Source organism: Campylobacter sp. FOBRC14 (assembly GCF_000287855.1).
GTDB classification, from domain to species: Bacteria; Campylobacterota; Campylobacteria; order Campylobacterales; family Campylobacteraceae; genus Campylobacter_A; species Campylobacter_A curvus.
The window spans coordinates 1-57,398 of the sequence record NZ_ALJJ01000004.1; the positions used below are offsets into that span (position 1 = coordinate 1).

General features: G+C 45.3%; 57 protein-coding genes and 1 pseudogene (1 of these 58 running past the window's edge). 15 read left to right on the top strand and 43 right to left on the bottom strand.

The window, feature by feature from the left end; all coding sequences use genetic code 11:
• Positions 1–302 precede the first annotated feature (302 nt).
• From HMPREF1139_RS00055 to lepA, 10 genes are all read right to left on the bottom strand, one after another.
• On the bottom strand, positions 303–1,328 hold the full coding sequence (locus HMPREF1139_RS00055) for an aspartate-semialdehyde dehydrogenase (RefSeq protein ID WP_009649307.1): 1,026 nt from the start codon (positions 1,326–1,328) through the stop codon (positions 303–305).
• On the bottom strand, positions 1,325–2,626 hold the full coding sequence (locus HMPREF1139_RS00060; protein ID WP_009649299.1) for a sigma-54-dependent transcriptional regulator: 1,302 nt from the start codon (positions 2,624–2,626) through the stop codon (positions 1,325–1,327). Before HMPREF1139_RS00060 ends, HMPREF1139_RS00055 begins: the two co-directional genes overlap by 4 nt.
• Positions 2,623–3,030 (bottom strand): hypothetical protein, encoded by a 408-nt coding sequence (locus tag HMPREF1139_RS00065; RefSeq protein WP_169754103.1) that lies wholly within the window; start codon positions 3,028–3,030, stop codon positions 2,623–2,625. The genes HMPREF1139_RS00060 and HMPREF1139_RS00065 overlap by 4 nt, the downstream gene beginning before the upstream one ends.
• The gene (locus HMPREF1139_RS00070; RefSeq protein ID WP_009649273.1) at positions 3,006–3,506 is read right to left on the bottom strand and encodes an LPP20 family lipoprotein; all 501 of its coding nucleotides are present in this window, start codon (positions 3,504–3,506) and stop codon (positions 3,006–3,008) included. The genes HMPREF1139_RS00065 and HMPREF1139_RS00070 overlap by 25 nt, the downstream gene beginning before the upstream one ends.
• Positions 3,507–3,544: 38 nt before the next feature.
• On the bottom strand, positions 3,545–6,181 hold the full coding sequence (gene gyrA / locus HMPREF1139_RS00075) for a DNA gyrase subunit A (protein WP_009649338.1): 2,637 nt from the start codon (positions 6,179–6,181) through the stop codon (positions 3,545–3,547).
• A 65-nt stretch (positions 6,182–6,246) separates the two neighbouring features.
• Positions 6,247–6,816, bottom strand: a complete 570-nt coding sequence (locus HMPREF1139_RS00080; protein ID WP_009649306.1) for a ComF family protein — start codon at positions 6,814–6,816, stop codon at positions 6,247–6,249.
• Entirely contained in the window at positions 6,816–7,376 is a 561-nt protein-coding gene (locus HMPREF1139_RS00085; protein ID WP_009649312.1) for a YajG family lipoprotein, read from the bottom strand. Before HMPREF1139_RS00085 ends, HMPREF1139_RS00080 begins: the two co-directional genes overlap by 1 nt.
• A gap of 9 nt (positions 7,377–7,385) precedes the next feature.
• The gene (locus tag HMPREF1139_RS00090) at positions 7,386–8,096 is read right to left on the bottom strand and encodes a hypothetical protein (RefSeq protein ID WP_009649311.1); all 711 of its coding nucleotides are present in this window, start codon (positions 8,094–8,096) and stop codon (positions 7,386–7,388) included.
• On the bottom strand, positions 8,090–8,320 hold the full coding sequence (locus tag HMPREF1139_RS00095; RefSeq protein ID WP_009649347.1) for a 2-hydroxymuconate tautomerase family protein: 231 nt from the start codon (positions 8,318–8,320) through the stop codon (positions 8,090–8,092). Before HMPREF1139_RS00095 ends, HMPREF1139_RS00090 begins: the two co-directional genes overlap by 7 nt.
• A gap of 30 nt (positions 8,321–8,350) precedes the next feature.
• Positions 8,351–10,141, bottom strand: coding sequence for a translation elongation factor 4 (gene lepA, locus HMPREF1139_RS00100; RefSeq protein ID WP_009649354.1), 1,791 nt, complete (start codon positions 10,139–10,141; stop codon positions 8,351–8,353).
• Positions 10,142–10,271: 130 nt separating this feature from the next.
• On the opposite strand from lepA, the pseudogene HMPREF1139_RS11795 reads away from it, so the two are divergent.
• Positions 10,272–12,287: pseudogene (locus tag HMPREF1139_RS11795) on the top strand (HsdM family class I SAM-dependent methyltransferase); the annotation flags it as partial.
• A gap of 84 nt (positions 12,288–12,371) precedes the next feature.
• Complete coding sequence (locus HMPREF1139_RS11800; protein ID WP_232209580.1) at positions 12,372–13,436, top strand: restriction endonuclease subunit S; 1,065 nt, start codon at positions 12,372–12,374, stop codon at positions 13,434–13,436.
• 368 nt (positions 13,437–13,804) lie between these two features.
• Here HMPREF1139_RS11800 and HMPREF1139_RS00110 read toward each other — a convergent pair whose 3' ends face one another.
• The 3 genes from HMPREF1139_RS00110 to HMPREF1139_RS00120 all read right to left on the bottom strand — a co-directional run bounded on the left by HMPREF1139_RS00110 (position 13,805) and on the right by HMPREF1139_RS00120 (position 17,993).
• Positions 13,805–14,626 carry a DUF364 domain-containing protein gene (locus tag HMPREF1139_RS00110; protein ID WP_009649308.1) on the bottom strand — a complete coding sequence of 274 codons (822 nt, stop codon included), beginning with the start codon at positions 14,624–14,626 and terminating at the stop codon, positions 13,805–13,807.
• 797 nt (positions 14,627–15,423) lie between these two features.
• Positions 15,424–16,512 (bottom strand): cation diffusion facilitator family transporter, encoded by a 1,089-nt coding sequence (locus HMPREF1139_RS00115; RefSeq protein ID WP_009649362.1) that lies wholly within the window; start codon positions 16,510–16,512, stop codon positions 15,424–15,426.
• Positions 16,513–17,246: 734 nt separating this feature from the next.
• A complete protein-coding gene (locus HMPREF1139_RS00120) occupies positions 17,247–17,993 on the bottom strand; it encodes an ABC transporter six-transmembrane domain-containing protein (RefSeq protein WP_009649326.1) in 747 nt (248 codons plus the stop codon).
• 582 nt (positions 17,994–18,575) lie between these two features.
• Here HMPREF1139_RS00120 and HMPREF1139_RS00125 point away from each other — a divergent pair.
• Positions 18,576–19,214, top strand: a complete 639-nt coding sequence (locus HMPREF1139_RS00125) for an NAD(P)-dependent oxidoreductase (protein ID WP_009649318.1) — start codon at positions 18,576–18,578, stop codon at positions 19,212–19,214.
• 93 nt (positions 19,215–19,307) lie between these two features.
• Entirely contained in the window at positions 19,308–19,724 is a 417-nt protein-coding gene (locus tag HMPREF1139_RS00130) for an Rrf2 family transcriptional regulator (protein WP_009649294.1), read from the top strand.
• 472 nt (positions 19,725–20,196) lie between these two features.
• Here HMPREF1139_RS00130 and HMPREF1139_RS00135 read toward each other — a convergent pair whose 3' ends face one another.
• Together HMPREF1139_RS00135 and HMPREF1139_RS00140 are read right to left on the bottom strand one after the other, a co-directional pair.
• Positions 20,197–21,126 carry a ribose-phosphate pyrophosphokinase gene (locus tag HMPREF1139_RS00135; protein ID WP_009649289.1) on the bottom strand — a complete coding sequence of 310 codons (930 nt, stop codon included), beginning with the start codon at positions 21,124–21,126 and terminating at the stop codon, positions 20,197–20,199.
• Between the two features lie 60 nt (positions 21,127–21,186).
• Positions 21,187–21,519, bottom strand: coding sequence for a hypothetical protein (locus HMPREF1139_RS00140; protein ID WP_009649278.1), 333 nt, complete (start codon positions 21,517–21,519; stop codon positions 21,187–21,189).
• Positions 21,520–21,572: 53 nt separating this feature from the next.
• On the opposite strand from HMPREF1139_RS00140, the gene HMPREF1139_RS00145 reads away from it, so the two are divergent.
• Positions 21,573–21,935 carry a DUF488 domain-containing protein gene (locus HMPREF1139_RS00145; protein WP_009649345.1) on the top strand — a complete coding sequence of 121 codons (363 nt, stop codon included), beginning with the start codon at positions 21,573–21,575 and terminating at the stop codon, positions 21,933–21,935.
• Between the two features lie 302 nt (positions 21,936–22,237).
• On the opposite strand, the gene HMPREF1139_RS00150 is transcribed toward HMPREF1139_RS00145, so the two are convergent.
• From HMPREF1139_RS00150 to aroQ, 12 genes are all read right to left on the bottom strand, one after another.
• Positions 22,238–22,825, bottom strand: a complete 588-nt coding sequence (locus tag HMPREF1139_RS00150; RefSeq protein ID WP_009649344.1) for an outer membrane beta-barrel protein — start codon at positions 22,823–22,825, stop codon at positions 22,238–22,240.
• 99 nt (positions 22,826–22,924) lie between these two features.
• A complete protein-coding gene (gene mnmA / locus HMPREF1139_RS00155; protein WP_009649330.1) occupies positions 22,925–23,944 on the bottom strand; it encodes a tRNA 2-thiouridine(34) synthase MnmA in 1,020 nt (339 codons plus the stop codon).
• A gap of 50 nt (positions 23,945–23,994) precedes the next feature.
• Positions 23,995–24,588 (bottom strand): TIGR00730 family Rossman fold protein, encoded by a 594-nt coding sequence (locus HMPREF1139_RS00160; protein ID WP_009649281.1) that lies wholly within the window; start codon positions 24,586–24,588, stop codon positions 23,995–23,997.
• Between the two features lie 7 nt (positions 24,589–24,595).
• Entirely contained in the window at positions 24,596–25,456 is an 861-nt protein-coding gene (gene fliY, locus HMPREF1139_RS00165; protein ID WP_009649316.1) for a flagellar motor switch protein FliY, read from the bottom strand.
• Positions 25,446–26,546, bottom strand: coding sequence for a flagellar motor switch protein FliM (gene fliM / locus HMPREF1139_RS00170; protein ID WP_009649303.1), 1,101 nt, complete (start codon positions 26,544–26,546; stop codon positions 25,446–25,448). Before fliM ends, fliY begins: the two co-directional genes overlap by 11 nt.
• Positions 26,546–27,250 carry an RNA polymerase sigma factor FliA gene (locus HMPREF1139_RS00175; protein ID WP_009649285.1) on the bottom strand — a complete coding sequence of 235 codons (705 nt, stop codon included), beginning with the start codon at positions 27,248–27,250 and terminating at the stop codon, positions 26,546–26,548. Before HMPREF1139_RS00175 ends, fliM begins: the two co-directional genes overlap by 1 nt.
• Positions 27,222–27,578, bottom strand: coding sequence for a hypothetical protein (locus HMPREF1139_RS00180; RefSeq protein ID WP_009649280.1), 357 nt, complete (start codon positions 27,576–27,578; stop codon positions 27,222–27,224). The genes HMPREF1139_RS00175 and HMPREF1139_RS00180 overlap by 29 nt, the downstream gene beginning before the upstream one ends.
• Before the next feature lie 12 nt (positions 27,579–27,590).
• On the bottom strand, positions 27,591–28,460 hold the full coding sequence (locus HMPREF1139_RS00185; RefSeq protein ID WP_009649272.1) for a P-loop NTPase: 870 nt from the start codon (positions 28,458–28,460) through the stop codon (positions 27,591–27,593).
• Positions 28,453–29,829 carry a flagellar biosynthesis protein FlhF gene (gene flhF / locus HMPREF1139_RS00190; RefSeq protein WP_009649291.1) on the bottom strand — a complete coding sequence of 459 codons (1,377 nt, stop codon included), beginning with the start codon at positions 29,827–29,829 and terminating at the stop codon, positions 28,453–28,455. Before flhF ends, HMPREF1139_RS00185 begins: the two co-directional genes overlap by 8 nt.
• A 9-nt stretch (positions 29,830–29,838) precedes the next feature.
• Positions 29,839–30,315, bottom strand: a complete 477-nt coding sequence (gene folK / locus HMPREF1139_RS00195; protein ID WP_009649361.1) for a 2-amino-4-hydroxy-6-hydroxymethyldihydropteridine diphosphokinase — start codon at positions 30,313–30,315, stop codon at positions 29,839–29,841.
• Positions 30,312–31,337: a M24 family metallopeptidase gene (locus HMPREF1139_RS00200; protein WP_009649298.1), complete on the bottom strand. Its 1,026-nt coding sequence runs from the start codon at positions 31,335–31,337 to the stop codon at positions 30,312–30,314. The genes folK and HMPREF1139_RS00200 overlap by 4 nt, the downstream gene beginning before the upstream one ends.
• Positions 31,334–31,813, bottom strand: a complete 480-nt coding sequence (gene aroQ / locus HMPREF1139_RS00205; protein ID WP_009649297.1) for a type II 3-dehydroquinate dehydratase — start codon at positions 31,811–31,813, stop codon at positions 31,334–31,336. Before aroQ ends, HMPREF1139_RS00200 begins: the two co-directional genes overlap by 4 nt.
• Before the next feature lie 87 nt (positions 31,814–31,900).
• Here aroQ and mqnF point away from each other — a divergent pair, with 87 nt between their 5' ends.
• The 3 genes from mqnF (at position 31,901) to HMPREF1139_RS00220 (ending at position 34,901) form a co-directional block, all read left to right on the top strand.
• The gene (gene mqnF / locus HMPREF1139_RS00210; RefSeq protein WP_009649301.1) at positions 31,901–33,115 is read left to right on the top strand and encodes an aminofutalosine deaminase family hydrolase; all 1,215 of its coding nucleotides are present in this window, start codon (positions 31,901–31,903) and stop codon (positions 33,113–33,115) included.
• Positions 33,103–33,966 (top strand): signal peptide peptidase SppA, encoded by an 864-nt coding sequence (gene sppA / locus HMPREF1139_RS00215; protein ID WP_009649322.1) that lies wholly within the window; start codon positions 33,103–33,105, stop codon positions 33,964–33,966. The genes mqnF and sppA overlap by 13 nt, the downstream gene beginning before the upstream one ends.
• A gap of 116 nt (positions 33,967–34,082) precedes the next feature.
• Positions 34,083–34,901 (top strand): DUF2314 domain-containing protein, encoded by an 819-nt coding sequence (locus HMPREF1139_RS00220; RefSeq protein ID WP_009649277.1) that lies wholly within the window; start codon positions 34,083–34,085, stop codon positions 34,899–34,901.
• Positions 34,902–34,917: 16 nt separating this feature from the next.
• Here the strand turns inward: HMPREF1139_RS00220 and ribD are convergent, their stop codons facing one another.
• The 10 genes from ribD to HMPREF1139_RS00275 all read right to left on the bottom strand — a co-directional run bounded on the left by ribD (position 34,918) and on the right by HMPREF1139_RS00275 (position 46,007).
• Positions 34,918–36,048, bottom strand: a complete 1,131-nt coding sequence (gene ribD / locus HMPREF1139_RS00225; protein WP_009649274.1) for a bifunctional diaminohydroxyphosphoribosylaminopyrimidine deaminase/5-amino-6-(5-phosphoribosylamino)uracil reductase RibD — start codon at positions 36,046–36,048, stop codon at positions 34,918–34,920.
• Between the two features lie 24 nt (positions 36,049–36,072).
• On the bottom strand, positions 36,073–37,725 hold the full coding sequence (locus tag HMPREF1139_RS00230) for a formate--tetrahydrofolate ligase (protein WP_009649296.1): 1,653 nt from the start codon (positions 37,723–37,725) through the stop codon (positions 36,073–36,075).
• A complete protein-coding gene (gene rimP / locus HMPREF1139_RS00235) occupies positions 37,725–38,141 on the bottom strand; it encodes a ribosome maturation factor RimP (RefSeq protein WP_009649290.1) in 417 nt (138 codons plus the stop codon). The genes HMPREF1139_RS00230 and rimP overlap by 1 nt, the downstream gene beginning before the upstream one ends.
• The gene (gene rbfA / locus HMPREF1139_RS00240) at positions 38,134–38,499 is read right to left on the bottom strand and encodes a 30S ribosome-binding factor RbfA (RefSeq protein WP_009649349.1); all 366 of its coding nucleotides are present in this window, start codon (positions 38,497–38,499) and stop codon (positions 38,134–38,136) included. Before rbfA ends, rimP begins: the two co-directional genes overlap by 8 nt.
• Positions 38,496–41,207, bottom strand: coding sequence for a translation initiation factor IF-2 (gene infB, locus HMPREF1139_RS00245; protein WP_009649350.1), 2,712 nt, complete (start codon positions 41,205–41,207; stop codon positions 38,496–38,498). The genes rbfA and infB overlap by 4 nt, the downstream gene beginning before the upstream one ends.
• 260 nt (positions 41,208–41,467) lie before the next feature.
• Positions 41,468–42,352, bottom strand: coding sequence for a homoserine kinase (gene thrB / locus HMPREF1139_RS00255; protein WP_009649357.1), 885 nt, complete (start codon positions 42,350–42,352; stop codon positions 41,468–41,470).
• Between the two features lie 8 nt (positions 42,353–42,360).
• Positions 42,361–42,738 (bottom strand): glycoprotease, encoded by a 378-nt coding sequence (locus HMPREF1139_RS00260; RefSeq protein WP_009649317.1) that lies wholly within the window; start codon positions 42,736–42,738, stop codon positions 42,361–42,363.
• A 65-nt stretch (positions 42,739–42,803) separates the two neighbouring features.
• Positions 42,804–43,688, bottom strand: a complete 885-nt coding sequence (lpxC, locus tag HMPREF1139_RS00265) for a UDP-3-O-acyl-N-acetylglucosamine deacetylase (RefSeq protein WP_009649305.1) — start codon at positions 43,686–43,688, stop codon at positions 42,804–42,806.
• A gap of 59 nt (positions 43,689–43,747) precedes the next feature.
• Entirely contained in the window at positions 43,748–45,118 is a 1,371-nt protein-coding gene (locus HMPREF1139_RS00270; RefSeq protein ID WP_009649351.1) for a M23 family metallopeptidase, read from the bottom strand.
• Between the two features lie 58 nt (positions 45,119–45,176).
• Complete coding sequence (locus HMPREF1139_RS00275) at positions 45,177–46,007, bottom strand: prephenate dehydrogenase (protein ID WP_009649358.1); 831 nt, start codon at positions 46,005–46,007, stop codon at positions 45,177–45,179.
• 91 nt (positions 46,008–46,098) lie between these two features.
• On the opposite strand from HMPREF1139_RS00275, the gene bamA reads away from it, so the two are divergent.
• The 7 genes from bamA (at position 46,099) to recO (ending at position 52,825) form a co-directional block, all read left to right on the top strand.
• On the top strand, positions 46,099–48,378 hold the full coding sequence (bamA, locus tag HMPREF1139_RS00280; RefSeq protein WP_009649315.1) for an outer membrane protein assembly factor BamA: 2,280 nt from the start codon (positions 46,099–46,101) through the stop codon (positions 48,376–48,378).
• Between the two features lie 135 nt (positions 48,379–48,513).
• Entirely contained in the window at positions 48,514–49,452 is a 939-nt protein-coding gene (accD, locus tag HMPREF1139_RS00285) for an acetyl-CoA carboxylase, carboxyltransferase subunit beta (protein WP_009649293.1), read from the top strand.
• Between the two features lie 4 nt (positions 49,453–49,456).
• Entirely contained in the window at positions 49,457–49,912 is a 456-nt protein-coding gene (locus tag HMPREF1139_RS00290) for a 23S rRNA (pseudouridine(1915)-N(3))-methyltransferase RlmH (RefSeq protein WP_009649352.1), read from the top strand.
• A gap of 9 nt (positions 49,913–49,921) precedes the next feature.
• The gene (dksA, locus tag HMPREF1139_RS00295) at positions 49,922–50,278 is read left to right on the top strand and encodes an RNA polymerase-binding protein DksA (RefSeq protein ID WP_009649333.1); all 357 of its coding nucleotides are present in this window, start codon (positions 49,922–49,924) and stop codon (positions 50,276–50,278) included.
• A gap of 10 nt (positions 50,279–50,288) precedes the next feature.
• Positions 50,289–51,290 (top strand): hypothetical protein, encoded by a 1,002-nt coding sequence (locus tag HMPREF1139_RS00300; RefSeq protein ID WP_009649319.1) that lies wholly within the window; start codon positions 50,289–50,291, stop codon positions 51,288–51,290.
• Positions 51,287–52,210: a tRNA dihydrouridine synthase gene (locus HMPREF1139_RS00305; protein ID WP_009649275.1), complete on the top strand. Its 924-nt coding sequence runs from the start codon at positions 51,287–51,289 to the stop codon at positions 52,208–52,210. Before HMPREF1139_RS00300 ends, HMPREF1139_RS00305 begins: the two co-directional genes overlap by 4 nt.
• Positions 52,211–52,825 carry a recombination protein RecO gene (gene recO, locus HMPREF1139_RS00310; protein WP_009649304.1) on the top strand — a complete coding sequence of 205 codons (615 nt, stop codon included), beginning with the start codon at positions 52,211–52,213 and terminating at the stop codon, positions 52,823–52,825.
• A gap of 237 nt (positions 52,826–53,062) precedes the next feature.
• On the opposite strand, the gene HMPREF1139_RS00315 is transcribed toward recO, so the two are convergent.
• The 6 genes in view from HMPREF1139_RS00315 to HMPREF1139_RS00340 are tightly spaced (at most 60 nt apart) and all read right to left on the bottom strand, a layout consistent with a single transcriptional unit that may run on beyond the window.
• Positions 53,063–53,758: a vWA domain-containing protein gene (locus tag HMPREF1139_RS00315; protein ID WP_009649288.1), complete on the bottom strand. Its 696-nt coding sequence runs from the start codon at positions 53,756–53,758 to the stop codon at positions 53,063–53,065.
• A gap of 23 nt (positions 53,759–53,781) precedes the next feature.
• Positions 53,782–54,552: a tRNA 2-thiocytidine biosynthesis TtcA family protein gene (locus HMPREF1139_RS00320; RefSeq protein ID WP_009649314.1), complete on the bottom strand. Its 771-nt coding sequence runs from the start codon at positions 54,550–54,552 to the stop codon at positions 53,782–53,784.
• Positions 54,549–55,232, bottom strand: coding sequence for a 5'-methylthioadenosine/adenosylhomocysteine nucleosidase (locus HMPREF1139_RS00325; RefSeq protein WP_009649337.1), 684 nt, complete (start codon positions 55,230–55,232; stop codon positions 54,549–54,551). The genes HMPREF1139_RS00320 and HMPREF1139_RS00325 overlap by 4 nt, the downstream gene beginning before the upstream one ends.
• Complete coding sequence (gene fabD / locus HMPREF1139_RS00330) at positions 55,229–56,155, bottom strand: ACP S-malonyltransferase (protein WP_011992634.1); 927 nt, start codon at positions 56,153–56,155, stop codon at positions 55,229–55,231. The genes HMPREF1139_RS00325 and fabD overlap by 4 nt, the downstream gene beginning before the upstream one ends.
• A gap of 9 nt (positions 56,156–56,164) precedes the next feature.
• Complete coding sequence (locus HMPREF1139_RS00335; protein ID WP_009649323.1) at positions 56,165–56,764, bottom strand: FKBP-type peptidyl-prolyl cis-trans isomerase; 600 nt, start codon at positions 56,762–56,764, stop codon at positions 56,165–56,167.
• 60 nt (positions 56,765–56,824) lie between these two features.
• A protein-coding gene (locus HMPREF1139_RS00340) for a tetratricopeptide repeat protein (RefSeq protein WP_009649300.1) crosses the window boundary here: on the bottom strand, positions 56,825–57,398 show its 3' portion. The gene runs 287 nt beyond the window's last position; only the last 574 of its 861 coding nucleotides appear in the window; its start codon lies beyond the right edge, outside the window; its stop codon occupies positions 56,825–56,827.

The following is a 57,398-nucleotide window of genomic DNA, read 5'->3' on the forward strand; positions in this document are numbered from 1 at the left end:
CTCTGAAAATCGGCGGTGATAGCGTCGCTTCACAAGATTTGACTTCGCTTTGAAATATGAAAGTCAATAAAATATTTTAACAGAGCCAAAGAAAAATACGAGCGGTGTATCAATCTATTTGCAAAAGCAATAAGCATAGCAAAACAAAATAACGCCCCTTCGCAAGGCTGTAAATTTTTACAAATTTAGTAAAGCAATGCCCTTTAAAATGAAGTCAATTTAATTTAAATTCGCTCCAAAATCTAAAGCCTAAATTTAACCAAATCAAGGCTAAATTTAGGTATTTTTACGTCAAATTTATCTCACTCTTGCCCTTCGATCCATTTTTGCGCGATCCTTACGGCATTTGTCGCCGCACCCACACGGATCTGGTCTGCGCTGCACCATAGATGAAGCACATTGTGGCGGTAGTTGTCGCGGCGGATGCGTCCGACGTAGGTCTCGTTCGTATCGCTTGAGATGATAGGCATCGGATATTTTTTATTTGCAGGCTCATCGACTACGACTATGCTCGGGGCTTTGCGTAAAATTTCACGCGCCGCAGCGGCATCGACATCGCGGTCAAAGTGTATCGTGATGGCCTCCGAGTGGCTGCGAAGCACGGGCACACGCACGCAAGTCGCACTCACTTCCATATTTTTATGAAGGATCTTTTGCGTCTCATTGACCATTTTCATCTCTTCTTTGGTGTAGTCGTTATCCAAAAATACATCGATATGAGGGATCACATTTAGCGCTAGGCGGTGCGCAAATACCTTTGGCTCGCACTCGTCTAGCTTAAACTCGAAAAACTTTTGCAGCTGCACGACAAGCTCCTCCATGCCCTCTTTGCCAGCTCCGCTTGCAGCTTGATAGGTGCTCACATCGACGCGGTTGATACCATACGCGTCATCAAGCGGCTTAAGTATTTGCACCATTTGGATGGTCGAGCAGTTTGGATTTGCGATGATACCGCGGTTTTTCCAGAGCTTGATGTCCTCCGGGTTGCACTCGGGCACGACCAGCGGGATGTCCGCGTCCATACGAAAGTGACTGGTGTTATCGATCACGACTGCACCGCTGGCGGCCGCTAAAGGGGCAAATTTAGCCGACACCGACCCGCCCGCGCTAAAAAACGCGATGTCGACCTCATGCTCGTCAAATACGCTCTCGGTAAGCTCCACGACCTTGTAGTTTTTGCCTTTAAATTCTATCTTGCTTCCCGCACTTTTGGCACTGGCAAGCGGCAAAACCTCGCCCACCGGGAAATCTACCTCGGCCAGGACATTAAATATCTCCTCGCCCACAGCTCCTGTCGCACCGACGACCGCAACGTTAAATTTTCTCATTCGTGATCCTTTAATCCGTATTGTTTGATCTTTTCTTTCAAGCTTTTCTCGTTTAAATTCAGTATCTCGCACGCCTCTTTGAGCTCGCCGTTCACGCTTTTTAAAACATCGCGGATCAGCTCCTTTTTGATCTCATCGGTCCGCTTCACCTTTCTTCCCTCTAAAAACAGATCTCCCGGTAAGATCTCGCTACTCTCGCTTAATATCGCCGCTCTTTGAACGACTGATATGAGCTCCCTTATGTTGCCGGGAAAATCATAGCCGATAAGCTCTCTCATCGCCTCTTTTGAGAAAAATTTTGCTTCAAAGCCGTATTCTTCGCAGCTTTTGGCTAAAATTTCCTCTGCTATCGGCACGATCTCGTCCTTGCGTTCACGAAGTGGTGGGATCAGCACAGGGATCGTGTTTAAGCGGTAAAATAGATCCTCTCTAAATTTACCCTCTTTTATCAGGACTGCTAAATTTGCATTTGTTGCGCAGATTATGCGAACGTCTATTTTTGTGCTTTTGGTTGCCCCTAGCCGTGTGATCTCGCGCTCTTGTAGGGCTCGCAGCAGCTTTGGCTGTAAATTTAGCGGCATCTCACCGATCTCGTCTAAAAATAGCGTCCCGCCGTCTGCTAGCTCAAACTGCCCCTTCTTGGCTGCTTGCGCGTCTGTAAAAGCTCCTTTTTCAAAGCCAAAGAGCTCGCTTTCGATGAGATTTTCAGGTATCGCAGCCATATTTAGCGCGACAAAAGGCATATTTGCGCGTTTTGAGTTTTTGTGTATGAAATTTGCAAACAGCTCCTTGCCTACGCCGCTTTCTCCCATCAACATCACGCTAGCATCGGTCTTTGCAGCCTTACTGGCTATGTCAAGCGCTCTTTGTAAGGCCGCAGACGTCGCTATGAAATCGCCGCTTTCACACTGCTTTTTGACCGGCTTGGCTAAATTTACAGCCGTTTTTTTCTTTAAAATTCCAACTCTTTTTATCGCCTCGTAAAGAGTTTCGTTGTCAAAAGGCTTTGTCAGGAAGTCCTTCACACCAAGGCGCACGCTCTCGATGGCTTTGTTTAGCGTGGCGTTGCCGGTCATTATGATGACGTCGAATTTCCCGTCAAGTCGCTTGATGAACTCGAGTCCGTCCATTTGAGGCATGTTTATATCAGTGATTATGACGTCGGTATCCCCACTCATTTTTTTTAGAGCCTCTACCGCGCTCTTATAGCTTTTGATTTTTAGCTCGTCATATTCACCAAGCGCGATCTCAAGGGACTTTCGCATATTTATATCGTCTTCGACGATAACTATGTTCATCTGCCCTCCTCGCTCTTAAATACGCCAATAATAGCCGATTTTGGCTTAAATTTTATTGTAAAACGTATCGGGAAAATTTTAAAATTCGAGGTTTGTGTAATATGATCGTTACGCCTTTTAAATTCGCCTTTTGCGCTTACTTTTTGCAGCGCGAAGCAGTCGAAAATTTTATCTTTGTTGAGGTTTAAAAAGGCTATCTCGCTCGTGTTTTCGTCCTTGATCGCGTCTATCTCGCACAAGAAATTTACCTTTGGGCTTTTAGTGATGACCATCGCCTTTGAAAATGCGATCTGCTCGGAGGAAATGATATTGTTTTTTGTATTGACATCGGCCCAAAATATAAATTCCTGCGAGCCAAATGCCAAATTTATAAAAATCGTTAGTATGAAAAGACTTCGCGCCACTTTTCTTGGTCGATCCTAAGCTCCATATTGACCCTATAAAGCCCGTCTTTAAAGCTCTCGCTCACGATAGTCGCATTTTTGACGAGCCCTTGCACTTTAGATGTGATGGACGAGTCGTTTAGCATCGCGTCGCGTACGGTGTCCTCGGCGTTGATCTTGACGCCATAAAGCTTGCCGGCAAGCTGCGAATACGCATCAGCCATCGCCGCGCGCTTGGCTAGAGTGACCGACTGCGCGTAAGAGACCGAATTCATCGGCGCTATACCCTCGCCAACAGCTCTAAACGTAGTCTCTTCGGGTGCGCTGTTATATATCATCTTTTCTTTTTTCATGACCTCTCTAAGGTCGTCTTTGTCGACCTTTTGTATGACTACATCGCGGTTGGCAGTAGTGGTCGCGTCACCCATAAAGCCATTCCACGAGCATCCGCTAAAAGCGCCTAACAAAATACTGACAAGTAAAATTTTAACTCTCATGATCCAACCTTTAAATTTAGAAAATTTTAAAGCAAAATTTATTCCAAAAGCCCGTTATCTTCGCTCTCTTCTACCTCGTCCCCATCGTTTTCAGCCTTAGGACATCTTGCGATACTCACGACATCGTCGCCGTCTACATTTACGACGATGACGCCGCTAGTGTTGCGTCCGGCCTTACGGATACTTTGCATATCCACGCGTATCATCTTGCCGCTTGAAGTCAGAGCCATCAGATCCATCTCGTCATCGACCATGACGACACCGATGAGCTCTCCCGTGCGGGTAGTTAGCTTCATGCAGATGACACCCTTGCCGCCGCGATTTGTGAGACGATACTCTTCAGCCGTCGTTCGCTTGCCGATACCTTTTTGAGAGATACTCAAAATTTCTTGAGCGTTACTCTCGATGACGGCGGCTCCCACGACCTCATCGCCCTTTTCTTTAAATTTGATACCTGTCACGCCGCGAGCTGTGCGTCCCATTTGGCGGACTTTACTGAGCTTGAATTTAAGGCACATTCCCTTTTTTGTAACAATGAATAGCATCTTCTCATCCGTATCGTCACTGCCAGTCTCGTCTGTGCTATCGCCGTTTTCGTCGCTTTGCTCGTCTATCTCGCTCTCGATAGTCTCGATTTCGTTGATCTCCGTCTCCACGCCAAGTTCGTCTATTAAATTTTCAGGCTGCATGCCATCATCGCCGTGTTCTACTATGAGGGCGGTCACCAGCTCGTCGTTTTCATCTAGACTGATAGCGCGCACGCCGATCGAGCGGATATTTTTGAATTCGCTTAGATTCGTTCGTTTCACGATGCCGTTTTTGGTGAAAAATGCAAGCGATTTGTTCTGCGCAAAATCAGTCGTCGGGATGATCGCTTTTATCTTCTCTTCAGGCTGCAACTGGACTAAATTTACCACCGCTTTGCCCTTTGCCGTGCGGCTGCCTTCCGGGATCTTGTAAACTTTGAGCCAGTATAGCTGCCCGCGGTCGGTCACGAACATCAGCGTATCGTGCGTATTTGACGTGAAAAAGCTCTCGATAAAATCATCATCATATGTCGTCACAGCGACCTTGCCCTTACCACCGCGTTTTTGCTTTTCGTATTGTTTGCTTGGCACGCGTTTGATGTAGCCGCGGTGCGTGATCGTAACGACCATATTTTCGTTTGGTATCAGATCCTCAATGTCGATATCATCGTAGTCATCGACTATCTCAGTAAGACGCGGCACTTTAAATTTACTCTTTATCTCGAGCAGCTCATCTTTTATTAGATTTTCAAGTAGCGTTTCGCTCTTTAAAATTTCATCAAGCCTTGAAATTTCAGCCAAGAGCTCTTTTAGTTCGTTGTCAAGTTTCTCGCGCTCAAGCCCCGTCAGCTTGCTTAGTCTCATATCCAAAATAGCGTTTGACTGCAGCTCGGAAAGCCCGAATTTCTCCATCAATCCATCACGAGCGCTAGGCGTATCGGCACTTTTTCTAATAAGCTCGATGACCTCGTCGATGTTATCTAACGCGATCTTTAAACCTTCCAAGATATGCGCCCTGGCACGCGCCTTTTCAAGGTCAAATATCGTTTTTCTGATGATGACGGTTTTTCTGTGATTTAAAAACAGCTTAAGCAGCTCAATGAGAGTGAAAATTTTAGGCTCTTTATTGTCGATAGCCAGCATTATGACGCCAAATGTGCTTTCCATCGTAGTCGATTTAAAGAGATTATTTAGCACGATGTCGCTCATCGCGTCGCGTTTTAGCTCGATGACTACGCGGATGCCTTCACGGTCGGACTCGTCGCGCACTTCGCTGATACCCTCGATCTGTTTTTCTTTTACGAGCTCGGCGATCTGCTCTATGAGGCGGGCTTTGTTCGTCTGATACGGCAGCTCGTCGATCACGATTATGTCTTTGTTCGGCTTTTTTTCTATGTGAGTTTTAGCTCGCACCTTGACGCGACCGCGACCGGTGCGGTAAGCCTCGATGATGCCCTTTTTGCCAAAGATGATGCCGCCGGTCGGAAAGTCAGGCCCTTTTATATACTGCATGATCTCTTCTAGACTGGCGTTTTTGTTATCAAGAAGTAGCAAAAGCCCGTCTATCAGCTCGTCCAGGCTATGAGGCGGGACGTTTGTCGCCATACCGACAGCGATACCGCTAGAGCCGTTTAAAAGTAAATTCGGCACACGGCTTGGCAGGACGTCCGGCTCAAGCGTGCTGTCGTCATAGTTTGGTACGAAATCGACCGTGTCTTTATCGATATCTCGTAAAAGCTCCTCGGCAAGTATCGTCATCCTAGCCTCAGTATAACGCATTGCCGCAGCGCTATCACCGTCGATCGAGCCGAAGTTTCCTTGACCGTCTACCGTCGGATAACGCATGGAAAAGCTTTGCGCCATACGCACAAGAGCGTCATAGACTGCCGTATCGCCGTGCGGGTGATACTTACCGATGACATCACCTACGATACGAGCGGACTTTTTATAAGGACTGCGTGAACCCACGCCAAGATCGTTCATCGCGTATAAAATTCGCCTATGAACCGGCTTTAAGCCATCTCTGGCATCCGGCAACGCACGTCCGATTATGACGCTCATCGAGTAGTCAAGATAGCTACTTTTTATCGAGTCCTCGATATCCACGACCTTGATATCTTGGTTTAAATTTAAAATATTCTCTTCCATTTGTATCCTTAAAAATAACTAAAGGCGATTTTAGCCAAAATTTGATAAAAACTTGCTAAATAGCTTTAATATCTGGCATCCGCCAAAACTATCGCGCAAAGCACATCTATACCTGAATTTTCTAGCGTGGCTTTGGCTTCAAGTATCGTCGTGCCCGTAGTTACGATATCATCGACCAAAATAACGGGGAATTTTGGACGCTTTAAAATTTTAAAATCCCTAGGGTGACTTTGACGAAATTTCAGATCTTTGCCGCTGTAACTGACGTTTGAGCCAGCTTGCAAGACTCGGTAGATCGGGTGCAGGGTTTTGCTCTTTGCCGCACGCGCCAAGATCGCCGTGTGAGAGTAGCCATGCGTTATCTTATCGTCGATAGGCACGATGTTTATAGGTGAGCTAAATTTAAAATTTCGGCTAAATTTAGCAATGCTGAAATTTGCGAGGTTTTTATAGACGAAAAGCCCGTGCATTTGATGCTTGGAGTGGATCAAATTTTTGATCTCCGAGTAGTCATAGAAGCTGTAAATTTTAAACTCGCCGACCTCACGACAGCGGATAACGGGGTCGGCTAAAATTTGAGAGCAAATTTTACAAAACGTAGCGATAGCAAATGCGCCGCAAAATGCGCAACGCATCAGCTATTTATTATCGCGGCTGCCGTGCGTTTGACGGCGTCGTCTATCATGTCCTTAAGAAACGGCTTAAAGGCGCTGCCCGTGCGAATGAGCTCAAATTTCGTTTGGTTATTCGAGATATTTTTCACGATATTTTGATCGCCCTTGGTGATCTTTAGCGTTATCTTGATATTGCCGCGGGTATTGTCGCTTTTATATCCGCTCATATTCGCATCAAATTCGTTTATGAAAACCTCGACCACTAGCCCGCCCATAGAGCCGACATTTACGCCGTTTGAGACTAGCTGCGTCGTGAGCGCTTCTTTAAACCAGCCCGCAAGGTCGTTTTGCAGCATGACATACTCTTTTACACTACCCTTTCCGTCGGTTATCGTAGCTACCGTGCTTTTGTTTTTGCGGTTGTCATGAACGTTTGAGATATAGACCTCAAGGCCGCTTTTGTTTGCCCCGGCCGAAGTCGCCTTATAAGGATCCAGCGCTACCACGCTTTGAGAAGGCGCGCAGCCTGCCAAGATAAATGCAAAAAGCCCAAAAACCGCTAAAAATTTTAAATTTTTCATATCGTTTCCTTATAGTTTTGAAATTTCATCGGCTATTTTTATCGCCGCTTGCTTTACCAAAAGTGCGATAAAAAAGTCAAACTGATCCGACCTGTCGGCCTCTAACTTCTCGACATGATGCCTTGTGGCGATGTTGATTTGCTTGTTGAAATTTATATTTGAGAGGCGTAGTCTGCCATTTAGTCTGCCATTTAGCGTTTCGCCGTTTTGGTTGTAGTTTCCGCGAAGATAGTCAAAGCTAAAATCAAGTCTATACGTATAAGGCGAGGTTTGCGTATCAACCACGACCATGCCCCTGGAGCTGAGCTCTTTTTCCAAAAATAGATAAAGCAGCACTTCAAGGCGCGGATTTGAGCTAAATACCATCCCCGAGCCGTCCTTTTTCGTGTAATAAATCGATCTCGCGTTCTCTCTGGCATCGACTATGCGGTGTAGATAGACCTTTTTTAGCCCGATGTTTATGTCTATCATATTTTTTTCCAAGCAGCAGTTTATGGCTACATCGCTTTTATATTTCACGCCGTTTATGAAAACGCCGTCTCCCGAGCCCTCGCATGCACTGCAATCAGCCGGTACGCGCATGACCTCTTCAAAATACATCTTGCTTTGACCGTCTATATCAGCACCCGCTGCGCCGCACGAGCCACAATACCTAGACGCGCATCCGGCAAGCATGAACGCCGCAATCAGCGCGATAAAAATAGCTTTAAAATTTAACATTTAAGCTCCTTTTGCTCTTTGGCTAGCTTTCTCACATTTGTTATCGTCTTGCCGCCAAGCCCGTAGTTATCGGTGTCTATCTCATCGATGATGACGACCGTGCTGGCCTTGTTTTTACCAAGCACATCGGCAAGCAGCTGCGTCACGCCATCTATCAAGCGCTCCTTTTGCTCGCGCGTAGGCTCGCCGTTTTCTTTAGTGATCCTTATATTTACAAATGGCATATCCATCCTTTAAAATTTAGCACCCAAAGCTTAATCGATCTTTAATACGCTCAAAAACGCCTCTTGCGGTAAATTTACCTTGCCGATGGCTTTCATACGCTTTTTGCCCTCTTTTTGCTTTTCTAGTAGCTTGCGTTTGCGCGTGATGTCGCCGCCGTAGCACTTTGCCGTGACGTTTTTACCCATCGATTTGACAGTCTCACGGGCGATGATTTTATTACCGATGCTCGCTTGTATCGCCACTTCAAAGAGCTGGCGCGGCACGATCTCTTTCATCGCCTTGACGAAATCTCGCCCCTTGGTTTGCGCCTTTGACTCGGGCACGATGATCGAGAGTGCATCGACGGTCTCGCCGGCGACCTTGATGTCAAGCTTTACTAGATCCCCCTCGCGGTAGTCGCTTGGCTCATAGTCAAAACTCGCGTAGCCCTTGGTCGAGCTTTTTAGCTTGTCATAAAAGTCCATGACGATCTCGTTCATCGGGATGTCGTATTCGAGCAAGACGCGCTCAGGCGTGATGTAGTCCATCTTCGTCTGCACGCCGCGGCGGTTGTTTAAAAGCGTGATGATGTTGCCTAAAAACTCGGTCGGCGTGATGATGGTCGAGCGCACGTAGGGCTCTTTTATCATTTCGATTTTATTGACCGCGGGCAGCTGGCTTGGGTTTTGGATACGTAAAATTTGCCCGTCCGTTTGCACGACCTCGTAGGTCACGGTCGGAGCTGTGGCGATGAGGTCAAGGTCAAATTCACGCTCCAAACGCTCCTTGATGACCTCCATGTGAAGTAGACCCAAAAAGCCCACGCGAAAGCCAAATCCCAGCGCGATCGAGGTCTCTGGCTCGTAGCTAATCGAGCTGTCGTTTAGTTTTAGTTTATCCAGTGCGTCGCGCAGGTCTTCAAATTTATCCGTTTCGATCGGATAAATGCCCGCAAATACAAACGGCTTTGCCCGCTCAAACCCGCCCACGGGCTCTTTTGTCGGGTTTTTAGCCAGCGTGATCGTGTCGCCTACTTGCACGTCACTCACGTTTTTTAGCCCCAGCACGATGATACCAACCTCGCCAGCACCGATACGAGCGGTCTTTATCGGCGCGATGGGGTGAGGATACATGAGGTCTAGCACGATGTGCTTTTTGTTCGTGCCCATGACGAGCACTTCGTCGTTTTTCTTTATCTCGCCGTCGTAAATCCGCACGAGAGCGAGCGCGCCAAGGTAGTTGTCAAACCAGCTATCATAAATGAGTGCCTTTGTAGGCAGGGCGTCGTTCGCGTCGGGGGCTGGCACGCGCCTAACGATGGCTTCGAGCAGCTCGTTTATGCCCGCGCCCGTTTTCGCGCTGACCTCGATCGCGCCGCTACAATCAAGCCCGATGACGTGCTCGATCTCGTCTTTGACGCGCTGGGGGTCTGCGGCTGGAAGGTCGATTTTATTGATGACGGGGATGATTTCGAGGTTGTTTTCAAGCGCGATATAGACGTTTGCGATCGTTTGTGCCTCCACACCTTGGCTGGCATCCACGACAAGCAGCGCGCCCTCGCAGCTAGCCAGGCTACGGCTGACCTCGTAGCTAAAATCCACATGCCCCGGAGTGTCGATCAAATTTAGGACGAAATTTTCGCCGCCGAGTGCGTAGTTTAGGCGTACGGACTGGGCTTTGATCGTGATGCCGCGCTCTTTTTCGATATCCATCGTGTCCATTATCTGACTACTCATCTCGCGGCTGCTGACTGCGCCGCACTCTTGGATGAGACGATCCGCCAGAGTGGATTTGCCATGGTCGATGTGAGCGATGATGCTAAAATTTCTGATATTTTTCATAGAGTTCCTAAGCTAAATTTTGCTTTTTATTTTGCCTAAATTTGATTTAAAATCTGCATAAACACGCTTTAAATATTAAGTGAAATTTGGCTAAAATAGCAAACTTTTTTATCAAATTTAAAGGCATAGTATGGCAAATGCAAAGAGTGTAGAACCAATCGTAGCAGACCTAATAAATCAAGAACTAAAATCATACAAATTAGACTACAAACTAGAACAAGAACCTCTAAATTCCGAGATTGACAACGCCTTAAATGAATATTACAGCAAAAATGGCGGTAGTGGCGGCAATCGCCCTGACGCAAAGCTACTTTTGCAAGACAGCGGTTTAGACTATTATCCTGTTTTGATAGAATACAAAGGCTATAAAGATAAGCTTGAAGAGCTTGATAATGACGGCAATGTCGCAAATCAAACCTCTAAAAACGAGCCAAATTTTAAAAATATCAATGCTTACGCCGTAAATGGTGCGGTGCATTACGCAAATGCCTTGCTTCATCACACCAGCTACACTGACATCATCGCTATTGGCATCACAGGACACAAGGATAGCAAGGGCAAAATTCAAACCCAAATCGGCGTTTATTACGTTTCAAAGTCAAATTTAGGCACAGAGCGAAAGGTGGGCGAATTTAACGACCTTTCATTTTTGAAAAAATCAAATTTTGATAACTTTACAAAGCAACTTAAAAATTTAAATTTAACCCCCGACGAGCTAGAAAAGATAAAACAAAAAAGAGAACGCGAGATAGATGCAAGCCTAGTAAAGCTAAATAATGACATCTACAACAACGAAAAAGGCTTAGGCGAAAATGACCGCGTATATCTAGTAGCAGCCTCTATCATCGCCACTCTTGGCATACCAGGTAAGGTTTCGCCACTTGAAAAATCACAGCTTAAATCATCTCCCGAGCAAGGCAATACTGATGGTGAAATTTTAATGCGAAAGATAAGAGCGTTTTTAAATGAGAAAAATATTCCGACCGAGAAAAAAGAACTCATCATTCGCACGCTTTCAAACACAATACTGACCGAAAATATAAATAAAATCACCGATTGACAAACACAGCTAAAAAGGGTGTTTAGCAAGATAGTCGATGACCTTGGGATTTATTATAAGATAGGACTTACGACCGATTTTACAGGTAAGCTTTTTAACGAGATGTATTCGTGGCTTGGCTTTACACAAGATAAGCTAAATGACGTTGTGCTTACGCCTTCATACGTCGCTACGCTTTTGGTTCGTTTGGCTCGTGTTAATAAGGATAGCTACGTTTGGGACTTTGCGACTGGTTCGGCTGGGCTTTTAGTCGCTGCTATGAATGAGATGCTGAATGATGCTAAAAATAGTATAAATTCACCCGATGAGCTAGCCAAAAAGGAAGCTCACATCAAGGCTCATCAGCTTTTAGGACTTGAAATTCTCTCGTCTGTTTATATGTTAGCTGTTTTAAATATGATAATGATGGGCGATGGTAGCTCAAATATCCTAAACAAAAACTCGCTTAATGACTTTGACGGCGAATATGGCTTTGGCTCATTGAATAGAAAATTTCCTGCAAATGCCTTTGTGCTAAATCCGCCATATTCAGCAGAGGGTAATGGTATGGTCTTTGTCAAAGCTGCACTTGAAATGATGAGTAGTGGCTATGCAGTTATCATCATACAAGGATCAAGCGGTAGCGGTAAGGCAAAAGAGATCAACAAAGAAATTTTAACCAAAAACACGCTAATAGCTAGCATAAAAATGCCAATTGACCTTTTTATGGGCAAATCAAGCGTTCAAACTTATATCTATGTTTTTAAAGTCGGCGAAAAAGACGAAAAAGACGAGATCCTCAAATTTATCGACTTCTCAAATGACGGCTACACTCGCTCAAATCGTAAAAAAGCAAGCAATAACCTAAAAGATACGAATAACGCCAAAGCAAGGTATGACGAGCTTGTAAATTTAGTCCGTTTTGGAAGCTCAAAGCTTAAATTTTTTAGCAAAAAAGAGTATTATGAAACCACCATTGACCCCGCTAATGGTGCAGACTGGAACAAAACCGCTCCGATTGATACTATGCCTACGTTGGCGGATTTTAAAAAGAGCGTGAGTGATTACCTAAGCTGGGAAGTATCCCAAATCCTTAAAAAGGAAAATCCCCGTAACAACGGAGTAAATTTAAGGATAGAAAAGCTTGAAAGGGAATTTAAAGAAAGTGGTGGGGAGTTTAGGAAATTTAGAGTGGGGGATATTTTTGATATTCAAACGCCAAAAAAGAAATTTGATGCAAATAAAATTCAATTTGGTGGCAAATATCCTTATGTAGCACGTGGCGATAAAAATAATGGAGTTCGTGGTTATATAACAGAAAATACACAATATCTAAGTGATGAAAATACGATAAGCTTTGGGCAAGATACTGCGACTATGTTTTTCCAAAAAGAAAAATATTTTACAGGTGATAAAATCAAAATTTTTAAACCGTTAAATTTTGACCTAAATAGCCACTTGGCTCTTTATATTATTAGTGTAATGAAGCGTGGATTTGCAAATTTTGCTTGGGGCAGTAGCTCTTTTGAAGTTAAAATTTTAAACGAAGTAAAAATCCTTTTGCCAACATTAGGAGGCAAAATAAGCTTTGCATTTATGCAAAGCTTCGTCGAGGAACTCGAAGCGTATCTTAGGGTAACGGGGCTAAAAGACTATAAATTAACCAAAAATGAAAAAGACGCCCTAGCTAAATTTAATGAATTTGACAAATGGGGGGGGGTAGCACGTGAATTTAAAATAGTAGATTTATTTGATATTAAAAATTCTTCAAATATATTGTCAAAAGATATAATACCAAACAGTGGAGATACCCCTTATTTATCGGCTAGTCGTGCAAATAATGCAGTTAGTTCTCATATTAGCTACGATACAAAATATCTTGATGTTGGAAATTGTGTATTTATCGGTGGTAAAACATTTGTTGTTACATATCAAGAAAAAGATTTTTACTCCAATGATAGCCACAATCTAATTTTATATTTCAAAGATAAATCAAAAAGAACTAGACTTAATCAGTTGTTCTTTGTTGCTTGTGTCGAAAAATCATTAAAACATAAATACTCTTGGGGAGACAGTATAAGTAATGCAAAGATTCAAAGTGATACTTTAAAACTCCCTACAAAAGATGATGGCGAAATCGACTATGAATTTATGAGCGATTTTATAAGTGCCGTTCAAAAGCTAGTGATTAAAGACGTCGTGCTTTGGGCGGATAAAAGGATAATAGTGACCAAAGAAGCAATAACTCAAATTTAGTATATAACTTCAAAATGTAGGCTCGCTTTCCAAATTCCCAAATTTAACTTTAATTCGTTTTTAAATTTAGACTAAAAGTGTGGTGGGATTTAGGTCAAAATTTGAGCTAAATTTAATGACCATACCCAGCCCCGTCGCCTTTTGTCTCGCAGAAGGTGTGCCCGTGCGCCCCGTTTCGATCTATATCGTGACGCGAGTGATGCCAAGGCGCTAGCTTGTGCTTTACTCGCGTATTATACCTTGCAACTGCGTTAAGCTTATGTCACCCTATATCACGTGTGTAGAAATTTTGACCATACATAAAAATGGCTACAATATAAGGCTAGATGGATATTTAGGCTTTATAAAAAGCAAAATAAATTTTAGCCTCATTTCGCGCTTATCGTGATTTTATTTGCAAATTTACCGAAAAAATGATACCCCGAGCCAGCCTCGGCGATGATGTCAAGCAGCGCGTCAGCATCCCTCACATAAACGCCGCCTGCGTAGCTCACGCCTCTATCAAACATCGCCTTTGGCAGCATCGACACGGTCGGCCCTACGACCACGACATTTGCGTCCGTCTTTTTCATCGCGAGCAAATTTTCAAGCGTGTCATTTATGAGCGTCGTGCCCGTGATTATGAGATTATCAGCTTTTGACACGACCTCGCTGGCGGCCTGCGCCGGTAGGTAAAATTTAAGCTCATCAGGCTTCAAAACGCTCTTATCAAGCTCCAATATCCTAAAATCTCTGCCGTTTTTCATCATAAATTTTATGTATGGTACGAGCGCGCCCACGATCACGCTAAAAGAGTCCGCCTTGATGTCAAGCTTATCGAAAGGATCGGTGTCAAATTCAAGCTCGTGTAGATTTGGATTTTTTTGCAGGCAGGTTTGCGAGAGCGCGTTTATGACGGCTATGGCAAGCGTCTTTTTTAGGGATTTGTCGCTGTGGATGTCTTGTAAGAAATATTTCACATTTTTACCCACGAGCCTGCCAGAAAGGGGCATCTTATCCGCCTGAGAGGGGCAGCACACGGCCGAGCCAAGGGATTTTAGCGGCGTGTAGCTCACGCCTGCGATGCCATTACTTAGCTTCACACCCGTGAAAAATAGCCCGAAAACCACGCGCTCTACGCTTAGATTTTCTATCTCGCTGCCTAAAATTTCATAAATTTGCCCCAATGTTTGTTCTAAAATTTTACTCATTGTTTCTCCGTTTTGTTTAAATTTAGCTCTGTTTGAAAAGGCATTGATTTCTTGAATTTTAAAATTTGCAAAGTAAAATTTTACTAAATTTAAGCTCTGTTAAAATATTTCATTGATTTTAAGTTTCCAAAGCAGGGGAATGTCATTCCTGTAAAACCTTGTTAGCGAGTTTATTGCCATCAATTTTTACTTCACGCCGCGTGTTCGCAACATTCTGCTCTGCTTCACTTCGCTACTTGAATACTGCTCGTATTCTCCCTTTTCAAGAAGCAGTTGCGTGACGTTGCCAAAGCGTCTCGGAGAGGAAAAGCACGACCAGCGCCCCAGTAGTAGCGTGAAGTAGAAAAATCGTGTTGCACGTTCGGCTACTCGCTCCCGTGCAGAAGCTAATCGCACGCTGTCCGAGTGCTCCCGTTTGTTATCGCACTCACCCACGCTGCATTTATTTTTTAAGGGAAGGAAGGGGGTTCTACTTACGGGAGAATGCGGACAGCATTCGAGTAGCCCCATTCTGCCTTTGCTGTTTTTTTGCTCGCACAGCAGACACTGTCCGTGTCTGCAAACGCGCTCGCTCATTCTATTACGCTCTTGCCTTTTAAGGGGCGGACGGGTGTTCTACTTGCGAAGCGTCACCCACCTTCCCCACTGCACGCCTAAGGGGTTGCATTCGTGCCTTACGGCGCTGCAACGTTTTTTGCCCTGTTTTAGTAGATTTAAATTCTAAGCAATATCGCTTTTGACACCTTATTAAATTTAAAAAATCAAAACTTTTTAAAACATACCCTAAATTTACGATTTTAATGACTGTGCCCCAGATGTCCAGCCTCGCCGCCTTTTATCTCGCAGATGAGCTCGTCGGCGTGCCCGTGTGCTCCGGTTTCGATCTGTATCGTGACATGAGCGATACCAAGGCGGGCTAGCTTGCGCTCTATCTCGTGCGTCACCTCTTGCGCCGCGCTCACGCTCATGTCGCCCTCGATCACGACGTGCGCCGAGAGTGCATTTACGCCGCTTGTGATACTCCAAACGTGCAGATCGTGCGTTGATCTCACGCCCGCCGTCCCGCCAATAGCCGCTAAAATTTCGCTCGTATCGACGTTTGCGGGCGCGCCCTCCATTAGGATGTGAAAGGTGGCTTTTAGCACGCCGTATCCGCTCTTTGCGATGAGTAGCGACACGAGCACGCTAGCCACAGCGTCCGCCCAGCCCCAGCCAAAGCTCATGATGAGTATCGCCGCCACGATCGCGCCCACAGAGCCCAGAGCGTCGCCCAGCACGTGCAGATATGCGCCCCGCATATTCACGTTTTCTCTCGTGTCCGCCCCGCGCGCCATATAAAGTGCGACGACGATATTTACCGCAAGCCCCACCGCGCTGATAACCAGCATGCCTAGGCTTGCCACTTCGGGCGGGTTTTGCAGGCGGCGGATCGCCTCGATGACGACGAGGACGGCGATGGCGATGAGCGCGATGCCGTTTATCGCCGCGGCTAAAATTTCGATGCGCTTGTAGCCGAAAGTATTTTGCAGCGTGCCCTTTTTCTCGCCAAATTTAAACGCAAACAGCGAAAGCGCGAGTGCGGCGGCATCTGAAAACATATGCCCGGCGTCCGAGAGCAGCGCGAGGGAGTTTGTGACCAGTCCGCCCACGATCTCAACGAGCATGAAGCCAAAGATGATCAAAAACGAATTTCGCAGTGTGGTTTTATTTGCCGAGTGCGAGTGAGCGTGAGTACCGTGGCTGTGCGCTTCGTGATTATATTTGTTGCAGCCTTGCCCATTATGCACGTGTTTTTCATTGTCGTTTTTATTGCAGTCACATTCGCCCTGTGCGTGCTCGCTCAAGGTATGGTCGTCGCAGCCATGCAGCGTACGTTCGTCTAGCATTTTTATCCTTTATTTGCGCTCGATGCTTGGAAAATTATTTTACATGCCCACCGTAAAGTCCGTGCTGCACGATTTTCGCAGCGTGGCTAGCTGGTGCAAGATGGCAAATCTGTTTAAATTTAGCACGTTTGCAAGTGCCGTACATTGTCAAATTTCAAATTTGACCTATGTAAATTTGATAGGCATTATAGCCAAATGGGTATTTGATTGTCGATTAAATTTCCGATAAATTTGACATCGGGTAAATTTAAGCTAGCGATGACCAGTATTCGAGTAACCCCTTCCTTTCACCACCGCTCGTTCATCCACATTACACTAGTATTTTCAAGGGGCGGACAGGTGTTCTACTTGCGGGAGAATGCGGACAGCATTCGAGTAGCCCCTTCCTCACTTGCCACTACTCACTCGCATCGTAAATACTGCTCGTATTTACTTCTATGCTCACTCCCCCACACTGCACGTTCAAGGTTGCTGCCGCTTTGCGATAGGTTTTAAACAAAAGTCAATTCAAAAAAGTTAAAAGCACAAAAAGTCAGCAAAATAGCAGATGGCTAAATTTGCAAATTTAGCCCCTCGCATACTGAAATTTGAGCCAAATTTAGCTTAAATTTACTCCTTGCTTGCCGCATTTATGCGTTTGCCGATGTCTTTTAAATTTGAAAACTCTTCAATGAGGCGCGGCGAGTCGTCCAGACTGATCGCGAAGCTCTGTCGTCCAGACTGATCGCGAAGCTCTACAGATACGTGACTACCGAGTAGATGTGCCCCGCGCTGTCCTTACCGCCTATATCTATCGTCAAAAACGCCGCCGAGACGCCGATGATAAAGTAGCTCATCGCCTCGCGGTTTGAGATCGCTACGCGCAGGCGTGAAACGATGTCGTAGTGGCGTTTTAGCGTGCTAAATTTGCCTAAATTTATGGCGGCGGCTTCCTTTTCGAGGCGGTCGTTTAAGCGAAGGTAAAGGTAGTCGTTGCGGCGAACGTATCTAGGCAGCACGAGTGCGAAAACGACCATCACGAGGACGCACGCGAACGCGACTTTTAGCTCGATGAAAAGCAACATAAACGCCGAGCCGATGATCGAGACGACCGTCGTGAAAAACATCGGGAAATGTGACTCGAAAAAATTGACAAATTCGCGTGAAAGTGCGACGCGAGCGATGATGGTGGAGTCGTCTTTTTGATTTTGCTTCTCGTTTAGGATGACATTTACGGCGATCTTGGCGTAGATGCTCGTAAAGACCTGCGTATCGATGCGCCGCCTCACCGCGCCGACAAACCACATAAAAAGCACCACAAGAGCATAGACGAGGGCTTTTACGCGCTCGCCGGCGATTAGCGAATTTATCGCAAAGCCCGCAAATATCGGATACATCAGAAACAGCGCGTTTTCGGCCAGTACGAGGCTAAATGTGAAAATGAGCTTTTTGGCGTTTTCTTTGGCGATAAGTTTTAGCGTTTTAAAGGCATTTTGCTGCAAAATTTCTCCTAGATTTTGGTTTTTTGGGGCGATTGTAGCGAAAATTATGTTTTTGTCAAATTTGAGGGGGATTGGGGTTTGTAAATTTTATTTTTATTAAAGTAAAATTCTAAATCTATAAAAAAGACGAACAAGGTTCTACTTGCGGGCAAGCGCGGACGGCGTTCTTGTAGCCCTTTCCACCTTTGCCACTTTCGCTTGCATAGCAAATACTGTTTGGTATTACTTCTATGCTCGTTCCCCATTGTGCCTATTCTTGTCAAGAGGCAGAAAAGGTTCTATTCGCAGGAGAATGCGACCATCATACCTATATCGCTCCTTTCGCCCTTGTCATTTCTCACACTCATCGCAAACGCTGTTTTACTTGAATACTGTCCGTATTCTCCCTATCATAAGTATTCGCACACTGCATACTCAAATTCGTTGCTACTTCGCAGCAGGATTTAATTTCTTGCTGTAACTCTTGACATTACAACAAATGTCTGATATAATGCGCCGTAACAAAATTGATTACAACTTTTGAAAATCCGTTATAAACGGCTTTGGTTGTAAAATTTTGAAATTTATCCAAAAGGACATAAAATGAAAGTAGCGATCATCGGTGCAAACGGCAAGAGCGGAGCAAATTTAGTCGCAGAAGCCCTAAAAAACGGACACGAAGTAACAGCTATCGTGCGAAACAAGGCTTACAAAAACGATAAAGCAAAAGTCATCTATAAAGACGTTTTCGAGCTTACGAGTGCGGATCTGGCAGGCTTTGACGCGGTTATCAGCGCGTTTGCGGTTTGGACGCCTGAGACTTTCCCACTTCACGCAAAGCACACCAAGCATCTTGCAGATGCACTTAGCGGCACGAAAACTAGGCTATTCATCGTGGGTGGAGCGGGCACGCTTTATGTAAATAAAGAGCGCACGCTAATGCTCATGGATGCGCCTGATTTTCCGGCTGATTACGTCGGTGTGGCGCGGGCATGCGCGGCGTCGTTTTATGAGCTAAAAGAGCGAAAAGACGTGCTTTGGACGTATGTTTCGCCAGCGGCCGACTACGACGCAAACGGAGCAAGGACGGGCAAATACACCGCCGGTAGTGACGAGCTCATCGTAAATAGCGCAGATGAGAGCTACATCAGCTATGCAGACCTTGCGGTAGCTATCATTGACGAGCTAAAAAACGCAAAACACGTGCAAAAGTGCCTCACCGCCGTGGGTGAAAGGGCGTAAATCCATCGTGCCGCCTTGTCCGAGATGAGGCGGACGCAATCAAAAGTAAATTTTGGCTAAAATAAGAGGATTTCATAAAATTTAGAGGACAAAGTGCAGGTAGGGACAAAATTTTCGGTATCGATCCATATATTATTATCGGCGGAATTTTTTAAAGACGAGAAGGTGACTAGCGAGTTCATCGCAAGCAGCGTGGGAACAAACCCGGTCATAATAAGAAAGCTCACGCAGCTTTTGAAAAAGGCGGGGTTACTTGAGGTAAGAGCCGGCGTGGGCGGAGTAAATTTAGCCAAAAAGCCGGGACAGATCACGCTCTTTGACGTCTATCAGGCAGTCAGCGACGATGAGAAAAATCTATTTAAAATCCATGCCAAATCGCCCGCGGCCTGTCCTCTTGGCGGTAAGATAGAAAATTTACTGAATTCTCATTTTCTAAGCGCTCAAAATGCGATGCAAAAAGAGCTTGGCAAGGTAAATCTACAAGATCTTTTAGACGAGCTGAAGGCCTAAATTTAGCCCTTTTTATAAATAGCGAAAGATCGCGCTATAAATTTCTCGTCCGTGTCTACGCTCGCCATCTTTCGCGTCTTGCAAAGCCAAGCAAATTTAAGAAAATTGACTCTGTTATAATAAATCATTGATACTTGCTTCGCTTCTGCTTTGCAGTTGCGAACGAAGTGAAGCAAAAACCTTGCTCAATCCAGGAGCAACCTAGCACAGACGCGAACAGCGTTTGTGCGGGGGCGAGTAGCCGAACATATAGCACGATTTACGCAGTCAGCTACCGCTTCCCTGTCCTCGTAGCGAAGTCTCGTTGCGAACGCGTAGCGTGAAGCAAAAATCGGCGGTGATAGCGTCGCTTCACAAGGTTTGACTTCGTTTTAAAAGCTGAAAATGAATGAAATATTTTAACAGAACCATAAAATTTCAAAATTTATCATCGGTAGCCAAAATAAACTACCGATGTTCGTAGTAGTAATAATCAATTAAATAAGCTATTTACACTCTCGTTGTGATAAACGCGCCTGATGACTTCGCCAAAGAGCGGCGCGACGCTTATCACTTTTATGCAGTCTAAATTTTCTTTAAGCGGTATCGTATCGGTCACAACGAGCTCGTCTAAAAAGCCCATTTTTAGGCGCTCATACGCAGGCCCACTTAGCACCGGATGCGTGCAAAAGGCCATCACGCTGGTAGCTCCGCGCTCTTTGAAAACCTCAGCGGCCTTGACTATCGTGCCTGCCGTATCTATCATATCGTCTACTAGTATCACGTCTTTACCGCTTACGTCACCTATGATGTTCATCACTTCGCTTTCGTTGGCTTTTTCACGGCGTTTATCGACGATGACCATGTCTAAATTCAGATTTTTAGCAAGTGCTCTGGCGCGTGCGACGCCGCCTACATCCGGGCTCGCTACTATCGGGTTTGGCAGGCTTTTAGTCCTAACATACTCGTTAAAAACGATACTTCCGTAGAGATTATCGACCGGGATGTCGAAAAATCCCTGTATCTGTCCGGCGTGTAGGTCCATAGTGACGACACGATCGATACCGGCAGTTTGCATCATGTTAGCTACGAGCTTTGCAGTGATCGGCACGCGAGGGGCGGCCTTTCTATCCTGTCTGGCATAGCCAAAATACGGCACTATCGCGGTTATAGAGCTTGCCGAGCTTCGCTTGAGCGCGTCGGTCAGGATCAAAAGCTCCATTAAATTTATATTTGCCGGCGCACAGGTCGGCTGGATCACGAAAACGTCCTTGCCGCGCACGCTCTCGCCCACTTGGATATTTATCTCGCCATCGCTGAAGCGCTTTATATTTGCCTCGCTCAGCGGTAGCGAGAGATATTGAGAAATTTTCCTCGAAAGCTCGATATTAGCCGTTCCCGAGAAAATTTTATAGCCTCTCATCTTGAAAACCTTTAGCTTGATTTGATGAGTAATTTTAGCAAAATGAGCTAAATTTTAAATTTAAAGCTCCTCTTCCCACTCGCTCCAGCCCACAAACATCACGTCACCCTCGATGACACCGACACCTTTTGTCTTTAGCGCCCCGTCCTTGTCATAGCATGTCACCAAAGCCCTGCCGTTTTCCTCCTCGATAAACATCCTCCATTTCGTCTCGTTGCCAAAATCATCCACCATGTCCCAGTCGTATTCGCCAAAAAAGCTATCGCTTGCCGTTCCTTCGCCTTTAGCGACGCCCCCGACTACGACTACTCCCGCGTAAACCGCCCAAGTCGAGGTTATCGTTCCGTTTTTAAAATCTTTTACAAATTTAGCGCAGCCAACGTTTTGTCTCATCGTTTTCCTTTAAAATTTTCGTCATTTTACTAAAATTTGGCTAAAATTCCTGCATGTTTAAAGTAATAAGAATTTACGACTTCATAAAGTCGGGTGAGAGCGATTTTGAAGGTGTCTTTGTGGATAGACTCTATCCAAGAGGCGTGAGGAAGGAAATCTTCGAGCAGTTTTTGTGGCTAAAAAGCGTCACTCCGTCAAACGAGCTTAGAGCATGGTTTCACTTCGATAAAGAGGGCAGGTTTGAGGAATTTTGTGCTAAATTTAGACGTGAGCTTCAAGGCGAGGAGGCGCAAAAGGGGCTTAAAATTTTAAAAGATCTGGAAACAAAGCACAAAAACGTCGCTTTACTCACGGCCGTAAAAGAGCCAGAGCTAAGCCATGTCAAAGTGATCTTGCAGGCGCTAAAAGGCAAATAAACGGCTCTCTTGGCATGGGTCAAATCATTTGGCCAAAAACCAATCGCTTTATAAAATTTTACTTCGCTGGAGAATTTAGGATTTTAAGAATTAGCTTTATTTTAAATACTCTTAAACGAATGCTTCGCAAATCTTACTCGCTCCACAAAGTGCCGAACATATAGCACGATTTTGGCGGTCAGTCTTGCGACTTTCCTCAAAATCGGCGGCAATAGTGTCGCTTCATAAGATTTGACTTCGCGTCAGTAAAAATTTTTACAAAAAGAGTCTTTGATTAAAGTCGGGAGAGCCCCGACTTTAATTTAGAATTTGTAGTTATATGCGGCGTATAGGCCGTAGCTGTTGAATTTACCCTCGTCAAATTTCGTTCTGTCGTATCTCAAGCCAAGCTCGACCTCGTTGTGCTCGTCAAAGCTATAAAGGCCGCCCACTCTGCCACCGATAGTCCAGTCAGTGGAGTTGTCAGATATATGCACCCTTTCGCCAGGGCCGACTGTGCCTAGTTTATAGTCAAGATACGTAAAGCCGGTATATGCGCCGACTAAAAATCTCAAATTTTGTGCGATCTGAGGTGTGTAGTCAGCACCGACTAAAAATTTATGAGTTTTCCATTTAAGATCGGCTTTCACGTCGCCTACCGTTTTGTGAGCCTTAGCTTTAGTGCCGTAGACGTATTCTCCGTAAACTCTGTAATCGCCAAAGTCATAACCGCCTTGGATTCCAAGCGGGATAGACGAGTCTTTAAATTTTATGCCGTCATCCTTAAGCTCGTTGCCGGATTTGAAGTTATAACCTACACTGCCGCCTACGAACGCACCTTGCGCGAGGGCGCACGAGCAAGCTAGCGAGCCAAGAACGGCGACTTTCAACAACGCGTTTGAAATTTTCATTTTAACTCCTTGTTTTAAAATATCCATAACTATATCGCTAAATTTTTAATAGCCCATAAATCCAAATTTGACGAAAAATTCGCTTTTATAAACGTGAGCTTACTTTATAAACCCGCTCGCGATGACGCGCTCGCCGTCATACATCACGCAAAGCTGCCCCTGCGCGACGCCAAGAGCGTTCTGAGATAGCGCAACTACGGCGGTTTTATTTTGCTTATCGATCTTTACGCTAGCCTCCAGCTTTGGGCTGCGGTATCTTATCTTCGTCTCGCACTCGAACTCGTCCTCGTCGATGAACAAATTCACATTTTCAAGCTCGACGATCTTTTGTGCCAGGTCGTCCTTGCTACCAACGACTATCTCGTTTTTATCGGCGTTTATCTTTAACACAAAATGCGGCTCGTGCGCGCCAAATACCTCAAAGCCGCGTCTCTTGCCGATCGTATAATGCATATAACCCTGATGACGGCCGATGACTTTGCCGTTTTTATCGACGACATTGCCCGGTAGATTCGTGTTGTAATGCTTATTTAAAATTTCGATATAAGTATCTTCTACGAAGCAAATCTCGCTGCTCTCAGGCTGCGTGGCAAACTCGTTTAGCACGGGTACTTCACGCGCAAGCTCCTTGATGTCGGCTTTAAATTTATCTCCAAGCGGGAAAATAACGTCTTTTAGCACCTCTTTTGGCACCTGAGCCAAAAAATAGCTCTGATCTTTGCTCGGATCTTTCGCCATCGTGACAAAGCCGTCTATTATCTGCACGTAATGCCCTGTCGCAAGCTTCTCGCAGCCGTTTTGCTTGGCGAAATTCAAAAGCGCGCCCAGCTTTATGAAACGGTTGCAAAGCGCGCACGGATTTGGCGTCTTGCCCTCTTTATAAAGCCTAACGAAGGGATCGTAGACAAATTCGTTGAATTTATCTTGCAGGTCTAAAATATGCACCTTTATGCCAAGATACTCGCCGACTTTTTTGACCTTACGGATGTTTTCTTCGTGATAGCCGGGCTTTTGATGTAGCTTCATATAGCAGCCCTCTATCTCATGGCCGGCTTCTTTTAAAATTTTAGCGGTCATCGTGCTGTCCACGCCACCGCTCATAGCAACCATTATCTTCATAAAAACCTTTTTGTAAAATTAATGTAAAGAGGAGATTATATATCTGAATTTTAAATATGCAAAATTTCGCTCACTATAAGCTCGATGTCATCGGTGATCTTGTATAGATCCACATCTTTTTGGCTTATCGTTTTTTGAGTGACTAGAGTCGTTTTTATAAACTCATCTAGCCCTTGCCAAAATTTTGTACCGACAAGGTAAATTTTGACCTTTTTGCTGCCGATCTGCGCCAAAACTAAAATTTCAAACAGCTCATCGAGCGTGCCAAAGCCGCCCGGAAATACGACGAACGCGACCGAGCTGTCAGTCAGTGCAAATTTACGCGGGTTTAAATTTGAAAAGAGATATTTCGCGGTCACATAAGGATTTGTCGCTTGCTCAAACGGCAAACGCACGTTCAGCCCGATGCTGGGGCTCTTGCCGCTCTCAAATGCGCCCTTGTTTGCGGCTCTCATTATGCCGTCTCCGCCGCCGGTCAATACCGCAAAGCCAAGCTCGCCCAGCCTAAACGCGAGATCGTGCGCCATTTTACAGTAGGCGTTATCGTCGTCAAATCTAGCCGAACCAAAAAAGGTAACATTTTTGTTTTTGTAGTTTAAGATGCTTTGAAATTTCAGCAGATCGTCTATCAGATCGCTACTCATTTTGCCCCTATTTTAGCTGCTGCAGACGCTCGCGCTTAGAGCCTATCTGAGTGATCTGGATACCGAAATTCCCGTCTATTATCACGACCTCGCCAAGTGCGATGACCTTGTCACCGATCAAAATTTCAAGCGGATCGTTAGCCAGTTGATTTAGCTCGATGACCGAGCCTATGTCCATGCTGAGCACGTCTTTTAGCAGCATCCTTTTAGAGCCAATGCGCACGCGAATAGGTAAGCGCACGTCCATTATGAGGTTGATGTTTCGCATCTCTTCGGCGCTAAATTCGCTCCTGGATCCGTGAGTCGCTTTTGCTTGATCGCCGCTTTGCCCTTCGCTCTCTCCGACCTTCGTAGGCTCAAAAAATTTCATCAAAGTATGATCGCACACAAAGCCGATATGCTCGTTTATGTCCTCTATCTTGACGCTAAATAAAAACAGCTTTTCATAGACCGAAAAATCAAGCGCAGAATTTTCATCTAGGAAATTTACGTTTACTATCTCAAAGCTGATTTTTGGCATGCCTTTTTGCGCGCCAAGCGAGGTGCTAAAGGCGCTTAAAAGGTTTGAAAATATCTCCTTTGCGGCGTCCAGCTCGTCAGCTCCCAGTGTCTCGTTTCGCGAAATTTCCTCCTCGCCCATCATCCATTCGCTGATCGCGCTTACCAAAATCGGCGTGCAGACGATCTCGGCTTTTGCGTTCACATCGCCGCTTAGCATGACGCTAGCCATGACCACAGGCGGCTTTATGCCGTTTTGAGTAGGGGCGTCAAAGTCGTTCCTCTCGCCTACTTCGGGCGTGCGTCCGGTCAGTCCTTCGACCGTGGCCTTAAGCTCGTTCGTAAATAAATTGAAAAAATCATTCGTCATCGTCTTGGCTCTCTTCTTCGTTTGTGTTTTCGTCAGGCTCATACGCCATAAGTTTGGCTTTGCGCTCCTCTTCATATTTTTCAAGGATATTTTTGATTTCGTCCTTATCGGAGCGGATGAGCTGCTCGATCTTTATGGATTTTCTAAACCTATGTAGCCCGACCTCGGCTAAAAATACCTCTTTTTTATCGATGCAAACGATGGCTTTATCGTCTGCGCTCCTATCAAGGCGCACGATGTCACCCTCTTTTAGATCTAAAAATTCGCTCACGCTGACTATGGCTTTGCCTAAAATCGCCTCATAAAGCACCTCGGCGCGTCCTATGAGCGTCTTTAGCTCCTTGTTTCGGCTCTTTTTAGCCGATGTCTCGCCTAGCATTATATCGCGATTTGCCAGGCGGCTTAATACGGGTTCTAGATAGATGACCGGGTAGCACAAATTTATCATCCCGCTTGAATTTCCCACGATGATCTCCATCACGACCATTATCACGATCTCATTTTGAGAGACGATCTGAACGACGTTTGGTGAGCTCTCTTTGGCTTCGACGTTTGGATACATGTCAGTTATCATAGCCCAGCTCTCTTTTAGGCGCTGCATTATCATCCTAAGCACGGCATCGAGCAAATTTACCTCGATGTCGGTCAGCTCGCGATTAGTCTCGAAATTTTCACCCGTTCCGCCAAGCAGACGATCTATCATCGGAAAGGCGATGCTGGGGTTTATCTCCAAAATACAGTTGCCATCAAGCGGCTTTATACTAAAGACGTTAAAGCTAGTCGGGCTTGGAAGGCTCATCAAAAACTCACCGTAAGTCATCTGATCTACGCTGTGAAGGCGAATTTCGACGATGCTTCTCATCACGCTTGAAATTTGTGAGGCTAAATTCCTGGCAAGCTTGTCGTGGATGCCTTTGATCGCGCGAAGCTGCTCTTTGCTCACGCGATTTGGACGCTTGAAATCATAAATAATGATCTGCTTTTGCTCGCCCGGTGCGCTCTCTTCTATCTCGATCGAGCTGGTATCGCCGTCTTCGTCGACGACTTCAAGCAGCGCGTCTATCTCTTCTTGACTTAAAATATCAGCCATTAAGCCCCCAAACTCTTTCTTAATCTATCCAAAAGCCGTTTATGTATTTGTGAAATTCTGCTCTCACTTATCTGCATTATCTCGCTTATCTCTTTTAAATTCAGCTCTTCGTAATAATATAACTGAATGACCATCTGATCGCGCTCATCAAAATTTTCAAGTATTGCCTCTATCTTTTGTATGAGATCCTCTTTTTCTACGCTTTGCTCTACGTTATGCTGACTAAAAAGCTCCATCTGATCGTCTATCGGAAGCACCGTGATGATGCTGCTGACGCCTCTTGCTTCGCGGATCTTTTCTATATCCTCGCCAAGCTTTTTGGCTAGATATTCATCGTCAGGCTCTTCTTCAAATTCGTTAAAATAAGCGTCGATAGCGGAATTTATAGCCTTTACCAGCTTCCTGTTCGTTCGGCTCATTATATCAAGTCCGCGCAAATAATCAAGCATAGCGCCATAAATACGCTTTTTGCCGTATCCCCAAAAGGAGTCGTTTTGCTCCTTGTCGTATTTACGGCTAAGCTTTATCATCTCCTCCACGCCTACACCGATGAGATCGTTCACATCGATGCTGGAGGGCAAGCGCTCCTTTAGTCTAAAGGCCATCGCACGAAGTGCGGGCATATACTGCAAGACTATCTCGTCTTGCTCTTTTTTTATCGTATTTTGATAAGCGTTAAGCTGCTTTTGCTTTAGCTCGTGCATTTTCTTTGCCTGAAATTTTATCGGCCTGTTCGGCTGCGGCGGCTACTTTTAGCATGATGTTTTCCATGCGTTTTTCCCTTATGGCGAGCTCCGAGATCAGATAATCAGCGATCTCTTCGTGTCTATCCTTATCGAAAAATCTCTTCATCGTGCGGCGAACGTCTACGTAGTTCATTATCACGATGTGAACGATGAGATAAAAGAAAAACGTTATAAGTAGCGTATAAACGAGCATTTCGACAGGCTCGTTTACCTTTAAAAGCGTAAAAAGCATACCCACAAAAAAGCCGCAAACCGTAAAAAATGCTATAAAATTCTCTGCTCGCACAAGTGGCTCCCTTTAAAATTGTTCTATCAAGCGCTTGAAAAATCCGCCAAAGCTCCTGCTTTGCCCGTCAGTAAGCACTTTCCGTTCCAACCTATAAAGCAAATTCGACGCTATTTGCTTTATCTGCGTGCTTGGCTGCGAATACGGCGCATCGTTCGTAAAGAGCGTGCGCTGCTTTATGCTCTTTGCTACGCCCTTGTCAGCCTCTACACAGCCTATCAGCTCGAGACTTAAATTCGAGCCGATATTGGTATCGGCCACACGTTTTATATTTTCAAAAATTCTGGCCGCCTCGGCTTCGTTTTTTACCATATTTAAAAGCATGAGTTCGTTGTTTTTAAACCTTGAGACTATCTTTATCACGGCGTAAGCGTCGGTTATAGCGGCGGGATCTGGCACGGTCACTACGATTATCTCGTCGGCTGCTTCTAAAAAGAGCTGAGTGTTGCCACCTATGCCCGCTCCCGTGTCTATTATGAGAAAATCAAGCTCGTCAAGCTCGCCGGCTTCGCTTAAAAACCTCTCGTATAAAAATTGATTGTTGAATTTTAAAATTTCATCGCCGCTTTCGCCCGGGATCAAGATCAGGTTTTTATTCACCGGTATCAAAATTTCCTTTAGCGAGCACTCGCCTTTTAGCACGTGAAGCAGGTTTTTACCCATTTTTACGTTTAGTATCACGTCTAAATTCGCCAAACCGATGTCAGCATCAAGTAGCCCGACTTTATAGCCGTTTTGAGAGAGGATATTGGCTAAATTCGCGCTTATCGTGCTTTTGCCCACACCGCCTTTGCCGCTGGTGATCGCGATGAAATGAGTGTTTTTTTGGCTGCTGCTGGCAGATACTAAATTTTGCAGTTTTTGGGCTTGGTTACTACTCATCGTCGTCCTTACCGGATGCGCCCTTATCGTATCCATCAAGCACGCACTCGACTAGAAATTCGCTCTTTGCTTCAAGCAGATCATCAGGCACTTCTTGACCTACGCAAAAGTAGCTCACTGGCGTATTCGTCTCGTAAATGAGCGAAAAAACGTTGCCGAAGATACGCGTCTCGTCAAATTTCGTGATGATGAGCGTGTCGATATCCAAAAATGAAAATCCGTTGTAAATTTCCATCAGATCCTCGACTTTAGAGCCCGCAGAAAGCACTAGATTCACATCTATCTGCGCGCCGCTGTGCTTTAAAAATTTATCGAGCTTATCAAGCTTTTCTTTATCGTATTGAGAATTTCCAGTAGTGTCTATTAGTATCACATCGCAGTGGCTGAGCGTCTTTATCGCGTCTTTAAACTCCTCGACCTCTATCACGTCGAGGATCGGCAGCTTCATCATCTTTGCGTATTGAAAGAGCTGCTCGACCGCTCCGATACGATATGTATCAAGCGTGATGATACCTGTTTTATAGCGCTTTTCGTTGCCATAAGCAAATCTAGCCGCAAGCTTTGCAAGCGTAGTCGTCTTACCAACACCAGTAGGCCCCACCAGCATCATTATGCGCTGCTTTTTGTCGCTTCGCTCCTTGCGGCAAGGCAGCATATTTCGCAAAAGCGAGTAAAAATATCGCTTCACGGCGGTCGGATTTGACTTCATCGACGCGGGTAAATTTTGTATCGTAGCCTGCATGATCGCCTCAAGATGCTCGTTTTTCATGCCGCTTTTCTTTGCGGCCTTATAAATGCTGGCAAATTCCGGCGGTATCGCGAGATTGTTGCGATTTGGCGCGCGCTCGTCCCATATCATGTCGGTTATTAGCCCTAGCTTTTCGTTTAGGGCGTTGACCTGCTTCGCGACGTCGTCTATTTTTTTATTCATGCCTAAATTCGGCTCGTCGCTTGATCTTATCTCGGTGATATCGACATTTGCGATGGCGCTGATCTCTTTTGCCGCGGCTGAGATGTTTAAAAGCACGCTCTCGTCATAAGGCTCGGGCGAAACGGTCTTTGGCTTTTTGGCTAAATTTTGGCTTGGCTGCTCGGTTATCTCAAATTTTGGCTTGGCAGGCTCGTAGTTTTGGTTAAATTTAGAGTAGGCATTTTCGTAGTTCACGGCTCTAGGATTTGGCTTTGGCTTGGTAGGCACGTCGTCCTCTTCGACGCTGACTAAAATTTCATAAAGCGGCTTTTTGTTTATAGTCTTTGCTTGTATCTGCTTGGTGGTTACTAATATCGCCTTCTCACCGCAAGCATCTTGCGCCTTTTTCAGCGCTTCGATAGTGCTCTCACCAGTAAATGTATGAAATTTCGTTGCCATTTATATCCTTTAACCTCTCATAAGCCCCATCGGCACTATCACGCTGAGCCTCTCGCCAGCCCCCTTGTGAGGAAGCCTCAGCCTCTCACTCTTTCTTGAAGGCCCGCTAAAATACAAAATATCCAGATCAAGCGTCCTGGGCGCATTTTTAAAGCTTCGCACGCGCTTGAATTTACGCTCGTAATGCTGCAAAATTTTAAGCAAAACGTTCGAGCCAAGGCTCGTTTGTAAATTTATGACAGCGTTACTAAAATCAGCCTGTGCTTCGTATCCAAACGCCGCATTTATCAGTATCGGCGAGCACTCCACGATATGAAACCGCCTATCGTTTGATAACGCTCTTATAAATCTGTCAAAACGCCTCGCGCTGTTGCCGATATTACCGCCAAGCCCGACAAAAGCGCTAAATTTAAAATTTTCATCGAAACCAAAACAGCAGGGACAAAAGCGACTCCTCTCAAGCCTCCTCGCTCCCGCCAGCCTCATAAAACCTCAGCCCCGTCCTCGCGCACGACGACCACGTCCTCGATACGCACGCCAAATTCATTTTCCAGATAAATACCGGGCTCGACGCTAAAGACCATGCCTTCTTTTAAAATTTCATTGCTTTTAGCCGCGATGAAAGGCAGCTCGTGGATATCTACGCCCACTCCATGGCCCGTCGAGTGGAAAAAATCCTTCGCATAGCCCGCATCTGCGATGACTTTGCGAGCGGCAGCGTCTATGTCGCTGGCCTTTGCGCCCACTTTCACGGCCGCTATGCCGGCAGCCTGCGCGCGCTTTACGATCTCGTAGATCTCTTGTCGCTTCGCATTTTTGAAATTTTGCTCTTTTGAAAAATTGAAATTTTCATCAAAGCACGCAGTCCTAGTGCGATCGGAGCAGTAGCGCTCGAATTTCACTCCGGCGTCTAAAAGCAGCAGATCGCCCTTTTTTAAAATTTTATCAGTCGGTAGGGCGTGCGCCTTTGCGGCGTTTTCATTTATCGCGACGATAGGATCGAAGCTTAGATTAAGGCTGTTTTTTTGCCTAAAAATGAGGCCTGCGTTAAAATGTAGCTCCCTTTCGCTCATGCCTTCGCCGTTTTCACGCACGAACGCGGCAAATTCGTCGAAGCATTTCGCGCCTAGCCTCGCGGCCTCTTTTAAAATTTCGATCTCTTTCTCGTTTTTGCAGATCCGCTTTAGCTGCGAGAAATTCGGCTTTGGCTTGAAATTTATACTAAAACCCCTGCTAAGAGCCTTAAAATCGCTCACGCTAAGCTCGTTCGGGTTAAAAACGAGGCTTTTTGGCCTTAGCTTTCTTAAAAGCACTCTTGCCTCACTCATCAAGTATCGCTGCGCTAAAACGACGACAGTATCGCTATTTACAGAGGCTTTAGCCTCGAAATAATACCTCGCGTCGGTGATGAAATATTTCACTGCGTCCACGCAGAGTAAAATTTCATTGTCGCAGCTGTAGCCACACTCGAAAAATACGGCGTTCTCGTCTTTTAAGATGAAATTCATTTATTTTCTTGATTTGCTCTTATGGCTTTGATCTGCTCGAAAATTTGAAGCATACCTATCATCGCCAGATGGTATCCAACAGGTCCAAAACCTACTATCTGACCCGCTGCGATCGGCGCTATGAGGCTTTTATGGCGAAATTCCTCACGGCGATGTATGTTGCTGATATGCACTTCGATGACAGGCAGTGCGACCGCGCTCAGAGCGTCTCTGATAGCGATAGAAGTATGCGTGTATGCGGCCGGGTTTATGATGATGCCGTCGGCTTCACCAAGGCACTCTTGGATCTTATCCACGATCTCGCCTTCAAGGTTGCTTTGGAAAAACTCGATGTCGATGTCGTTTTGATCGGCTACGATCTTCATTTGAGCGTGGATATCTTCCATCTTCATCGCACCGTATACAGAAGGCTCGCGAACGCCCAGCATGTTGATGTTAGGGCCCTGCACGACCATGATTTTTAGCTTCTTATCCATACTTTTCCTTTTTTGTAAAATGTTGTTTGATTATACATTTTTGTTCCTAAATTTTCGCTACAATAAGGAAAAATTTCAAGGTTTTTTATGGAAATTTTAAAGGCCAAATGGCTGATCGTTTGCGATGAAAATTTCAAAATTTTAAAAGATCGTTGCATCGCTTTTGACGAGAAAATTCGCGCTATCGGCAGCGAAAGCGAACTGAGAGCGAAATTCAAAAACGCCAAATTCAGCGAGCTTAGAAACTCCGTCATCGCGCCCGCATTCGTAAATACGCACGTTCATTTGGAATTTAGCGCAAACGCGTCCGAGCTTACATACGGCGATTTCATAGCGTGGCTTGGCTCTATCGTGACTCATGGCGGCGAGCTTGCTAAAAAATGCACGCCAAAGATCATGCAAAAAGCCCTAAATTCTATGCTAAAAAGCGGCGTCGGCACGGTGGGCGCAGTCTCTAGCTTCGGCAAAGATCTGCAGATTTTAGCCGCTTCGCCCGCTAGAGTCGTATTTTTCAATGAAATTTTAGGCTCAAACGGCGAATTCGTAGAACAAAACTGGCTAAATTTCATGGCTAAATTCAAGGCCAGTCAGGCATTTGCCAGCGCTCGTTTCACGCCTGCCATATCGCTTCACTCGCCCTACTCTATCCATCCTGACCTTGCTATAAAGGCGCTAAATTTCGCGCGCGAGAAAGATCTGGTAGTCTGCACGCATTTTTTAGAGAGCAAAGCGGAGAAAAGCTGGCTAGGTAGCGGCACGGGCGCGTTTAAAGAGCATCTAAAGCGCTTTGTCAAAGAGCCAAAGCCGATGTTTAGCGCAGACGGCTATTTTGCGCAATTTTCGCAGCTTAGGACGCTTTTTACGCATTGCGTTTATGAGAGCGATTTTACGAAATTTAAGCCCTATCACTCTATCACGCACTGCGCGGTCTCAAACCGCTTACTTGGCAAAAAAGCGCTCGATCTAGGCGCTATCTTGCGCGCTAAAGTAAATCTAAATATCGGTACCGACGGGCTTAGCTCAAATATCAGCCTAAATTTTTGGGATGAGCTAAGAGCCGTGCTCTTGACGCATCAAAATTTAGAGCTAAATCACCTTGCCAAGACCGTTTTCAAGGCGGCCACAAAAGGCGGTGCAGACGCGCTTGGTATAAATAGCGGCGAGCTAAAGCCCGCTAAACTAGCCGACATCGCTGTTTATAGCGCTCCAAAATGCGATGAGAGCGAGCTTATCTTGCAGCTCATCTTACACACCAAACAGGCCAAAAGACTTTACATAGGAGGAAAAATTTGCGAATTTTAAAGCTCATTTTCGCGCCCGTGGCGGTGATCTTAAAATTTATCAACACCAACTTCAAAGCACTCGTATTTTTGCTGATCTTGATCCTACTCTTTGCACCAAGCGGCGACATAAAGCAGCCAAATTTAGCGCGGATAGACATAAAAGGTGCGCTATTTGACACGGATGAAATTTTAAACAAGCTAGAAGAGCTCAGAAACGATCAAAATATAAAAGGAGTGCTGCTTTACATCGATAGTCCAGGCGGTGCGCTAAGCCCTAGCGTAGAGATAGCCACGCAGGTAAAAAGGCTAAAAGAGAGCAAAAAGGTGCTAGCGTATGCGGGTGGCAGCATGGCTAGTGGCAGCTACTACGCAGGCGTGAATGCGGATAAAATTTTGGCAAACCCGGGCTCTTTCATAGGCTCGATCGGAGTCATCATGCAAGCGCCAAACATAGCCGAACTAGCGCACAAAATCGGCGTCAGCGAGCAGGTCGTAAAGGCCGGAGAGTTCAAGGAGGCGGGCACATTTACTAGGCAATGGAGCAAAGAGGAGCGCGCAAGCCTGCAAAATTTAGTAGACGGCGCGTATGAGCTCTTTACAAAAGACGTGGCACAGGCGCGAAATTTAAGCCTTGATAAAAAGGACGAGTGGGCAAATGCGAGGGTATTTTTAGCTGACGACGCACTAAAAATGGGACTCATAGACGGCGTGTGCGGATATTTTGACGCAAAGAGCGAACTTGAGGCGATGAGCGGCGTAGACGAGCCCGTCTGGCAAGAAAAACCGCAGATCGAAAAGCTGATGGAAAAATTTACGCATCAAGGCATAAATTCGCTTTTTAACGCCTTTTTTAGCGCGCAGGTAAGATAAAATAAGAGTTACCCCGCTCCGCATAGGCGCTGAGCGTGTCCGCGTCACCAAGAGCAAAATTCGTGAAGCATTTCTAGCGAACGTATCAAGCCAAAGAATTTCAAAAAGGACTGAAAATGGGGATATTTGCTAAAATTTTAGCCAAGATGAAAGGCGATGAGGCTAGCGAGATCAATCCTGCACGAGATAACGAGCAAGAGACTTTTTACGCGGACAGCCAAGACGCAGCGATGAGAGAGGCCGCCAAAAAGGCCAGGCAGACGTTTAAATACTTTTGGCGCGAGCTCTACTGGGACAGGCGCCGCATAGTGCCCGCACTTGATATGGCGATGGTAAAGCTGCCGTTTTCGCAAGATGACGGGCGCGAGGTCGAATACATGTGGGTAGATGACGTGGAATTTGACGGAGAGAAAATTTACGGCAGGCTCGTAAATGAGCCGGATACGCTTACGAACATCAAAAAAGGCGACGAGATCGAGGCGCCGCTAGATGAGGTGAGCGACTGGATATTCGTAAGCGAGAGCAAGAGCTTTGGAGCTTTTGGCGTGCAGGCCATGCGCTCAAAAATGAGCGAACAGCAAAGAGTGCGGCACGATGAGGCTTGGGGCGTTAATTTTGGCGACTTTGACGATATTTTGGTGGTCGTCGGGCAAAAGGAGCATCCTCAAAATCTGATCGAACATCCTATGAGCATAAACGGCAAAGATAAATTTGAAAAATTTATAAAAGAAAACTCACGCGAAGCCAGCCTGGCTGACGAGAACGGCTACACGCTGCTTCACAAAGAGGCGATAGCAGGCAATCTCACGACGATCAAAATTTTACTCCAAAATTTCGCCGACAAAAACGCACAGACCGACGATGGCAAAACGGCTTTGGAATTTGCCAGCATAATGGGCTGGGAGCACATCGTAAAAGAGCTAAAGCAAGGCTAAAAACAAGCGACCGGCGTTATGGCTCGCATAAATTCGCGCTAGATTGGACGCTAAATTTAGCCTTTTTGCTCGTATCTGCGAGTATCTCGCACCACATGTAGCTGTCATCGCCGAAACTTCCACGAAAGATCGGCCTTAAATTCAGCCCTATTTTTAGATTTTCACCATCTTTGAAATTTGGACTTTGATATATCAAGAGCCATTTTAAATTCGGTATCTCGCGCTTGGCCGCCATATTTAAAAAGTACTGCGCGCCCTCATACATCACGAGCTTCGCGTCGATACATAGCGAGTCTGAAATTTTCACATCGCGACCGGGCACTTTAAAAAGCGGTATACTCTCATCAAATTTTTGCCGCCTTGAAAAGATGAGAACGTTCGGGCTCTTGCCGCCATTTATCAGTCTCGTATCGAGCCTCGGGCGGTCCGTTCGCACCGTGTTTCCACCGATAACGAGTAGGTCTATCGCGTTTCGTAGCTTATGGACGTGAGTCCTGCTTTGCTCGCCCGAGATCACTCCGCCGTTTGCTACGCCGTTTGCACTCAGAGCGATCTTTAAAAAGCTGAAATTTCCATCCTGCCAGGCTCGAAACGGCGCGATAAGCTCAAGCGCCTTGTCCTTTAAAACGTCAAATCTCACGCACACGCCGCTATCTTTTAAAATTTTAGCCCCTCCGCTTGCTATTTCGTTCTCATCGCGCGCACCGATGACGACCTCGCTGAAATTCAGCCGTTTTAAAAGCTCGGCGCAAGGCGGAGTCCTGCCGTGATGAGAGCAAGGCTCTAATGTTACATAGGCTTTTGCGTCTTTTAGCAGGTTCGCATGATGTGCGAGGATGAATTCGTATGTGAAATTTGGCTCTAGCTCGGCGCTTTTTAGCTCGTCTAGTCCGTTAAAATTTTGAGAGAATTTTGCGCCGTATGCGTCTAAAAATCTAGCTAAAAACTCGTCGCTTAAAGCGCACAATGCGAAAAATACGGCCATCGGCTCGGCATGAAGACAGCCCGCCTTTTTGTGCGCCTCGCAGGATAAAATTTTGCCGTTACGATCCGTTATCACGCAGCCCACGGCAGGATTTGGATAGGTTAGGATTTGAAATTCCCAAGCCTTATTCAAGGCTAGCTGCATATAAAATTCATCGTTCATAAGGCCTCTTTTGGCGCTTTGATCTTAAGCCAGCCCGCTTATCTCGCCTGTTTTGGTATCTATGTGCATATTTAGCGCGCTTGGCGTTTTTGGAAGGCCTGGCATCAGCATTATCTTACCGCAAACTGCCACGATAAATCCAGCTCCTGTGCGTATCTGCAAGTCTTTGACGCTAAATTTAAAGCCCTTTACGCGCCCCAAAAGCTTCGCGTCGTCGCTAAAGGAATACTGCGTCTTTGCGATGCAAACCGGTGATTTTTCAAGCCCCAGCTTTTTGATCTTTTCAAGGGCTTTTTGCGCCGCTTCCTCGAAAACGACCTCGCCAGCTCCGTAAATTTCAGTAGCGATCTTGGTGATTTTGCTTTTCGTATCATCGCTAGTCTCATAGGCAAATTTCATATCGTTTGGCTTTTTTAGCTCTTCAAGCACGAAATTTGCAAGCTCGAGCGCACCCTCGCCGCCTTTTACGAAATTTTCACAAACCGCCATTTTGACACCAAATTTCGCGCAATAATCCCTGACGAAATCTATCTCGCTATCCTCGTCAAAGCCGAATTTATTCAGCGCTACGACTACGTTTAGTCCGAATTTTTGCTTTAAATTTTCGATATGACCGCCTAAATTTGCGATGCCTACTTCAAGTGCGCTCATATTTGGCTTTGTTATGCTCTCTTTATCGGCGCCGCCGTTATATTTGAGCGACCTGATGGTGCTCACCAAGACCACCGCATCCGGTGCTATGCCCGCGACTCTGCACTTTATATCGATAAATTTCTCGGCTCCTAGCTCCGAGCCAAAGCCAGCCTCCGTGATGACGAAATCAGCTAAATTTAGAGCCGTTTTCGTGGCTATGATAGAGTTGCAACCGTGCGCGATGTTTGCAAACGGGCCGCCATGGACGAGAGTCGGCGTGTGTTCGATGGTTTGAAATAAATTCGGCTTCATCGCATCTTTTAAAAGTATGCAGACCGCGTCCTCACAGCCTAGATCGCGCACGTAGATAGGCTCGCCACGATCATCGTAAGCTACCATTATGTTTGCGATGCGCTCTTTTAGATCAGCGAGGCTGGTAGCTAGGCAAAGTATCGCCATTATCTCGCTTGCGGCAGTAATGTTAAAGCCATCCTCACGCTCTACGCCGTCAGCCTTCCCGCCTTGCCCCACGGTGATGAATCTAAGCGCGCGGTCGTTCATATCCATACAGCGCTTCCATAAAATTTTATCAATATTCAGGGGGTTTTCTTGATAGAGGCTATTATCTATCATGGCCGAGATCAGGTTGTTTGCAGAGGTTATCGCGTGAAAATCGCCCGTAAAATGTAAATTTAGATCCTCCATGGGTGCAAGCTGTGAATACCCGCCACCGGCTGCACCTCCTTTTATGCCAAAAACCGGTCCCAAAGATGGCTCGCGAAGTGCCAAACAGACCTTTTTATCAAGGCGATTTAGTGCATCGGCTAGGCCTATCGACATCGTAGTCTTGCCCTCGCCAAAAGGAGTCGGGCTAGTCGCCGTCACCAAGATGAGCTTGGAATTTGACCCCTCAAGTCTTGGCTCGATCTTAGCCTTAAATTTACCGTAAAGCTCCATATCATCTTCGCTAAGTCCTAGCTTGGCGCCTATTTTCGAGATATGATCAAGTTTGGCAAGATGGGTTATTTCGATGTCGCTTAGCATTACCACTCCAGATATGTTTTTGCTTTTTTTATATCGCCGATCTTTATCTCAAACACGCCCTCATCGTTTTCAAGTGCGATACTCTCATCATCGGCTTTCACGAGCCTACCTGCAAATTTCGCCTCGGCAGTTTGAACTTTTACTAGCTCGCCCAGGCTAGCCTTGAAATGCCTCGCCTCACTTAGCTTTCGCTCAAGTCCTGGAGAGCTGACCTCAAGGTTATAATCCCCTGAAATAGGCGGCTCTACGTCAAAAATAGGCGAAAGCAAACGACTGACCTTTTCGCAATCATCAAGACTCACGCCGCCATTTTTCGTGATGTAAATTCTATATATCGCTCGGCCGTTTTCATTTGCTATCTCGGTGTCGTAAAGCTCGACTCCGCACTCTTTTACGAGCTCGTTTAGGTTATCCATTTTTATCTAAGTCCTTTGAAATTTTATCAAAAAGCTTGTCCATATGATTTTGATACTCCAGCCTATCGTCGAATTTAAAGTGAAAATTCGGACAGCGATACCAGCCCTCGGCCGCCATGCAGTGGTTTTGCAAATGCCTAGTGACGCGCTTTAGATGAGCTAAGATATACTCCTGCTCTCTCTCGTCAAACGGCGTCTTATCAAGATAAACAAAGGCATCGTATCTGCCCTTTTTGCACTCTACGTCAGTCACGCAAAGACCTTTTAAAAAGCCATCCTCAAGCGTAGCCAAAGCCTCCGGGATCAGCTCTTTTAGTACACTTTCGGTGCGCATGCGTTTTATCTCGGCCGCGTTCATAGTTTGGCTTGTTCCTCTATCTCTTTGAAGCTCTCGATATAGTCATTTTCGCGGATATCGTTGCAGCCCTCGATGCCTACGCCGCACTCATAGCCTTTTGCGACCTCTTTGACATCGTCTTTAAAGCGTTTGAGCGAGCCCACCATGCCCTCGTAAACGACTACGCCGTCGCGGATCAAGCGGATCTTCGCTCCGCGATTTATAGTGCCCTCGGTCACCAAACATCCTGCGATAGCTCCTATTTTTGGTACGTTTATGACTTGACGTACCTGCGCTTGACCTAGTTGTTCCTCTCTGATTATCGGCGACATCAAGCCTCCAAGCAGAGCTTTTACATCGTCGATGAGATTATAAATAACGTTATAAGTTTTTATCTCGACGCCGCTTTCCTTGGCCTTTTCTTTGATCTCGCCTGTCGGACGGATATTAAAGCCTAGTATCACACAGTCTTTGCTGGCACTCGCTAAAGCCACATCGCTTTGCGTGATGCCGCCAACGCCGGAGTGGATGATATCGACCTTTATCTCCTCGTTTGCTAGTTTTTCCAGGCTGGCCTTCAACGCTTCAAGAGAGCCGCCCACATCGGCTTTTACGATGACTGGAAGAGTCTTTAGCTCGCCCTCGGCGATCTTCGCACTAAGCTCGTCCAGGCTGACTTTAGTCGATTTGCTAAGCTCTTTTTGTCGTAAGTATTCGGCTTTCTTTTGGGCGTATTCGCGAGCTTCTTTGTCGGTTTTTACGCCTATTAGAGTCTCTCCGGCTTCAGCTATCTCGCTAAGTCCCACGATGACGCCACACTCACCGGGCTTTATCTCTTGTAGCGGCCTTCCTTGATCATCAAGCAGGCTTCTTATCTTTCCGTATGCTACGCCAGCTACGACGGTGTCACCGACTCTTAGCGTTCCATTTTCTACGATTATGGTGGCTACCGGACCGCGTCCTTTTTGAAGCGAGCTTTCGATGACGCTGGCTTTTGCACTGGCCTTTGGATTTGCCTTGAGCTCCAAAATTTCAGCTTGTAAAAGCACTATCTCAAGCAGATCGTCTATACCCATACCGGTTTTTGCGGATATCGGCACGAATTCATACTTGCCACCCCATTCCGTCGGCATTATATCAAGCTCGGCAAGTCCGGTTTTTACAAGATCGGGATTTGCCGCCTCTTTATCCATTTTATTTATGGCGATGATGATAGGCACACCGGCTGCTTTCGCGTGATTTACAGCCTCTTTGGTCTGAGGCTTGACACCATCATCAGCCGCGACTACGATGATGACTATGTCAGTCACTCCGGCACCTCGCGCTCTCATCGCAGTAAAGGCTTCGTGGCCCGGGGTGTCGATAAAGGTGATATTTTTGCCGTTTTTATTTACCATATATGCGCCCACGTGCTGAGTGATGCCGCCGGCCTCACCTGCTGCTACGCGTGATTTACGGATATAATCAAGAAGTGAGGTCTTGCCGTGATCGACGTGACCCATGATCGTAATCACCGGTGCGCGAGGGAGCAAATTTTCATCATCGCGCACCTCTTCTTCGTAGGCTGCTACATAGTCGAATTCTTTTTGATCGTCGATGATGTTTACCTCGACATTGAACTCATCGGCTAAAATTTCGATCGCATCCTCGTCTAAAAAGTCGTTTTTGGTAGTCATCATGCCAAGCATGAATAGCTTGCCGATGATCTCGCTTGGCTGCTTGTTCAGCTTCTCGGCGAATTCATAAACGCGTATCTCTTTTGGGATGTTGATAGACGTCACGGCTTCGCTATTTTGCTTATTTTCAGGCTTTTTATGTTTTTTCCTAGCGCGGCGCTGTATGCCGCCCTCGCCGAAAGGATTTATCGTATTGTTTATCGTCGGCTTTAACACGTTTGGCTGTTTTGTCTTTTGCATCGGCTGAGGCGTCGGGGTCTTGAAGCTAAAATCAGGTAAAACTACGACGTCTTCGTCTTCTATCACGATATCGCCAAAGTCGCTCGAGCCAAGCAGATCCATCTTTTGCGCGCTGTCTTTTTTGGTCGCGACGACCGGCTTTTTGTCTTTCTTTTTCTTACGGGCTAAATTTTCATCCGAGCTTGCAAACATATTTTTAAGGCTGTTTATCTCTATGGCTTCTGTATTTTTAGCCCTATTTTCATCTCGTTTGATAGGCGCGGGCTCGAATTCTTTTTTCTTCTTTACGATCACCAGGCCGCGGCGCCTTTGGCTGACATCGGCCAGGCTCTCTTTTGGCCTTTGAGGCTCTGAAATTTCATCTTTTATTTCGGGTTTGGATTCCGCCTCTTTTGGCTGCGGCTCTTGCTTTATTTGCTCTTGCTTAGGCTGTGTCTCGATCTTTTGTTTTTTTACGCTCTCTTGATCTTTTTTGGCTTTAGCTTCATCGGCTTTATGCGATTTGGTATCTTTTTTTTGTGTGGTAGAAGCCTTTGCAGATTTTTCCTCTTTTTCTTTCGTCTGCTTTTTGCCGGTCTCTTTTTCGCTCGGCTCTTTTAGTTCTTTTTTAGGCTTGACTTTTGGTTTTTCTTTTTTAAATTTCTCCGGGATCACGCCGCTTTGGACGTATTCGTATATCGCCTCGGCCTCCTCCAAACTCACGGCGTTTGAATGTGTTTTTACCTTAAGCCCCAGCTCTTGAGCCTTTTCGACTATCTCTTTGCTCGGATAGCCAAGCTCGTTTGCTATCTCTGAAATCCTAACATTGCTCATTTAAGAGTTTCTCCTTTAAATTTGACACCTCTAAGCTAACGCCCTTTATGTATTTGTCAATTATTTTTTTTAACACTTTTTCATCTTTTTGCAAACACTCCTCGCACAGGTAAAAACTGCGCCCTTCGCCTTTGCCGTATTCTAAGACGGATCCGACCACGCGATATCTCTTTAAAATCGGCTGAGGCGCTTTGAGCTTACACGAAACACACGTTCTTATGGGATTGTTTTTATGCATTATATCTTTTTCTTACTTGTTTTTAGCTTTGCGTCATCACAAAACCGTCGTTGTCAAACGAAAAAATATGAACGGCAAAATCGCTAAATTTAGCCTCCAGCACGCGCTTTAAATTTTGTGCGTCATCCGCATAGGCGATATTTAAAAAGCTTGAGCCAGACCCAGAAAGAGAGCTCATCAAAGCCCCATTGTCATAAGCTGTCCTCCTCACGTCAAAAAGCGCGTCAAGCGCCTTCATCCTGCGCTCCTCGTGTATCATATCCTGGCATGCGATCTTTAGCAGATCGTATCTTTTCTCGCAAAAACACGATGTCAAAAATGCAGCGTGAGAGAGGTTATTCACGCACTCTTTCATAGTGTAATTTTTAGGTAAAATTTGACGAGAAGATGACGTGCTCATCGGCTTATCCGGGATGACGACCACGGCTTTTATGCTCTCATCCAGTAAAATTTTATTTGCGTAGATCGCGCCGTTTTGCACCACTGCGCTTATAAAGCCGCCAAGAACGGCGGGCGAGATGTTGTCAGGGTGATTTTCATAGATCAAAGCCTTGTTTAAGATCACGCTCTTTTGCACCTTAAATCCGGCCATCGCATAAGCGCTGGCTATCGCGCTTATTATCACGGCGGAGCTGCTTCCTAGTCCGCGTGAAAAGGGGATTTTGTTGTCAAAAACGATACGAAAATTTTCATTTTTGCCCGTTAGCTCTGAAAAAATTTCATTAAAAATACTTATAAAAAGGTTGTTTCGCTTTAAATTTGGATTTTGGCTTCCTTCGCCGTTGATCGAAACAGAGCTAAATTTCGACGGCTGTATGCTTACTTCGTTATAAAGCTTCAAACTTAAACCAAGAGCGTCAAAACCCGGCCCAAGATTTGCGCTAGTTGCGGGAACTATAATGTTCAAAAATTCTCCTAAACCGCTTGGATGATATAATCTGGAAGTGTATCTTTTTTTAGTTTTAAATTATCTAAATTTTGGGGCAGACAAAAGCCTTTGGGCTCGATTTTTTCCAGTGTGATCTCGTTATTTCGTTTGACGAAGCTTAAAATTTTATTGGCTCTGATCGGTCCGCCATCGTTTAGCTCAAAGCCGCTTATAGCGTAAAATTCGCACTCTTTCACCATACAAAAGGTCTTTAAAATAACATAAGCAACCTTTAGTCCCATGAAGCTTCCGGGCGTGTTTGCGTATATGATTTTTTCGATGTTATATTTTTGATTTAAATTTTCAAGTATGCTTATGAGTGCTTCGCTAACGTGCTCTTGCTCGCAAATTTCACCGAATTTCACTCCGTTTTCATACAGCCCGACAAGTAAAGGAGAAGATGGCGAAACTACGAGAATTTCGATATTTTTTATGCAAAGACCTTTTGGTAATCTTTAAGCAATTCACCGCTAAGTGTTGCGATCTCGTAGTTTTTCTCATCGGCCAAGACTGCCAATGTCAGCTTATGGTTTAGATCGTGGCTTCCTGCAAATGCGATATAATCGCCCAAAAGGGGCGCACCAAGCAAACTTAGATCGCCCACTGCGTCTAAAATTTTATGCCTTACGAATTCGTTTTCAAACCTAAGACCTTCAGGATTTAAGATATGCGTATCATCGATCGCAACGGCATTGTCAAGCGATGCACCAAGTGCTAAATTTTGAGCTTGGAGGCGTTGCAAATCTTTTAAAAATCCAAACGTCCTAGCGCGCGCTATCTCTTTTACGTAGCGGCTTTTGCTAAATTCAAAAACGTATCTTTGCTCGCCGATCACAGGGTGATTAAATTTTATCGTATAGTCGAATTTTGGATTTCTAGATGGAACGGTTCGCACGAATTTCGAGCCTTCCGCGACCTCGACTTCCTTACGCACCAAGATCACTTTTTTACCCTCGTCAAGTTGCTTTACACCAGCCTCGTCAAGCAACATACAAAAGCTTATGGCACTGCCGTCCATTACTGGAATTTCGTTTGCATCGACTAAAATTCTGATATTATCTATGCCGTATCCGTTTATCGCACTCAAAAGATGCTCGACCGTGCTTATAAAACCCTTTTCATTGCCTATCACAGTCGCCATTTGCGTATTTACGACGTTTGCCGGCTCAGCCTTAAAACTAGCTCCTATATCGGTGCGATGAAAAACTATACCCATATTTGCATCAAGTGGCTCAAGCACTAAACGTATCGGCTCGCCCTTATGAAGTCCGATGCCGACGGTCTCGACTCGTCTTGCGATAGTAGTTTGTTTCAACGGATTTCCTTCTTAAATTTTATTGCGCAATGATAGCACTTTAAAGCGATTTTTGCAAATCATTTATTATCTATCATCTTTTTAGCGGCGTCAAGAACGCTAGTCACGTTATCTTTGATCCACTTTTTATCCATCCACTGCTGAGGTCTGACCTCCTCGCCTTGGATCAAAATTCCAAAGTGCAAATGATCTCCCAGTGCCAGTCCGCTAGTGCCGGTCGTGCCTATTTGCTCGCCCGCAGCTACGCTGTCGCCCTCTTTTACCCGAGCACTCGAGCAGTGTCCGTAAAGCGAATAAAGCCCAAATCCATGATCTATTATTATGTTTAGTCCGTAAATTCCATTTTCGGAGGCGAATACGACTTTGCCGGCGTTGCTTGCTATTATCGGTGCGGCAGCGACGCTAGCCAGATCAAGCCCCATATGCCATGACTCGCTCACGTTGGCGTTGTTGTAGGTGTAGTAGCGATGATCGGCGAAATCAGCTACTTTTTTACCGTTTCTAAGTGGATAAAAGGAGGTTATGTCAAAGCCGTTTATCAAATTTTCATCTACTGCGGCGGTAACTTCGGCTATTTTTTGATCGTTGGCGTCGCGAAGCGTCTCATTTACGAATTTCATCCTATCAAGACGAGATAGCGAGCCGGGATCTTTTGCGTATTGGTCAGAGAGATCGACGATCTTGCCGTCTAGGAAGCTATCTTTTAGCGCGATCGTCGAGGTCCTATATTTTACGTTTTCATAAAAATATCTCACATGTGCCTTGCTCTCGTTGCCGGCAAAATCTCTAGCGATCACATCGGCGCTGAAGTTATCCACCTGCACCGGCCATGCTACCAAAGCGGCGTAAAATCCCTCTTTATAAAAAGGCACGGCCTTAAATTTCTTGCCGTAGCTAGTTTGGACATAGACCTCTTTTAGTTGATTGTCAGTGGCTCTAAAAACGACCGTCGCACTGCCGCCCTTTGATATCGAATAAGACTGCGAAAGTATGTAAAGATCGGGCTTTGTCGTATCAAGGACGACTTGCACTTTTTTAGTGGCTTTATTGCCTGAAAAGAAATTCCATTTACTCGTATCAACGGCTTCTATATTCATCTCATAGGTATCTTTTGCTGTGAAAAATCCGGTCTTTGGAAATGTCAAATTTATATCCAGCTCGGGACTTGGCTTTTCGATGACTTGATTTAGTATGTTTAGATCGTTTTTACCGTCGTTCATGCTTATACGAACGAATTTTATACCGCGATCGTCTTTAAATTTTATATTCATCGGCGAGCGTAAATTCCAATAAACTTTATCCTGCACCCCTATCATAGGAGCGTTTCTCTCAAAGTCGCTAGACATGAAAGCATAGCCAAAACCGCCCGCAGCCACTAATAAAATCAAAATAAAAATAGCCCCTAAGCTACTGATACCTCTTTTTTTCATTCAAATTACCTCGTTGATTTTGCGAAATTCTACATAAAATCGATAAATTTTTAGTTAATTATAAAATTTCTCGGATAGTGCGTGCACCAGCCATCCAGTCGTGCAGCTCGCTCCAGCGCTCCTCTTTTATCAGCCTCTCGCAAACCTCTAACTCGCCTTTAAACATATCAATCGCGCCGATGATGTTTTGCTTGTTTTGCTTAAAGATATCTCCCCACATCACAGGAGAGCTCTTTGCAACACGTATCATACCGCGAAAAGTAGGGCCTCCAAGAGCCATTATATGACGCTTGTCTTCCTCTTTTAAAATTCCGCTTGCAAGTGAAAATGCGATAGCGTGAGGCAAATGAGAGATGAGCCCCACATGATGATCGTGCTCATCGGCATTCATGAAAACTATCTTCATACCAAGATGAGAAAAGAGCTCGACGCTGCGTTTCACGTGCTTTTCTCCGCTTTCTTCAAAGTCGCAGATAACGACTACTGCGCCGTTATAAAGCGTCTTAAATGCAGCCTCAGGACCGGAGTACTCGGTGCCCGCCATAGGGTGAGCGGGGATGAAATTTTTACGTATGCTAAGTGGGACGGCCTCGATGATCTTTTGTTTGGTAGAGCCTAGATCGATAACGGTCGTATTTTCATCGATATCGGTCAAATTTTGCACGATCTTGATGATCGCTTCGACCGGGATCGCTAAAAATATGATATCGCACTTTTTTTTCATCTCGTCAAGCGTCAAAATTTCATGCACCAGCCCAAGCTGCAGAGCTTTTGCCTGATGATCTTCGTTTAGATCGTATCCGCTGACACAAGAGACCAGCTTCTCATCTTTTAACGCAAGCCCCAAAGAGCCGCCCATCAATCCAAGTCCTACTATGCCTACTTTCATAAAATCGCCTTTAAAATTTTCAAATTTACATACTTTAAAAATAAAATATGATATTATACGACTTTATACTCAAAATCTAGGTTAAATTTACATGAAAAAAAGCTTATTCGCGATTTTTTTAGCCGTCGGCGGGCTAAACGCACAGACAATCCAGTCGATAAACTATAAAGGTCTTATCCATCTTTCTCCTGAAGTGGCTACCCAGATAATGGGGCTAAAGGTCGGTCAGGAGCTGACTCCGCAGGCAAGTGACAAAGCCATCACGAATTTGTTCAAACAAAATTATTTCGACGATATCTTTATCGAGACTGACGGTAGCGGCAATATCTTGGTAAATGTCAAAGAAAAACCAAGCGTCGCCAGAGTCGATCTAAAAGGCGTCGCTACAAACGACAAGACCGCGATAGAGTCCTTGATCAGCATAAAGCCGGGCAATATGTACGACGATCTCACGATAGAAAAGACTAAAGAGAGAATTCGCCAATATTACGAGTCAAAAGGTTATTTCGACACGGTCGTAGACGTACAAAAGCAGCCGGTAGCGGGTAACGACAGCTCCCTTTTCATCACGATGAATATAAACCGCGGCGAAAATATGATAATCAACGACGTAAAACTGATCGGTGCTAAAAAATTCGACTACGGCGATATAGAGCCTATCGTAGCGAACAAAAGCCGAGAATTTATGGGCTGGATGTGGGGAAGGAACGACGGTAAGGTCAAACTATTCGAGCTTCCAAACGATCCTGCGAGGATTCAAGACAAATACTTTCAAAAAGGCTATCTTGATGCGACGGTCTCAGCGCCTTACCTAAACGCTTCATTCGATAACTATACGGCGGATCTCACCTACTACATACACGAGGGTGAGCCTTACGACGTGGCAAAGGTCAGTATAAAAGCTCCTGAGGAGCTAGGACTCGATACGAACGAGCTTTTGAAGGATTTTAGACTGGAAGCCGGAGATAGGATGAATTCGGCAAGACTTCGCCAAGATATGAAAAAGCTTGATGATCTGGTCGCAAACAAGGGCTATGCCTTTGTCAAAGTCTATCCAAAAACACAAAAATACGATGAGAACAAAACAGTCGATATAGAATACGAGGTCGAGCCGGGCGAGCAAGTATATATAAGAAACGTTCAAATTTCAGGTAACGACCGCACTGTCGATCGTGTAGTGCGCCGCGAGCTTTATCTCACGGAGGGGAATTTATATAACAGAACTGACCTCGAGGACTCTAAAGACGCGCTGAAAAGGACTAGTTATTTTGACGAAGTCGAGATAAAAGAGGAGCGCATAGATAAAAACACGGTCGATCTAGAAGTGCAAGTAAAAGAGGCCTCCACGGGCTCTATAAGCGGTGGTATCGGCTACGGAAGCTCTGATGGCTTACTACTTAACGCCTCACTTTCAGATACGAATATCTTTGGCTCCGGACTTCAAGGCACAGTCAGCGTCGATAAGAGCGATGACGAGCTTGCAGGACAGATAAGTCTCACAAACCCTAGAATTTTCGACTCCGAGTATAGTCTTGGCGGTACGCTTTATGCAAACGACTACGACTGGGACAGCTACGACGAGAAGTCATACGGCTTTAGCACCACACTTGGCAGGAAGCTGACTAGAAATTTAAGCGCCTCTCTTAGCTATGTCATCGAACACAGTAAGATCGAAGGGCTTAGCGACGCTTTACAAAAGATTGGCTACAAAGAGGGCACGAACCTAAAAAGCTCGCTCATCCCGGCCTTATCGTATAACAGCACCGATGATTATTATCTACCAAGACGCGGTATTTTAGCCAGCACTTCGCTAGAATTTGCAGGCGTAGGCGGCGATGAGAAATTCCTAAAAAGCCGCACGAATTTCAACTATTATTTAGGGCTAAGAGACTACATAGACTACGACCTTATCTTGCGATACAAATCAAGCTTTGGCAAAATTTGGGATAGAGGATACATACCTATCAACGAGAGACTATATCTTGGCGGCATAAGGAATTTACGCGGCTATGAGAGCAGGACTGTATCTCCAAAAGTCCGTGTAAGCAATAGTAATGGTAGTGGCAACTGGTACGAAACTGGTGGAGATCTCGCATTTAATAACTCCTTTGAGCTTAGCTTTCCTATGATAGATCGCGTCAAAATGCGCGGGGTGCTGTTTTATGATTACGGCATAATTAGAACAAGCAAAAGCACCACAAGTACCAACTTAAGCATAGATGATACATCAAAAACTAGATCATCTGCAGGCGTAGGCATCGAGTGGGTGACTCCGATCGGACCACTTCAACTCATCTTTGCCAAAGCACTTGACGCAAAAGAAAATGACGATACGAATACGTTTGAATTTACTATCGGCAGACGCTTTTAATACATAAATTTAGGGTGCGGCGTAGCACCCTTTCTCCTTAATTATCCGTTGAATTATTATTGTGCTTTTATAAGAAAAAACAAGGTGAAGTTTGGATATAATCCGAGCAATTTTTGTAAATAAGTAGGTTCAGATATGAATTTTTCCGATATATTTTCCAAAATAAGAAAAGCGCAGCCGCTGCCCGAAGAAGCCCCTACTCACTGGATCAAATGCGATAGCTGCCACTCGCTTATGTATTACAAAGAGGTCGAAGCGTGTTTTAACGTATGCCCAAAATGCGGGTATCACATGAGATTAAAAGCTAGCGAGCGTATAAAGCTGATATGCGACGAGGGGAGCTTCGTGGAGTTTGACGCAAATTTAAAGCCCGTCGATCCGCTAAATTTCGTAGATAAAAAATCATACAAAAAACGAATAGCCGAGAGCAAAGAAAAGACCGGTCGCACGAGCTCCGTGATAAGCGGCGAAGGCAAATGCAATGGCGAGGATATCCAGCTAGTCGTATTTGATTTCAGCTTTATGGGCGGCTCTTTGGCCTCAGTCGAGGGCGAAAAGATCACAAGAGCCATCAAGCGCGCTATCGACAAGCGCCAAGCCCTCGTGATAATCAGCGCCTCAGGAGGCGCCAGGATGCAAGAAAGCACCTTTTCGCTGATGCAGATGTCAAAGACCTCAGCCGCTTTAAAGCTGCTTGACGAGGCGAGGATTCCATACATATCTATTTTGACAGATCCTACGATGGGCGGAGTCAGCGCGTCGTTTGCATGGCTTGGCGATATCATAATCGCAGAGCCGGGCGCACTTATAGGGTTTGCCGGCCAGCGTGTCATCAAACAAACCATCGGTGCGGACCTGCCCGAGGGCTTTCAAAGGGCTGAATTTTTACTAGAGCACGGACTCATCGATGCGATCGTGCCTAGGAACGAGCACAAAAAATATATAAGCGATATGATAAAAATTTTATCGAACGACGCAAACGAGCATAAAAAGATACCGCTTCAAAAAGAGGCGAAAGAGGCTGAAATTTCAGACGAAAAGCCGTTTGAACTAAAGCTGAAGAGCAAAGGCTGAAATTTTGGATATCAGTGTGTTTAGCATACAAAAATCACGTGCGGACAGCTTTGAAAACGAGATAAAAGAGTATATAAAGATGTCTGCTAAATTTGCCAATATCAGCGATAAGATCATCTTCAACGACAAGATCGCAAAGGCTCAAAGCATAGGAAAAGACGAGGCGTTAAAGGCATACGATGAGGCGTATGAGCCGAATTTAAAGGGCTTTTGCGTGATGCTAGATGAGCGCGGCAGCGAGCTAAATAGCAGCGAATTCGCTAAAATTTTCGAGCAAAATATGCAGCTTAGCTTCTTTATAGGCGGCGCTTACGGACTTAGTAAAAATTTAAAAGATAAGGCTCAAAAGGTGATAAGCCTCAGCAAAATGACTATGGCGCACAAGATCGCCAAGCTCGTGCTTTTTGAGCAAATTTTCAGAGGGCTTTGCATAAACGCAAACCACCCATATCACAAGTAAGGAATTTAAATGACCGACAATGAGTTAGAATTTTTCAAAAAATTACTTGAAGAGCGAAAAATTCAGATCAAAAAAAATATAGCCGACGCTTCGAGCGAGGTCAGTGGGCTACGCGATAGCGGTGCGAGCGATGAATTTGACATCGCTTCGATAAACACCGACCAGCTCATCGAACAGTCCATATCCGCGCAGCAAAGAGCGGAGCTAAACGAGATAGACTTGGCTCTAAGTAAAATTTTCAACAAAACATACGGTATTTGCGATATGTGCGAAGAGGAGATCGGTATGGCAAGACTCAAGGTCAAACCTCATGCGAGGTATTGCATAGCATGTCGCGAGATAGTGGAAAAAACAGCCAAAAACTAAGGAGAAAGAGATGAAAACCAGAAAATTTCTCATCTACAGTATCATATATATCCTCGCAGTGGGGGTATTTGTCTACTCTTTTAATAATTCAACCTACACATTCGAGCTTTTAGGCTGGTCCGTAAATTTACCGATAGCCGTTTGGTTCATGCTGCCTGTAGCTATCTTAGCAGCGCTTGCAGTGCTTCATATCTTTTATCACAGCTTTAGCTTTTATAGGTATAAAAGAGCCATAAAAAGAGACGGTGCGCTCTACAACGACATGGCAAAGGAGATACTTTTAGGCCTTGAAAGCAACAAAGACTTTAAAACTGGTCTTTACAAGATCCCATCTCAAGTCACTCGCGCCCTTTCGCCTTGGAGCAACCTAAAAGAGGTCAGCATAGATGACAGCGAGCTAGCACTCATCATGCAAAGCATAAGAAATGTAAAAAACAAAGAGGTCGTAGATCTAAGGAAATTTAGGCTGCCAAAAGACAACGCGCTGATGATACAAAACGAGCTTAATAAAATACAAAACGTTCCAAATTATTATTTTGAAATTTTAAAAAATCAAACCGATCGAAACGACGAGCTTACTAGGGCGGCCTTTGACAAACTTATAAGGACAGCCTCTTACGCCGAGATAAAAAGAGTTCCGCTAGAGATGAGCAGCGACGAGATCATGCTCGTAATAAACCGCTTCGTAAACGACGAGATAGATATCAGCTCAGATGAAATTTTCGAGCTTTTAGACAATGTAAAAATCACGAAAGCACAATACGACAAAGCTGCCGTGATACTAAAAAACAAGCTAAAGCCGGATGCTTTCATGAGTATATTTGAAAAGCTCAAAGCTACACATGCCGATGCTGACGAGGCCTATATATACGCACTTTACGAGCTTCAGATGCTGGATAAAGTAAGAGAGGCTATCGAGGGAAGCGATCCTGATGAATTCAAAGAGATAAAAGTGCTTATGTTTTTACGCGATAACGGCAAGATCGTGCCTTCATCGCTATTTTTTAAATGATAGACTTTAGTAAAAACCCCCTTTTTTTAGCACCGTTGGCAGGTTTTTCCGACCTGCCCTTAAGAAGTGTCGTAAAGAGATTTGGCTGCGACGTCACGATCAGCGAAATGATAAGCGCAAACGCCCTTGTCTATGAAAGCGGTGCAAAAACCCTCGAAATGCTCAAAAAATCACCGAACGAAACACCCTATATCGTTCAGATCGCGGGCAGCGATATAGAAAATATCAAAAAAGCAGTCGCCATCATAAATAAATTTGACGGCATAGACGGCATCGATCTAAACTGCGGCTGCCCCGTGCCAAAGGTCGTCAAACAATGCGCCGGCTCGGCACTGCTAAACGATCTGGAAAATTTAAAACGCATCATAGAAGCCATAAAAAAAATATCCAATAAAACAATGACGAGCGTGAAATTCAGACTTGGCTTTAATGAAAAAAATCAGGTCGATATCGCCAAGGCATGCGAAGAAGCCGGGGCTGATTATATCGCTATCCATGGACGCACAAGGGCTGGGGGATATAGCGCGAAGGTCGATTACGAGGCGATAGCACAGGCAAAAGCTAGCGTGAAGATACCAGTCGTCGCAAACGGGGATATAAACTCACAAAATGCGTCTGAAATTTTAGCCCTCACAAGCTGCGATGCCCTGATGATAGGGCGCGCTAGTATCGGTAGCCCTTGGGTATTTAGCGAGATAAAAAACAAGCAAGGCGTGAGCAAGGAGCTAAAAAAAGAGATCATCTTGGCTCATTTCGACGCGATGTTAGAGCATTATGGCGAGCATGGAGCAAATATCTTTCGCAAGCACCTACACCAATACAGCAAAGGCCTTGACGGCGGTAGCGCATTTCGCAACGAGATAAATCACATCAAAGACACGAACTTGATGCGTAAGCGAATAGAGGAATTTTTCGCCTAGATGCAAGGCTATATATTGCGCACACAAAAGGTCAAGGACGAAGACCTTTTAGTCTATATATTGACGCCCTCAAACGTCGTAAAATCATACCGCTTTTACGGTGCGCGCCACCCAAGCGTGATGAACGGCTATAAGATCGATTTTGAACTCATAGAAAATATAAATTTCTTGCCGCAGCTTCGAAGCGTGCTGCATCTTGGCTATCGCTGGCTACAAGACCGCGACAAACTCATCATCTGGCAGCAGTTCATGCGCCTCATTTACGATCACTTAAAAGACGTGGACAGCCTGGATGAAATTTACTTTAACGAGCTTGATCTATGCGCCAAGCGCTTCGAGCTGTCAAATGCCAAACGTCTTTTGATAGAAAGCTACGTGAGGATCTTGGAGTATGAGGGGCGCTTACATCAAGAATTCGAGTGCTTCGTATGCGATGAGCCGATAGTCGGCAAGATGTGCCTCACGAGGGGATTTTTACCATCGCATCCGCACTGTTTTGCAAGAAGCGAATTCGATATGAAAAAGATAGAAAAGCTATTTGACACCAAAAGCACGATAGAGCTAAACGACGAAGAGGTAAATTCTCTTTACAAGATCGTTTTAGAGGGGCTGTGAGCTAAATTTAGGCCGAGCCGTCAAACTCGGCCTAAAATCAAATTTATTGGCTCTGTTATAATAAATCATTGATGCTTGCTTCGCAAACCCTGTTCGCTCCGCAAGACGCCGAACATATAGCACGATTTACGCGGTCAGCTACCGCTTCCCTGTAAATCGGCGGCGATAGCGTCGCTTCACAAGGTTTGACTTCGCTTTAAGAGCTGAAAATCAATGAAATATTTTAATAGAGCCAATTTATTTATCCTTAAGCACCTTGTCTTTCCACTTCGAGCTATCTTTTTTATCATTTGCGATATCCTTTGACAGCTCTGCGGCGGCTTCAAAATTTTTCCTGACACCTTCACTGGAATTTTTATACTTGACAGCGTTTGAGCCCTTTATACCAAGGCTTTCCGCCTCGGTAACGGCATCTATGTTGGCGCCTAAAAATACAAATTCCCAGTCATGCTTGCTTTGTTTGGCGCTTATCATCTTTTTTATCTGCGCCTTCGTGTATTCCTTGCTAGAATTTTCCTGGCCGTCGGTTATGATCACGAAAAGGACTCTACTATTTTTATCGTAGATACCACTAACGTTTTCTATCTTGTTTATAGTGCTTCCTATCGCGTCAAGAAGCGCGGTGTTGCCGCCTGCGCGGTATTCGTTGGACGTTAGCTTTTGCACGTTTTTGATGTCTTCTCTGTCGTGGATCACGTTAAATTTCGTATCGAACAAGACCGTGGTGACTTTAGTCGTGATATTTAGATCCTTTTGTTTGTCTATCATAGAGTTAAAGCCGCCTATCGTATCGTCCTCAAGCCCACTCATAGAGCCAGATTTATCGAGGATCAGTACCATTTCAAGGCGATTAGGAGCCGAGGTCTCGGGCGCTATCTCTTTTGCAAAAGCAGCAAGCAAGCATAATGCCAGCGTAATCATGATCTTTTTCATGCACTCTCCTTTAAATTTGAAATTTACTCGTCATCTTCGCTAAATTTAGCCTCGCTAGAGCCAAAAAACGTATCTGTATGGATGTTGTGAAACGCAGCCTTTAACGAGGTAAATAGCTTTGGATTGTTTTTCTCCAGCTGCGCTAAAAGCTGCTTGGTCTCATATCTGGCATGTGGCATCTTCACATCAAACCTCATCGCCGGACATGCCTCGTCACCTATCACGCGAAGCTCGTTTCTAAGGGCGTTTTCTCTAAGCTGCCTCTCACGCACGAATATAAACGGACGGATGACCTCGATACCGTTTTTAGCTTTATATTTTGGCGCAAGCGTCCTAAGAGCGCCGTTATAAGTGAAATTCATAAAAAAGCTCTCTGCCGCATCGTCTAAATGGTGTGCGATGGCAAGCTTGTTAAAGCCGCCATTTAGTGCATAGGTATAAAGATATCCGCGCCTCATACGCGAGAAAAAGCTGCAAAAGCTGGAATTTTTACGGATCTTGTCCTTTGAAATTTCAAAGATAGAGCTGTCGATGACCTCATGCTCGATGCCATGCTCGTTGCAATGGCGCGTGAGATAGGCGTAGTCCTCACCCATACCGTAGCTTAGGGTCACGGCTTTAAACTCAAATTTCTCCGGCGTGACGCGCTGCATATGTTTTAGCACGTGTGCAAGCGCCAAACTATCTTTGCCACCGCTTAGCCCGAGCAAAATTTTATCTCCGCCTTGCACCATTTTATACTGCGCATTGGTCTTGCCAACCGTGCTTAGTATCTTTTTGCTTATGTCTATCATAAAGCCTCGACCATCGTAAGCATAAAATCAGCACTCACCTTCGCGGAGCTATTCAAAAATTCGTCAAAGTCAAACTCCGCACCGCCACCAGCCTCGTCGCTGATGGCGCGAAGTATGAAAAACGGCACGCCAAGCTGCGTGCAGACTTGAGCCACGCTAGCGCCCTCCATCTCGACTACGTCGGCTTTGAAAACGGCCTTTATCCAGTCCTTTTTATCTTTGTTACACACGAACTGATCGCCTGTCGCGATGACGCCGCTTTTTAGATCGAGTCCTTTTTTAGCTGCGACTTGGATGGCAAGCTTATTTAAGCCTTCATCGGTTTTACTAAAGACTTCTATCCCCGGCACATAGCCGTAAGGATGCCCAAACGCTGTGATGTCAAGGTCATGTTGCGCTAGACTCGTAGCATACATCAAGTCGCCGATCTTGAGCCCCTCACTGAGCGCTCCTGCCACACCGGTGAAAAGTAGCTTGTCGGCCTTAAATTTCTCTATCATTATGCTGGCAGTGAGCGCCGCATTTACCTTGCCGATCTTTGAATAGGCTATCACAAGCTGCTTACCCTTATAGGAAGCAAGATAAAATTTATTGTTAGCGTATGAGATAGTATCGTATTCGCCTACAGCCGTTAAGATCGGCGTTACTTCTTCATCCATCGCCCCTAATATAGCTATCATCTCTCCTCCAAAATTCTAACCGCCTCGTCAAGACTAGCCATATCGGTTATGCTAAGAGTCGGTTTATCGGTGATCTTTTTGTTTATGCCCTTAAGCGTAGCTGCGCCAAGCTCGATGAAGCAATCGACTTCGCTTTCGTAGTTTTTTATGCTTTGCTTGTATAAAACGGGCTTAACGAGCTGCTCTTTTAGTAAATTCAGCGCTTCATGCTTTGTAGTATATGTTTTTGCACTGACGTTTGACACGACCGGGGCAAAATTTTGAGCTAAAATTTTTTCAAGCTCGTCAGCCAAGCGGACACTAGCTGGCTGTAATATAGGGCAGTGGCTAGCGACTGACATATTTAAGAGCATGGTTCGCTTCGCGCCCGCTTCTTTAAATTTTGTCTCGAATTTAGCCAGATCCGCACGCACTCCGGCCACTACGATCTGCCCGTCGCAGTTGTAGTTTGCAGCGTAAATTTGAAGCCCTTGCTCCATCGCCTCGGCACAGATGCTCTCTACCACATCGTCAGCAAGGCCAAGCACGACCATCATGCCCGCGTCCTTGCCTTCGCAGGCTTCTTGCATAAATTTACCGCGTAAATTTACAAGCTTTATAGTGTCTAAAAAGCTAAAAGCTTTACTCGCGGCAAGCGCACCGAATTCGCCCAAGGAGTGACCTAGACTAAATTTAGGCTCTATGCTTAGCCTTTGCGCCAAAGCCTCATAGCTCATCAAGGAGTTTAAAATGATGGCGGGCTGCGTAAATTCACTGATAGCAAGCTCTTCGTTTTGCGTAAAAAGTAAATTTTTAAAATCTATCTTCAAGCGATCGCTCGCGCTCTCTAAAAGCTCACGAGCGCAGGCGAAATTTTCATAAAATTCTCGACCCATGCCTACGCTTTGAGAGCCTTGGCCCGCAAAAATCAACGCATATCTCATAGCCATCTCTTAATGATGATGTCCGCCGCAACCGCAGCCACCGTGACCATGCTCGTCGTCATCGTCATGATGATGTCCGTGGCCTCCGCAGCATTGATGTCCCTCGCCGTGATCATGTCCGTGTCCGCCGCAACCGCAGGTGTGAGCGCCGGCTACCATTCCTGTGGCTTTTTCATCTTCGCTCGCATCTCTGACCTCTAAAATTTCAACATTAAATAGCAGATCTTTGCCTGCGTAAGGGTGATTGAAATCCACTACGACATCGTCCTCGCCGATAGACTTTACTATCACGCGAACGCTCGAGCCATCCTCGTTTTGTCCGAAAAGCTCCATGCCTTCATGCAGATCTATGCCCGCAAACTGCTCTTTTGGGAGCGACTGCAAGGCCTCGCTGTTGTATTCTCCGCATCCCTCGGCAGCTTTTATGTTTATCGCAGCCTTTTCTCCGGCTTTTAGCTTGCTGACCTCTTCTTCGAGCTTTTCGATTATGTGCCCGCGACCGGTTATAAATGAAATTTGACCGCCATTTTGCATATTTGACTCTAAAATTTCGCCTGTTGCGGCGTCTTTTAGCTCATAAAACATTGTTATGACTTGATCTTTACTCACAATATCTCCTTTGAATTTCGATTTAAGATAATGTGAGATTATATCTAAAAAAGTTTAAATTTAGTTTCTGCTAGGGGCGGCTTGCGCCTCTTTGCTATCAGGATAGCCTACCTTGAGAGCTTTGTAAAAACGGTTCGCACTTTGGGTATCGCCTATCTTATCAAAGCTAATAGCCGTGTGGTAAAGGAGCTTAGAAGTATAGTCGGCTTTGTCGCTACCTTGTATGCTTTTTTGATAGTATTGTATAGCCGTGCTGTATGATTTTTGCTTATAGGCTATCTCGCCTAAATAAAAATTCGAAGCGGCCGGTTTGTAGCCTTTTTTATTAAGATACTCAAAATATTCGGCGGCTTCTGATGTTTTACCAGAATTTAGTAGCTTTATGCCTTCTGACATAACGTCTTTATCGCTTTTATCACTAAAATTTGACTTAGTGGTCGAGTTGTCCGAGCTTGATTTGGCGTTGGCGTTATTTTGCTTGGTAGAGGTGATATTTGAGTTTTTATCTAGCAAAGCACCTAAACGATTAAGCGTGGTAGTGATATTTTTATAGTTTTTCTCTTGGATCTGTCTAGTCTCATCTACATAAGCTTTTAAAGATGCGAAATTTTCACCGGAGCTATTGACATCACCG

Bases quoted from the DNA above. Each gene is read 5' to 3' on its own strand.
- HMPREF1139_RS00055 (WP_009649307.1), bottom strand. From the start codon at position 1,328: ATGAGAAAATTTAACGTTGCGGTCGTCGGTGCGACAGGAGCTGTGGGC.
- HMPREF1139_RS00060 (WP_009649299.1), bottom strand. From the start codon at position 2,626: ATGAACATAGTTATCGTCGAAGACGATATAAATATGCGAAAGTCCCTT.
- HMPREF1139_RS00070 (WP_009649273.1), bottom strand. From the start codon at position 3,506: ATGAGAGTTAAAATTTTACTTGTCAGTATTTTGTTAGGCGCTTTTAGC.
- gyrA (WP_009649338.1), bottom strand. From the start codon at position 6,181: ATGGAAGAGAATATTTTAAATTTAAACCAAGATATCAAGGTCGTGGAT.
- HMPREF1139_RS00080 (WP_009649306.1), bottom strand. From the start codon at position 6,816: ATGCGTTGCGCATTTTGCGGCGCATTTGCTATCGCTACGTTTTGTAAA.
- HMPREF1139_RS00085 (WP_009649312.1), bottom strand. From the start codon at position 7,376: ATGAAAAATTTAAAATTTTTAGCGGTTTTTGGGCTTTTTGCATTTATC.
- HMPREF1139_RS00090 (WP_009649311.1), bottom strand. From the start codon at position 8,096: ATGTTAAATTTTAAAGCTATTTTTATCGCGCTGATTGCGGCGTTCATG.
- HMPREF1139_RS00095 (WP_009649347.1), bottom strand. From the start codon at position 8,320: ATGCCATTTGTAAATATAAGGATCACTAAAGAAAACGGCGAGCCTACG.
- lepA (WP_009649354.1), bottom strand. From the start codon at position 10,141: ATGAAAAATATCAGAAATTTTAGCATCATCGCTCACATCGACCATGGC.
- HMPREF1139_RS00110 (WP_009649308.1), bottom strand. From the start codon at position 14,626: ATGAGTAAAATTTTAGAACAAACATTGGGGCAAATTTATGAAATTTTA.
- HMPREF1139_RS00115 (WP_009649362.1), bottom strand. From the start codon at position 16,512: ATGCTAGACGAACGTACGCTGCATGGCTGCGACGACCATACCTTGAGC.
- HMPREF1139_RS00125 (WP_009649318.1), top strand. From the start codon at position 18,576: ATGAAAGTAGCGATCATCGGTGCAAACGGCAAGAGCGGAGCAAATTTA.
- HMPREF1139_RS00135 (WP_009649289.1), bottom strand. From the start codon at position 21,126: ATGAGAGGCTATAAAATTTTCTCGGGAACGGCTAATATCGAGCTTTCG.
- HMPREF1139_RS00140 (WP_009649278.1), bottom strand. From the start codon at position 21,519: ATGAGACAAAACGTTGGCTGCGCTAAATTTGTAAAAGATTTTAAAAAC.
- HMPREF1139_RS00145 (WP_009649345.1), top strand. From the start codon at position 21,573: ATGTTTAAAGTAATAAGAATTTACGACTTCATAAAGTCGGGTGAGAGC.
- HMPREF1139_RS00150 (WP_009649344.1), bottom strand. From the start codon at position 22,825: ATGAAAATTTCAAACGCGTTGTTGAAAGTCGCCGTTCTTGGCTCGCTA.
- mnmA (WP_009649330.1), bottom strand. From the start codon at position 23,944: ATGAAGATAATGGTTGCTATGAGCGGTGGCGTGGACAGCACGATGACC.
- HMPREF1139_RS00160 (WP_009649281.1), bottom strand. From the start codon at position 24,588: ATGAGTAGCGATCTGATAGACGATCTGCTGAAATTTCAAAGCATCTTA.
- fliY (WP_009649316.1), bottom strand. From the start codon at position 25,456: ATGACGAATGATTTTTTCAATTTATTTACGAACGAGCTTAAGGCCACG.
- fliM (WP_009649303.1), bottom strand. From the start codon at position 26,546: ATGGCTGATATTTTAAGTCAAGAAGAGATAGACGCGCTGCTTGAAGTC.
- HMPREF1139_RS00175 (WP_009649285.1), bottom strand. From the start codon at position 27,250: ATGCACGAGCTAAAGCAAAAGCAGCTTAACGCTTATCAAAATACGATA.
- HMPREF1139_RS00185 (WP_009649272.1), bottom strand. From the start codon at position 28,460: ATGAGTAGTAACCAAGCCCAAAAACTGCAAAATTTAGTATCTGCCAGC.
- flhF (WP_009649291.1), bottom strand. From the start codon at position 29,829: ATGGCAACGAAATTTCATACATTTACTGGTGAGAGCACTATCGAAGCG.
- folK (WP_009649361.1), bottom strand. From the start codon at position 30,315: ATGAGGCTGGCGGGAGCGAGGAGGCTTGAGAGGAGTCGCTTTTGTCCC.
- HMPREF1139_RS00200 (WP_009649298.1), bottom strand. From the start codon at position 31,337: ATGAATTTCATCTTAAAAGACGAGAACGCCGTATTTTTCGAGTGTGGC.
- aroQ (WP_009649297.1), bottom strand. From the start codon at position 31,813: ATGGATAAGAAGCTAAAAATCATGGTCGTGCAGGGCCCTAACATCAAC.
- mqnF (WP_009649301.1), top strand. From the start codon at position 31,901: ATGGAAATTTTAAAGGCCAAATGGCTGATCGTTTGCGATGAAAATTTC.
- HMPREF1139_RS00220 (WP_009649277.1), top strand. From the start codon at position 34,083: ATGGGGATATTTGCTAAAATTTTAGCCAAGATGAAAGGCGATGAGGCT.
- ribD (WP_009649274.1), bottom strand. From the start codon at position 36,048: ATGAACGATGAATTTTATATGCAGCTAGCCTTGAATAAGGCTTGGGAA.
- HMPREF1139_RS00230 (WP_009649296.1), bottom strand. From the start codon at position 37,725: ATGCTAAGCGACATCGAAATAACCCATCTTGCCAAACTTGATCATATC.
- rimP (WP_009649290.1), bottom strand. From the start codon at position 38,141: ATGGATAACCTAAACGAGCTCGTAAAAGAGTGCGGAGTCGAGCTTTAC.
- rbfA (WP_009649349.1), bottom strand. From the start codon at position 38,499: ATGAACGCGGCCGAGATAAAACGCATGCGCACCGAAAGTGTACTAAAA.
- infB (WP_009649350.1), bottom strand. From the start codon at position 41,207: ATGAGCAATGTTAGGATTTCAGAGATAGCAAACGAGCTTGGCTATCCG.
- HMPREF1139_RS00270 (WP_009649351.1), bottom strand. From the start codon at position 45,118: ATGAAAAAAAGAGGTATCAGTAGCTTAGGGGCTATTTTTATTTTGATT.
- HMPREF1139_RS00275 (WP_009649358.1), bottom strand. From the start codon at position 46,007: ATGAAAGTAGGCATAGTAGGACTTGGATTGATGGGCGGCTCTTTGGGG.
- bamA (WP_009649315.1), top strand. From the start codon at position 46,099: ATGAAAAAAAGCTTATTCGCGATTTTTTTAGCCGTCGGCGGGCTAAAC.
- accD (WP_009649293.1), top strand. From the start codon at position 48,514: ATGAATTTTTCCGATATATTTTCCAAAATAAGAAAAGCGCAGCCGCTG.
- dksA (WP_009649333.1), top strand. From the start codon at position 49,922: ATGACCGACAATGAGTTAGAATTTTTCAAAAAATTACTTGAAGAGCGA.
- HMPREF1139_RS00300 (WP_009649319.1), top strand. From the start codon at position 50,289: ATGAAAACCAGAAAATTTCTCATCTACAGTATCATATATATCCTCGCA.
- HMPREF1139_RS00305 (WP_009649275.1), top strand. From the start codon at position 51,287: ATGATAGACTTTAGTAAAAACCCCCTTTTTTTAGCACCGTTGGCAGGT.
- recO (WP_009649304.1), top strand. From the start codon at position 52,211: ATGCAAGGCTATATATTGCGCACACAAAAGGTCAAGGACGAAGACCTT.
- HMPREF1139_RS00315 (WP_009649288.1), bottom strand. From the start codon at position 53,758: ATGAAAAAGATCATGATTACGCTGGCATTATGCTTGCTTGCTGCTTTT.
- HMPREF1139_RS00320 (WP_009649314.1), bottom strand. From the start codon at position 54,552: ATGATAGACATAAGCAAAAAGATACTAAGCACGGTTGGCAAGACCAAT.
- HMPREF1139_RS00325 (WP_009649337.1), bottom strand. From the start codon at position 55,232: ATGATAGCTATATTAGGGGCGATGGATGAAGAAGTAACGCCGATCTTA.
- fabD (WP_011992634.1), bottom strand. From the start codon at position 56,155: ATGAGATATGCGTTGATTTTTGCGGGCCAAGGCTCTCAAAGCGTAGGC.